Origin of the sequence: Burkholderia sp. S171, assembly GCF_009766085.1 — a bacterium.
GTDB lineage: Bacteria > Pseudomonadota > Gammaproteobacteria > Burkholderiales > Burkholderiaceae > Caballeronia.
This window is the reverse complement of the sequence record NZ_LMUF01000028.1, coordinates 1-56,749: the sequence shown is the minus strand read 5'-3', so window position 1 is coordinate 56,749 and position 56,749 is coordinate 1. Positions and strand designations below refer to the sequence as shown.

The 56,749-nt window shown below is 61.6% G+C and carries 52 protein-coding genes and 1 pseudogene (1 of these 53 cut by a window edge); 35 read left to right on the top strand and 18 right to left on the bottom strand.

From position 1 onward, the window contains the following. Nucleotides 1–89 carry the beginning of a LysR family transcriptional regulator gene (locus tag GSQ93_RS13710; RefSeq protein WP_158936231.1) on the bottom strand. 850 nt of this gene lie to the left of the window's left edge, so only the first 89 of its 939 coding nucleotides appear in the window; its start codon is at nt 87–89; the stop codon falls past the left edge of the window. 212 nt (nt 90–301) lie between these two features. Here GSQ93_RS13710 and GSQ93_RS13705 point away from each other — a divergent pair, with 212 nt between their 5' ends. Continuing rightward, entirely contained in the window at nt 302–823 is a 522-nt protein-coding gene (locus tag GSQ93_RS13705; RefSeq protein WP_158936230.1) for a hypothetical protein, read from the top strand. Nucleotides 824–936: 113 nt separating this feature from the next. Here the strand turns inward: GSQ93_RS13705 and fahA are convergent, their stop codons facing one another. The 5 genes from fahA to GSQ93_RS13680 form a co-directional block, all read right to left on the bottom strand. Continuing rightward, nucleotides 937–2,256, bottom strand: coding sequence for a fumarylacetoacetase (gene fahA / locus GSQ93_RS13700; protein ID WP_158936229.1), 1,320 nt, complete (start codon nt 2,254–2,256; stop codon nt 937–939). Between the two features lie 90 nt (nt 2,257–2,346). After that, nucleotides 2,347–3,282, bottom strand: coding sequence for a VOC family protein (locus GSQ93_RS13695; RefSeq protein ID WP_158936228.1), 936 nt, complete (start codon nt 3,280–3,282; stop codon nt 2,347–2,349). Next, a complete protein-coding gene (locus tag GSQ93_RS13690) occupies nt 3,269–4,642 on the bottom strand; it encodes an MFS transporter (protein WP_158936227.1) in 1,374 nt (457 codons plus the stop codon). The genes GSQ93_RS13695 and GSQ93_RS13690 overlap by 14 nt, the downstream gene beginning before the upstream one ends. A 17-nt stretch (nt 4,643–4,659) precedes the next feature. Further along, the gene (locus tag GSQ93_RS13685; protein ID WP_158936226.1) at nt 4,660–5,703 is read right to left on the bottom strand and encodes a porin; all 1,044 of its coding nucleotides are present in this window, start codon (nt 5,701–5,703) and stop codon (nt 4,660–4,662) included. Between the two features lie 147 nt (nt 5,704–5,850). Beyond that, complete coding sequence (locus tag GSQ93_RS13680) at nt 5,851–6,777, bottom strand: LysR family transcriptional regulator (RefSeq protein ID WP_158936225.1); 927 nt, start codon at nt 6,775–6,777, stop codon at nt 5,851–5,853. Nucleotides 6,778–6,870: 93 nt separating this feature from the next. Between GSQ93_RS13680 and GSQ93_RS13675 the strand changes: the two genes are divergently transcribed. Together GSQ93_RS13675 and GSQ93_RS13670 are read left to right on the top strand one after the other, a co-directional pair. Continuing rightward, entirely contained in the window at nt 6,871–8,502 is a 1,632-nt protein-coding gene (locus GSQ93_RS13675; RefSeq protein WP_158936224.1) for an FAD-dependent oxidoreductase, read from the top strand. A 74-nt stretch (nt 8,503–8,576) separates the two neighbouring features. Beyond that, on the top strand, nt 8,577–9,461 hold the full coding sequence (locus GSQ93_RS13670) for a fumarylacetoacetate hydrolase family protein (RefSeq protein WP_158936223.1): 885 nt from the start codon (nt 8,577–8,579) through the stop codon (nt 9,459–9,461). A gap of 312 nt (nt 9,462–9,773) precedes the next feature. Here the strand turns inward: GSQ93_RS13670 and GSQ93_RS13665 are convergent, their stop codons facing one another. The 5 genes from GSQ93_RS13665 to GSQ93_RS13645 are packed head-to-tail and all read right to left on the bottom strand — an operon-like array spanning nt 9,774 to nt 13,958. Then, complete coding sequence (locus GSQ93_RS13665) at nt 9,774–10,544, bottom strand: glutaredoxin domain-containing protein (protein WP_158936222.1); 771 nt, start codon at nt 10,542–10,544, stop codon at nt 9,774–9,776. 27 nt (nt 10,545–10,571) lie between these two features. Next, on the bottom strand, nt 10,572–11,351 hold the full coding sequence (locus tag GSQ93_RS13660; protein ID WP_158936221.1) for an ABC transporter permease: 780 nt from the start codon (nt 11,349–11,351) through the stop codon (nt 10,572–10,574). Next, nucleotides 11,348–12,106: an ABC transporter permease gene (locus GSQ93_RS13655; protein ID WP_158936220.1), complete on the bottom strand. Its 759-nt coding sequence runs from the start codon at nt 12,104–12,106 to the stop codon at nt 11,348–11,350. The genes GSQ93_RS13660 and GSQ93_RS13655 overlap by 4 nt, the downstream gene beginning before the upstream one ends. Next, nucleotides 12,103–12,963, bottom strand: coding sequence for an ABC transporter ATP-binding protein (locus tag GSQ93_RS13650; RefSeq protein WP_158936219.1), 861 nt, complete (start codon nt 12,961–12,963; stop codon nt 12,103–12,105). The genes GSQ93_RS13655 and GSQ93_RS13650 overlap by 4 nt, the downstream gene beginning before the upstream one ends. Before the next feature lie 8 nt (nt 12,964–12,971). Next, nucleotides 12,972–13,958 carry an ABC transporter substrate-binding protein gene (locus tag GSQ93_RS13645; protein WP_158936218.1) on the bottom strand — a complete coding sequence of 329 codons (987 nt, stop codon included), beginning with the start codon at nt 13,956–13,958 and terminating at the stop codon, nt 12,972–12,974. 258 nt (nt 13,959–14,216) lie between these two features. On the opposite strand from GSQ93_RS13645, the gene GSQ93_RS13640 reads away from it, so the two are divergent. The 5 genes from GSQ93_RS13640 to GSQ93_RS13620 all read left to right on the top strand — a co-directional run bounded on the left by GSQ93_RS13640 (nt 14,217) and on the right by GSQ93_RS13620 (nt 19,367). Beyond that, nucleotides 14,217–14,936 carry a GntR family transcriptional regulator gene (locus GSQ93_RS13640; RefSeq protein WP_158936217.1) on the top strand — a complete coding sequence of 240 codons (720 nt, stop codon included), beginning with the start codon at nt 14,217–14,219 and terminating at the stop codon, nt 14,934–14,936. Between the two features lie 63 nt (nt 14,937–14,999). After that, nucleotides 15,000–16,418 carry a 3-isopropylmalate dehydratase large subunit gene (gene leuC / locus GSQ93_RS13635; RefSeq protein WP_158936216.1) on the top strand — a complete coding sequence of 473 codons (1,419 nt, stop codon included), beginning with the start codon at nt 15,000–15,002 and terminating at the stop codon, nt 16,416–16,418. Continuing rightward, on the top strand, nt 16,415–17,038 hold the full coding sequence (leuD, locus tag GSQ93_RS13630) for a 3-isopropylmalate dehydratase small subunit (protein ID WP_158936215.1): 624 nt from the start codon (nt 16,415–16,417) through the stop codon (nt 17,036–17,038). Before leuC ends, leuD begins: the two co-directional genes overlap by 4 nt. A gap of 24 nt (nt 17,039–17,062) precedes the next feature. Next, complete coding sequence (locus GSQ93_RS13625; RefSeq protein WP_158936214.1) at nt 17,063–18,460, top strand: MFS transporter; 1,398 nt, start codon at nt 17,063–17,065, stop codon at nt 18,458–18,460. Between the two features lie 34 nt (nt 18,461–18,494). Further along, complete coding sequence (locus tag GSQ93_RS13620; protein WP_158936213.1) at nt 18,495–19,367, top strand: oxaloacetate decarboxylase; 873 nt, start codon at nt 18,495–18,497, stop codon at nt 19,365–19,367. Between the two features lie 88 nt (nt 19,368–19,455). Here GSQ93_RS13620 and GSQ93_RS13615 read toward each other — a convergent pair. Then, nucleotides 19,456–19,665: pseudogene (locus GSQ93_RS13615) on the bottom strand (SDR family oxidoreductase); the annotation flags it as partial. 230 nt (nt 19,666–19,895) lie between these two features. On the opposite strand from GSQ93_RS13615, the gene GSQ93_RS13610 reads away from it, so the two are divergent. From GSQ93_RS13610 to GSQ93_RS13505, 22 genes are all read left to right on the top strand, one after another. Further along, nucleotides 19,896–21,683 carry a hypothetical protein gene (locus tag GSQ93_RS13610; RefSeq protein ID WP_158936212.1) on the top strand — a complete coding sequence of 596 codons (1,788 nt, stop codon included), beginning with the start codon at nt 19,896–19,898 and terminating at the stop codon, nt 21,681–21,683. 662 nt (nt 21,684–22,345) lie between these two features. Next, the gene (tssB, locus tag GSQ93_RS13605) at nt 22,346–22,900 is read left to right on the top strand and encodes a type VI secretion system contractile sheath small subunit (protein ID WP_158936211.1); all 555 of its coding nucleotides are present in this window, start codon (nt 22,346–22,348) and stop codon (nt 22,898–22,900) included. A 102-nt stretch (nt 22,901–23,002) separates the two neighbouring features. Further along, on the top strand, nt 23,003–24,514 hold the full coding sequence (gene tssC, locus GSQ93_RS13600) for a type VI secretion system contractile sheath large subunit (protein ID WP_158936210.1): 1,512 nt from the start codon (nt 23,003–23,005) through the stop codon (nt 24,512–24,514). 64 nt (nt 24,515–24,578) lie between these two features. Next, on the top strand, nt 24,579–25,067 hold the full coding sequence (locus GSQ93_RS13595; RefSeq protein ID WP_158936209.1) for a type VI secretion system tube protein Hcp: 489 nt from the start codon (nt 24,579–24,581) through the stop codon (nt 25,065–25,067). A 99-nt stretch (nt 25,068–25,166) separates the two neighbouring features. Further along, nucleotides 25,167–25,595, top strand: coding sequence for a type VI secretion system baseplate subunit TssE (tssE, locus tag GSQ93_RS13590; RefSeq protein ID WP_254073872.1), 429 nt, complete (start codon nt 25,167–25,169; stop codon nt 25,593–25,595). Further along, a complete protein-coding gene (tssF, locus tag GSQ93_RS13585; RefSeq protein WP_158936207.1) occupies nt 25,588–27,351 on the top strand; it encodes a type VI secretion system baseplate subunit TssF in 1,764 nt (587 codons plus the stop codon). Before tssE ends, tssF begins: the two co-directional genes overlap by 8 nt. After that, a complete protein-coding gene (gene tssG / locus GSQ93_RS13580; RefSeq protein ID WP_158936206.1) occupies nt 27,306–28,505 on the top strand; it encodes a type VI secretion system baseplate subunit TssG in 1,200 nt (399 codons plus the stop codon). Before tssF ends, tssG begins: the two co-directional genes overlap by 46 nt. Continuing rightward, a complete protein-coding gene (tssH, locus tag GSQ93_RS13575) occupies nt 28,502–31,246 on the top strand; it encodes a type VI secretion system ATPase TssH (RefSeq protein ID WP_158936205.1) in 2,745 nt (914 codons plus the stop codon). The genes tssG and tssH overlap by 4 nt, the downstream gene beginning before the upstream one ends. A gap of 4 nt (nt 31,247–31,250) precedes the next feature. After that, entirely contained in the window at nt 31,251–33,146 is a 1,896-nt protein-coding gene (gene tssI, locus GSQ93_RS13570) for a type VI secretion system tip protein TssI/VgrG (protein ID WP_158936204.1), read from the top strand. Next, entirely contained in the window at nt 33,143–33,892 is a 750-nt protein-coding gene (locus GSQ93_RS13565) for a toxin-antitoxin system YwqK family antitoxin (RefSeq protein WP_254073871.1), read from the top strand. Before tssI ends, GSQ93_RS13565 begins: the two co-directional genes overlap by 4 nt. 2 nt (nt 33,893–33,894) lie before the next feature. After that, nucleotides 33,895–34,281 (top strand): DUF4280 domain-containing protein, encoded by a 387-nt coding sequence (locus GSQ93_RS13560; RefSeq protein ID WP_158936261.1) that lies wholly within the window; start codon nt 33,895–33,897, stop codon nt 34,279–34,281. A 13-nt stretch (nt 34,282–34,294) separates the two neighbouring features. Beyond that, a complete protein-coding gene (locus tag GSQ93_RS13555; RefSeq protein WP_158936203.1) occupies nt 34,295–34,555 on the top strand; it encodes a hypothetical protein in 261 nt (86 codons plus the stop codon). Between the two features lie 14 nt (nt 34,556–34,569). Then, on the top strand, nt 34,570–35,580 hold the full coding sequence (locus GSQ93_RS13550; RefSeq protein WP_158936202.1) for an ABC transporter substrate-binding protein: 1,011 nt from the start codon (nt 34,570–34,572) through the stop codon (nt 35,578–35,580). A 46-nt stretch (nt 35,581–35,626) separates the two neighbouring features. Next, a complete protein-coding gene (locus tag GSQ93_RS13545) occupies nt 35,627–36,901 on the top strand; it encodes a dicarboxylate/amino acid:cation symporter (protein ID WP_158936201.1) in 1,275 nt (424 codons plus the stop codon). 8 nt (nt 36,902–36,909) lie between these two features. Beyond that, nucleotides 36,910–37,611, top strand: a complete 702-nt coding sequence (locus tag GSQ93_RS13540; protein ID WP_158936200.1) for an aspartate/glutamate racemase family protein — start codon at nt 36,910–36,912, stop codon at nt 37,609–37,611. Then, the gene (locus GSQ93_RS13535; RefSeq protein ID WP_158936199.1) at nt 37,608–39,029 is read left to right on the top strand and encodes a dicarboxylate/amino acid:cation symporter; all 1,422 of its coding nucleotides are present in this window, start codon (nt 37,608–37,610) and stop codon (nt 39,027–39,029) included. Before GSQ93_RS13540 ends, GSQ93_RS13535 begins: the two co-directional genes overlap by 4 nt. Nucleotides 39,030–39,088: 59 nt before the next feature. Beyond that, nucleotides 39,089–39,529, top strand: coding sequence for a hypothetical protein (locus tag GSQ93_RS13530; protein WP_174254619.1), 441 nt, complete (start codon nt 39,089–39,091; stop codon nt 39,527–39,529). Between the two features lie 90 nt (nt 39,530–39,619). Further along, nucleotides 39,620–40,951 carry a type VI secretion system baseplate subunit TssK gene (tssK, locus tag GSQ93_RS13525; RefSeq protein WP_158936198.1) on the top strand — a complete coding sequence of 444 codons (1,332 nt, stop codon included), beginning with the start codon at nt 39,620–39,622 and terminating at the stop codon, nt 40,949–40,951. A gap of 78 nt (nt 40,952–41,029) precedes the next feature. Continuing rightward, nucleotides 41,030–41,785, top strand: a complete 756-nt coding sequence (locus tag GSQ93_RS13520; RefSeq protein ID WP_158936197.1) for a DotU family type IV/VI secretion system protein — start codon at nt 41,030–41,032, stop codon at nt 41,783–41,785. A gap of 61 nt (nt 41,786–41,846) precedes the next feature. Then, nucleotides 41,847–46,058: a type VI secretion system protein gene (locus tag GSQ93_RS13515; RefSeq protein ID WP_158936196.1), complete on the top strand. Its 4,212-nt coding sequence runs from the start codon at nt 41,847–41,849 to the stop codon at nt 46,056–46,058. Further along, entirely contained in the window at nt 46,055–47,212 is a 1,158-nt protein-coding gene (gene tssA / locus GSQ93_RS13510; RefSeq protein WP_158936195.1) for a type VI secretion system protein TssA, read from the top strand. The genes GSQ93_RS13515 and tssA overlap by 4 nt, the downstream gene beginning before the upstream one ends. Before the next feature lie 340 nt (nt 47,213–47,552). Then, a complete protein-coding gene (locus tag GSQ93_RS13505; RefSeq protein ID WP_158936194.1) occupies nt 47,553–47,963 on the top strand; it encodes a hypothetical protein in 411 nt (136 codons plus the stop codon). A gap of 502 nt (nt 47,964–48,465) precedes the next feature. On the opposite strand, the gene GSQ93_RS13500 is transcribed toward GSQ93_RS13505, so the two are convergent. Beyond that, nucleotides 48,466–49,173: an MgtC/SapB family protein gene (locus tag GSQ93_RS13500; RefSeq protein ID WP_158936193.1), complete on the bottom strand. Its 708-nt coding sequence runs from the start codon at nt 49,171–49,173 to the stop codon at nt 48,466–48,468. Between the two features lie 357 nt (nt 49,174–49,530). Further along, on the bottom strand, nt 49,531–50,208 hold the full coding sequence (locus GSQ93_RS13495; protein WP_158936192.1) for an MFS transporter: 678 nt from the start codon (nt 50,206–50,208) through the stop codon (nt 49,531–49,533). 283 nt (nt 50,209–50,491) lie between these two features. Here GSQ93_RS13495 and GSQ93_RS13490 point away from each other — a divergent pair, with 283 nt between their 5' ends. Then, nucleotides 50,492–51,043: a DUF4142 domain-containing protein gene (locus GSQ93_RS13490; protein WP_158936191.1), complete on the top strand. Its 552-nt coding sequence runs from the start codon at nt 50,492–50,494 to the stop codon at nt 51,041–51,043. An 18-nt stretch (nt 51,044–51,061) separates the two neighbouring features. Beyond that, the gene (locus GSQ93_RS13485) at nt 51,062–51,406 is read left to right on the top strand and encodes a thiamine pyrophosphate-dependent enzyme (protein ID WP_158936190.1); all 345 of its coding nucleotides are present in this window, start codon (nt 51,062–51,064) and stop codon (nt 51,404–51,406) included. A gap of 114 nt (nt 51,407–51,520) precedes the next feature. Here the strand turns inward: GSQ93_RS13485 and GSQ93_RS13480 are convergent, their stop codons facing one another. The 3 genes from GSQ93_RS13480 to GSQ93_RS13470 all read right to left on the bottom strand — a co-directional run bounded on the left by GSQ93_RS13480 (nt 51,521) and on the right by GSQ93_RS13470 (nt 53,580). Next, complete coding sequence (locus tag GSQ93_RS13480; RefSeq protein ID WP_254073870.1) at nt 51,521–51,829, bottom strand: hypothetical protein; 309 nt, start codon at nt 51,827–51,829, stop codon at nt 51,521–51,523. Between the two features lie 90 nt (nt 51,830–51,919). After that, complete coding sequence (locus GSQ93_RS13475) at nt 51,920–52,813, bottom strand: SDR family NAD(P)-dependent oxidoreductase (RefSeq protein ID WP_158936189.1); 894 nt, start codon at nt 52,811–52,813, stop codon at nt 51,920–51,922. Next, nucleotides 52,810–53,580: a cupin domain-containing protein gene (locus GSQ93_RS13470; protein ID WP_216857622.1), complete on the bottom strand. Its 771-nt coding sequence runs from the start codon at nt 53,578–53,580 to the stop codon at nt 52,810–52,812. Before GSQ93_RS13470 ends, GSQ93_RS13475 begins: the two co-directional genes overlap by 4 nt. 242 nt (nt 53,581–53,822) lie before the next feature. Between GSQ93_RS13470 and xth the strand changes: the two genes are divergently transcribed. After that, nucleotides 53,823–54,635 carry an exodeoxyribonuclease III gene (xth, locus tag GSQ93_RS13465; protein ID WP_158936188.1) on the top strand — a complete coding sequence of 271 codons (813 nt, stop codon included), beginning with the start codon at nt 53,823–53,825 and terminating at the stop codon, nt 54,633–54,635. Between the two features lie 448 nt (nt 54,636–55,083). Further along, nucleotides 55,084–55,404, top strand: coding sequence for a hypothetical protein (locus GSQ93_RS13460; protein ID WP_158936187.1), 321 nt, complete (start codon nt 55,084–55,086; stop codon nt 55,402–55,404). A gap of 128 nt (nt 55,405–55,532) precedes the next feature. Here GSQ93_RS13460 and GSQ93_RS13455 read toward each other — a convergent pair whose 3' ends face one another. Beyond that, a complete protein-coding gene (locus GSQ93_RS13455; protein WP_158936186.1) occupies nt 55,533–55,934 on the bottom strand; it encodes a GFA family protein in 402 nt (133 codons plus the stop codon). Between the two features lie 223 nt (nt 55,935–56,157). Here GSQ93_RS13455 and GSQ93_RS13450 point away from each other — a divergent pair, with 223 nt between their 5' ends. Continuing rightward, complete coding sequence (locus tag GSQ93_RS13450; protein ID WP_254073869.1) at nt 56,158–56,718, top strand: chemotaxis protein CheB; 561 nt, start codon at nt 56,158–56,160, stop codon at nt 56,716–56,718. Nucleotides 56,719–56,749 lie beyond the last annotated feature (31 nt).

Below are 56,749 nucleotides of genomic sequence, written 5' to 3'. Positions count from 1 at the left end.
GCCCGGCGAAAACTGCGATGCTCAGCAACGCTCAGGAACACCTCTACGCCATCGAGCGCGCCCTGCCTGACTGTGAAGTTCTGCTTCATAGCCCGTCAACATTGTGATGAATAGTCCTTCGAGAGAGGCCATGGTACACCTACGTCTGCAGATGAGGAGGCACGCCGATATCGACTCGTCGACGCGCCGGCTGATCTCCTCCCCAGCATTCAATGCGCCAGACAACGCCTGGCAGCAACCAACTTACATGGCACCCGGGTTAAGCGCTAAAGCGCCAACTCCGGTCGACACAGGAGGCAACATGCCACCCGAACTTATCTTCCCATTGCATCTCGTTCTGGGGTATATCGCCTGGCTGCTTTGCTTTCGCGTATACGTCTGGCCCAGGCTCAAGTCGATGGATCCATTCGAAGCGCAACGCGCCATCGCCACCTTGCACAGCTTCCGCTTCTTCGGGCTGGCCTTCATTCTGCCGGGCGTCGTCGGTCCTGATCTGCCTGCCAGCTTCGCCGTGTCCGCTGCATACGGTGACTTCGCAACGGGAGTTTTGGCGATACTGGCGCTACTCACAGCGCGAACACGCCCACTCTTCTGGTCGTTCGTCGTCGCCTTCAATCTCGTGGGGGCGGCCGACCTTATTCTCGACTACTACCGCGCTATCCAGGCCGGTCTTCCTGCGCACGCGGGAGCAATGGGCGCTACGTACGCGATTCCGATCATCTACGTGCCTCTGCTGATGATCACGCACGTTGCCGCTTTCTACCTGCTGCTGCGCCCTCAGACGAAGGCGGATCGGAGTTATCTATTTTTCCGAAAATCATGATTGGACTGTTACCGGCGTAGTCGAGAAATTTATCTGATAAGGATAACTACTCTTGAGTTTTCATAGGTGTTTTACGTCGGCCCGCTCGATAAAGCCATCGGCGCTTCAGAACGTCACTCACGCGCCGGTGTCACTTCCCCGCGGCACTCACCAAAGCCGATCCGTGCAAATCCCATGCGTTCGCACCAACCGCGCAGGATCACGACGTCGCCGTCTTCGAGGTATGAGCGCTTCTCTCCTGCGCCGATATCAACCGGCGTCTGGCCGCCTCGCGACAGCTCGATCAACGCCCCCGCTTCGGCGTCCCCCGGCCCGGAGATAGTTCCACTACCAAACAGGTCGCCTGCGTTCATCGGGCAACCGCCGCTCGTATGATGCGCAAGCATCTGCGCGATCGACCAGTACTGATGCGCAAAGGTCGTTTCGCTGATACGCGTCGGAGCGCGCTTCGCTGCCCGTGCACGGGCCGATTGCAGCGATACCTGCAGCCGGATATCGATCGCACCGGCTTCCCGGTTGCGCTCGGACTCGAGATAGTCGAGCGGCTGCGGTTCGTCGGCCGCCCGATTCCAATTCGCTCGATAGGGCGCAAGTGCATCCATCGTGACGATCCAGGGGGAGAGGGTCGTCGCAAAGTTCTTCGCGAGAAACGGGCCGAGCGGCGCCATTTCCCACCATTGGATATCGCGTGCGGACCAGTCGTTCAGCAGGCAGATGCCGAAGATATGCGCGTCGGCTTCGTCAACTGACAGCGATGTACCCGCTTGCGTCCCACACCCGACATACACGCCAAGCTCCAGCTCATAGTCGAGCCTCGCGCAGGGCGCATAGACAGGCGTCTGTGCGCCGGCTCGGATGAATTGTCCATGCGGTCGCTGCACGCGCTGTCCGCTGACGCCAATCGACGACACGCGGCCGTGGTAGGCGATCGGTATCCAACGAAAATTCGGCGTCAACGGATCATCGGGCCGAATCAGATTGCCGATATTTACGGCGTGATGCACCGAGGTATAAAAATCAGTGTAATCGCCGATTGTCAGCGGCACCGCGTATTTAACCTCGGCGAGCGGGATAAGCGCTGCCTTCACACTGTCCACGCCCGGCCCGCTCGCGCCTCTTTCGAGCAACGCGAAAAGCGCATGCCGCAGCGCGGTCCAGACGGGCCGGCCGAGCGCGAGAAAATCGTTGAGCCGTGGTTTGGCGCAAGCCTGAATTGCGCGTATCACATCGTCCGGCAGGCCGGCGATCTGCGCCAGTTTCGCCGTGTCGATCACCTGATCGCCAATCGCGACGCCGCCGCGAAATGCTTCGTCGCTGCCGGCGCGCCGGAACACGGCAAACGGCAGGTTCTGGATCGGGAAGTCGCACGCGGGGTCATTTGCGCTGGCCAGCCAACTGGTACGGCCAACGTCGTGAGTGTGGTCGAGCTGCATGTGAACAGAGTGCCTTCGAGAGTTCGGAAACGGGAAACCGGAAATCGGAAAAGGCCCGCGATGGCGAGCCAGCTGCAATCGACGCGCGGACTACCCGAGCTCGGCGTTCTCGCGCATATAGGCGGGCACGTCCGGCCCCCACAAATACGATGAATCCTCAGCGGGATGATCGAGCGGGTGCCAGTCGAGCGACGCTGGAATGAAGTCCATCTCTGCGCTGTACTCGCTGAAGCTGCCCCACGGGTCCGCGACATAGAAAAAGTAATTCGAGCCCAGCACATGCCGGCCGACGCCCCATCCCTTCTTGTAGCCGCAAGCGGCCATATGCATCGCGCCGAGTCCGACTTCCTCAATGGTCGGCACGTCCCAGCTTAGATGATGCAAACCCGGGCCTTGCGACTTGGCGAACGCCATCAGGTGATGGTCGCTGCCGTGCGGGCCGTGCAAGAACGCGACGTGATCGGCAGATCGATCCGACAGCCGCAGACCGAGCACGCGTGTATAGAAATCGATCGCACGCGGTACGTCGGCGGTAAAACGCATGATGTGTGAGAGCCTGACCGGACGTACACGCGGGCGGTCGCGGCGGTTCGCCGCTGCGCGCACGCCATCGACAGGATGTGAAAGCGCGTGGCGCACTGCGGCATCCAGCGTGGTTTTCGGGCCGGGATGAATCGCGATCGTCAAGCCATCGGGATCGGCGAACCACGTGCCATCGCGATCCTCCGCCCAGTCGGGCGCGGCGAAGGTTTCGACGCCATTCGCCGCGATCCGCGTGCGCAATGCGTCGTAGTCCTCCGCATAGCAATGAAAGCGGATATGACGCATTTGCTTACGTGGGCCTTGCACGACATCGCCCCAGCGCCAGCCGTTGTCCGTGTGCAGCGACAAACCATCGGGCGTCGCATGCACGTGCAGTCCGAATGCATCGTAGAAGGCGTGTGCTTCGTCGAGCGAGGGCACGGTCAGCGAGAACGCGCCGATCGAATGGATGCCAAGACGCGAAGTGGAATTAGAGCTTTGCATGGTTTTCCTCAATGACAGGAGGCACTGCTCGCACCGTATCGGCGCCGCTTAATGGCAGCATCCGCGCCGCACTCATCACGATGACGGACAGCGCGGCCACCGCAGGCGCAAGACCGATCACGAGCAGCACCTGAGCCGACGTGAAACCGTGCTGAATCAGTTCTCCGGTCACGATCGGCGCGACCACCTGGCCGAGCCGCCCGATCCCCATGGACCAGCCGACTCCGGTCGAACGCACTTCGGTCGGATAGACCAGCACCGCGAGCGCGATCGCCCCGGATGCACCGACGCCGACGAACACGCCGATCATCGCGACCGCCACACTCGCGGCCACCACCGACGAGCCCACGTAACCGGTCGCGGCAGTCGCTACGGCGCCGACCAGCAACGCGGGCACGAGCGTGCGCGCCCCACCGAAACGTTCTACCAGCCGGCCGACGATCGCCATGCCGATCAGCGCCCCAAGGCCATGAAAGCCGATCACAATCGCGGTGTCGGCGGTGCTGATGCCGTCAGCGCGCAAGAGCACCGGCATCCATAGCACCGCGACCGCGAGGGTGCCGAAAGCCATGAAGAACGTGAGCGACAGAAACGCCGTCGCTTTCGCCCTGCCGTGCGCGAAGAGCATGCGGAACGGCGCGCCTTCGACACGGACGTCATCGAATAAGTACTGCGCGTTGGCTGGCCAGCCGAAACGCGTTGCGACCCGAGCGAGTGCCGCCTGCCTCGCGTGCCGCGCTGCGAGGAAACGGATCGACTCCGGCAGCCAGATCGCCAGCACGACCGCGAGCACGAGCGGCAGCACGCCACCGACGATAAAGATCACGTGCCAGTCGAAGTGGCGGATCAACGTCGAGTTGACGAAGCCGCCCGTCATCCCACCGAGCGGAAACGCCGCCCACAGCAGGCTAGTGATCGTCGCGCGCCGTCGGCGTGGAGCATATTCGGACGCGAGCGCAATAAAGCACGGCACCGCGCCGCCCAGCCCGACGCCCGCCAGCGCGCGCCACGCGAGCAGCGAACCGAGCGACGACGCGAGTGCGGTCGCGAGCGTGCCGATCCCGAACAGCGTCACCGCGGCGATCAACACGCGCTTGCGGCCGATACGGTCGGCAAGCGTGCCAAGCGCCATCGCGCTCAGCACGCCGCCGAGCACCGCAGCGGAAAACACGAAACCGAGTTGACTCTTGTCGAGCTTCAGCGCGTCGACGATAAACGGCGCCGCGACGCCGATCGATTGCGAATCGAGGCCGTCGAGAAAAGCGACCGACGCACACAGAATGAAGGTCGCGATCTGCATGCGTCCGATCGGCCGTTCGTCGATCAGCGTGGAGAGATTGATACGGTCGGAATGGCCCATGCGTGAACTGTCCTGGATCAGAAGCGGTGGTCGATGCCGAGCGTGACGCCGAGCTGCGTTTGTCCCGCGAGCGAGGTCGCGGCCGGATAGGCAACGGCATAGTTGTTGCCGCCCGAATTGATCATGTAGCCGCCGATCGCATACAGCGTCGTGCTCTTCGATAAGAAATACTGCGCCATCAAGTTGAACAGCTTCGGCGTACCCGATAGAAAACTGCGGTGGTACATGCCGGCTTCACCGACGAAGCGCAGGAAAGGTGTTGGCTGGATCGCGGCGGCGACGGTATAAATGCTGCCGTCCGGACTCAGATGCAGATCGCCCATCACGTGCGTGTAATCGCCGAAGAACGTGAACGTCGAGCCTTTGTAGACGGCGGCCGCGCTGATGCGCCGGTCTGCAAGCGATGACTGATTGACCGCAGCCGCGATACTGCCACGCAGCTCTTCGTACAGCACGCGGGCCGACAGCGCGCCGTTCAGGTATTCGAGCGCGAGACCCGTGTAGCGGCCCGCAGTGGTCGAGCCCGCCACCTGTTGTCCGAAACCGTAGGCCGCGTCGATATCGAAACCGGCGAAGCTTGCCGATTGATACTTGACCATGTTGTTGACCTTGAATGTCGTGATCGGCGCGGCGTTCAGCGACAGTTGCGAATACGTCGCGTAATAGAGCGGATCGTAGAACACCGTCTTGTCGTATTGCACGCTGCCCTGGCGCCCGAGCGTGATTTTGCCGGCCGGCGTATCGATGCCGACGAACGCAAACCGGTTGAAGAAAGAGGTCGTGGTGGCAACCGAGCCATCGTTGGCATTGAAGCCGTTTTCCAGCGTGAAGATCGCGGCGTAACCACCGCCCAGGTCTTCGCGGCCTGTCATGCCGAAGCGCGATGGCAGATATGAGCCGGACGCCAACGACCACTGGCTCTGCCCCGCCTTGTTCGCATTCGTCAGATATTGGACGCCGACATCGATAACGCCATACAGTGTGACGCTGCTTTGAGCGTGGGCTTCGACTGTAGCCAGTGCTCCGAGTGCAAGGATCGATAGCGCGAGCGCTCTCTTCATTTTCGTTGTCTCCGTGTTTTATTGCCGTGCCTGTAGCGGCCGGCTTTTTCTGAAGACTACGAGCGGGCTGACTATGCGTCAATCGAGCATAGGTCATACACGGAATGAGCATTCTGCATACTAGGCCGCGCGCCGCGCTGACCGCGCTCATGCTTCATGCACGGCGTCGTAAATGACCTGACGGATGAAGCGGTTCGCCGGATCTTCCTTGAAGCGGCGATGCCAGTGCTGGCGTACGGCGATCTTCGGCAGATCGGATGGCAACGACACCGCGCGCAGCGGCGCAAGCATTCTGAACGCCGGAATCAGCTCTTCAGTGACAATCCCCATCCAGTCCGTCTCGGCGATGATCGGCGCGAGCGCCATCACATACGGCGTTTCCATCGCGATGCTGGTTTCCAGCTGGCCGCGCAAATGGTTGTCGAGCCAGCGGTTGATCGCAATCGTGCTCGGCGCGCGCACGATCGGAATGGTCTTCAGCTGCTTGAGCGTGATGCGCTGGCCGACGCGCGGATTGTCCTCGCGCACGATGCCAACGAACGTGCGGTTGAACAGCAACTGCTGATACACGCTCGTCTTCAGCTCCGGGTAATACCCGATCGCGACGTCGAGCCGGCCTTCTTCAAGCGCTGTGCCAATGTCCTGACGCCGCGTGTCGAGCGTCGACACATGCGCATGCGGCGCCCGCTCGCGCAATAACCGCAGCACCGGCGGTATCACGATGAATGCGCCAACTTCTCCTACGCACAGGTTGAACACGCGCCGCGTCGTTGCCGGATCGAATTCGGACGTGCTCAGCACTTCGTCGCGAATGATCCGCAGCGAGCGGCCGATCGGGTCGGCGAGACGCGTGACGAGCGGCGTCGGTTGCATCTCGCCGCCGACGCGCACAAATAGTGGATCGCCGAGCCGCGTGCGCAGGCGTGTCAGCGTATGGCTCAGCGCCGACTGGCTGACTTCAAGCGCCTGCGCCGCGCGTGTGATGGTGCGGTGCTGCAGCACCGCTTCTATTACCAGCAGGAAGTCGAGCTGGCCGACGCGAGTGTTCGCCGCGCTCGTATGCATGTTTGTCATAGCGTGTATGAATGGAATGATCTATACGGCGCCTACTATCGGCAACTAGCATGGTGAGCGTCAATCAGGACATACACGGGAGCGAGGAGACACATGAGCATTCCAGAGCCACAGGGACAACCGGTATGGGACGTCGTGATCATCGGCGCCGGTCCGGTCGGTCTCGCGGCCACCATCGAACTCGCGCGGCGCGGCATCCGTTGCCTGCTGGTCGAACGCAACGACCGGGTAGGTCACGCGCCACGCGCCAAAACCTGCAACGTGCGCACGTGCGAACATTTGCGTCGCTGGGGGATTGTCGATCGTTTGCGGGAGCGTGCGCCGTTCGGGATCGACTACCCGTCCAATGTCGTATTCGCGACGCGGCTCGCCGGCAAGCCGCTCGCGCGTTTCGAAAACGCATTCTTCTGCCGGCCGGGACGGCATCCGCTGTACGCCGAACACGCGCAATGGATTCCGCAATACAAGCTGGAGGAGACGCTGGTCGAGCACGCGCGCGAATTGCCGGCCGCGACGCTGCGCTTCAACACCACGGTTAAAGCGCTTACACAAACTTACGAGCGCGTCACGCTGACGCTCGAAACAGCGAACGGCACGGAACAGATTGAAAGCCGCTATGTGATCGGCGCCGACGGCGCGGGCAGCGCGACCCGGGCCGCGCTCGGCATCCGCATGACCGGCGACGGCGCGTTGTCCAAACACCGGATGCTGATCTTCCGTTCTCCTGAATTGCAGCGGCGGCATGAACTCGGCGATGCGGTCGCGTACTGGATCGTCAACGCCGATACGCCGTCGGTGATGGGCCCGATGGACGACGGCGGCCGCTGGTATTTCGGCTTCACGCCGCGCACCGAAGACGACGATGTGGTGGACGCGCTGCGCCGCGCTACTGCACTCGACCTCGATCCGGAAGTGCTGTCGATCAGCGACTGGACCGCTTACCGGCTCGTCGCGGAGCGGTATCGCGAAGGCCGCGTGTTTCTCGCGGGCGATGCGTGCCATTTGCATCCACCGTACGGCGGCTACGGCATGAATCTCGGCGTCGGCGATGCGGTCGATATCGGCTGGAAGCTTGCTGCCGTGCTGCAAGGCTGGGGGGGCGACGCGCTGCTCGACAGCTACGGCGAGGAACGTCGCCCCGTGCATCTGCGCACCATTGACGAAGCCGTGATCAATCACACGCATTCGTCCGAGTCGCTTGCCATCGACAACCTTGAAGCCGACAACGCTGCGGGGGAAGCAGCACGGCGGAGTGCGTCGGAGCGGATTGTTGAATCGAAGACCCGTGAATTCGACACGCTCGGCGTCGTGCTCGGCTATCGCTATGACGGCTCGCCGGTGGTCGTCGGCGACGGCAGCGCGCCACCTCCAACACACTATCGCGACTACGCGCCGTCCGCGTGCCCGGGCGGTCGGGCGCCGCACGTCTGGCTATCAGGCGGCGACTCGACCGCACGCGGCGAAGCGCTGTATGACCGCTTCGGCGACGGCTTCACGCTACTGGTTACGGCGGGCCCCGCGGCGGCAGCCGCGCCGATGCTTGCTTGTGCCGCCAAGCGAGGTATTCCACTCACGTCGGTCAGCATCGACGATCCCGCGTTGCGTGAGCTGTACGGCGCGCGCTTTACATTGATACGGCCGGACCAGCATGTCGCGTGGCGCGGCGATGCGATGCCGGAGGATCTCGATGGCGTGCTCGGCATCGTGACAGGCGCGTCTCACTAGCCATCGCTCGAACCCCTCATTCGGCGCTCGTTCGATCGGGCCGCCGATGTTCTATAGCTTCCAGGAGACTCATCATGCGTTTCGCTTTCTACAAAAAGGCCGCTACGACAGGCATTGCGGCCGCCGCCGACCAGCAGTCGACCGACACGTGGTTCGACATCACCGATCTCGAACTCCCTTTTGCCGTGACGCCAACCGACGTTGCGACACTCGACGACGCACAACGCGGCACCATTCGCCGCGCAATCGAAACAACGTCTGCAAAGCCCGTCGACCTCACCACACAAACGCTGCTGCCGCCCATCTCGCCGAACGCCCGGATCTTCTGCATCGGCCTGAACTACGCCGACCACGCCGACGAAAGCAAAATGGAAAAACCCGCCTATCCGGTGGTGTTCCTGCGAACCCTCGAGAGTTTCGTCGGACATGGCGTACCGATCGTGAAGCCGAGATTGTCCGATGCGTTCGACTACGAAGGCGAGATGGTGGCGGTGCTGTCACGCGGCGGACGGTATATCGATGCCAGTGATGCCAACGCGTATATCGCCGGCTATTCGGTTTCGAACGAAGGGTCGATTCGTGACTATCAACTCAAACGCGGACCGCAATGGACAATGGGGAAGAATTTCGATTCGAGCGGTTCGGTTGGACCTTACTTCGTGACCGCCGACGCATTGCCTCCACTTGGAAAAGGACTCGCGATCACGACCCGCGTCAACGATGAAATCGTCCAGCAGTCGAACACGGCGAACATGATCTTCGACGTCGGCCAAATCATCGCGTACTTAAGCGAAGCGTTCGTTCTCAAACCAGGGGACGTGATTGTGAGCGGAACGCCTGCAGGCGTCGGTGCGGCGCGCAAGCCGCCGCTGTTCGTCAAGGCCGGCGATACGGTCGAGGTCGAAGTGGAGAGGATCGGTAGGGTGATAAACGAGGTCGTCGACGAAGAGGGCGCGTAGGCGCTGTCGAGGCTGCGTGGTGGCAGCGATTGCTCTTTGGGCTCGGCGCCGAAAACGGTTTTGAGCGCCGGTCGCGCGCAGCCCAGATCTACGGCCTTTCGCCAGCTGATGCGAAAACCAATCATCAAAGTGTGATTGCCCTCGGCGTGCAGCACTTTTTATAAATTGCTCGCCCTTCCCGATGGGACTTCCTTCAGGGCGTAGCTCGTCACAACTCCGCGCTCGAACAGTAACTTTTTGATGTCGCGAAGGCTCAACTTACACCGGGCAAACCGCGACCAATGCCTAATGCGACAACGATGACAAAGCCGTTCACCGGTCCCACACCTCGTGCGGCACAGGCAGGCCTTCAAGATCGGCTGCGGTCAACGGCCCATCCGGCTCGATACCATTGCTTTCCAGCATCAGCATGACCTGCCGCGTATGCTGGGCCGCATGCCACGCAGTACGTTCGAGCACTTCGTGAAACGGCCGGACGCCATAATAGGTTTGCACCGTGAAACCGATACTCGGATCCTCCTGCGTTTCCCACCATGCCAAAAAACGCGCATGCACGTCCTCGCCCCACCTTGCGATGTCCTCGCCGCTCCAGTCATCGGGCGGAAGTTCATCGAATGATTCGAAGCGCAACGGAATGCCCTGCGCTGCCTGCATGCCCATCTCGGCGACGCGGAACATGTGAAACCCCAGTCCCGCCGGCGTCCGGTTGCGGTTGCGAAAAGGCGTCTTGAGTTGCTCGGGCGTGAACTGACGCACGTAGCGCGCATTCGCGTTCATCAGCAAGTCGAGCTTCGCCACGAGTTGCGCAGGCGGAAGCGGGTCCATCACGCGGGTTTTCAGATCGAGGAACTTGATGACGTCGTTGATCGACTGGCAGAACGTATAACGCGTGCCGATCGATACCACCGGCACGCTTCGCGCGCCGAGTTCTATCAGTTGAGCGCGTGCGGCGGGATCGTTATGAACGTCCAGCGATTCAAACTCTATGCCCTGTTCCGTCAGAAACTCTTTCGTGCGCAGGCACGACGAACATCCCGGTTGCCAAAATACCTTGATGCGTGCGGCCGTCAGTGTCTCGGTCATTGTCGTTCTCCAGGATGAGCGTGTTGGTTAGGGGGCCTTGATCAGACGTTGATGCCACTTCAGCAACGCGAGATTCACCACGGTCGCGAAGATGAAAAGAAGACTCGCGAGCGCGATGATGGTCTGCGAATCGTTGCGGCCCATGGCGATCATCAGCATGTGTCCAATCCCGCTTTGCGACGCGAACATCTCGCCGATCAGCGTGCCGAGCAAGGTCAGCGAAAAGCCGATGCGCAAGCCCGCCAGCACCTCAGGCACGGCAGCCGGCAGCAATACGTAACGCGCATACGAGACCGGCGGCAACCGGCACGCACGCGCCGTACGCGCAAACACGGGACGCATGTTGCGTACGGCGTTCATGGTGAAAATGGTGATCGGGATGATGCCGTGGATCACGCCGAACGTGACCTTTGCATAAAGCCCAAGACCAAACATCAGGAGTACGACGGGGTAGAGCGTGATCTTCGGAATGGCGTAGAACGCCATCAGGATCGGCTCGACAATGTCGCCCATCAAGCGCCGCGCGCCGAGCACCAGGCCGAGACATACGCCGCCGATGCACGATATCGCGAAGGCCAGTGCGAACGCGACCGAGGTCACGCGCAGGTTCTCCGGGAAATCGTCGTCGCTCATGATCGACTTCAGCTTGATGAGCGTGAGCCACGGACCGGGCAGCACGTCAGCGCCGAGCAGCAAGCTTGACACCTGCCAAAGCGCAAGGAGCGCAACGACGAGCAATACGCCATCGCTCCACTTGCGGTGCTGATGCGTCGGCTTGAGCGGTGATGTTGTTAGCAAGGTGCTCATGCGGACGTCCTCTGGGTGCGGCTGTAAAGACGTTCCTCGGCCATGTGCAGCAGCATGTTCAACGTCCCGACGAATACGAGTAACAGCAGCATGAGGCCGTACATCGTCGGGTTATCAAAGTTGTTATATGCATACGCGATCCGGAACCCGAAGCCCGAGCCGGCCAGCACGAACTCGCCCGCGATCACCGCGATGAACGCATACACCACCGTCAGCTTGACGCCCGTGAACACGAACGGCACGCTCGCGGGCAGCGTGATCAGCCGGATTTCATCGATCGTGCTCATGCGCATGGCGCGAGCCGAGCGCAACAGCACGGGCGGAACGCGTTCGAGTCCGTTGAGCGTGTTGGTCGCCATCGCGACGACACCGAACAGGAAGCCGATCGCAATCAACGGCCAGCGGTTTAGGCCAAAGATGACGATCAGCACCGGATACACCACGAAGATGGGCACTGCGTAGTACGAGAGCAGGAGCGGGTCGACCACGCGGCGCAGGCGCGGCAGCTTGAAGAGGCACACCCCGAAAAAGAAGCCACCCGCAACCGCAAGCACTACCGCGAGCGACGCATTGGCCAGCGTCTGCAGGATGTCGTTCGTGTAGTCGCCCGATGCCAGCAGCGCCCACGCGCCTTGCGCCATTTTCGAGGGAGGAATGAACGAGACGGGATCGATCCACGCGCACCGGCTCGCGACTTCCAGCGCGGCGACAAACGCCACGACAAGCGCCAGACGCCACCGCGCCGCGAGCTTCATGATTGGTTCCCGAGCGCCTTGAGCGCCTCGCCTCGCAGCAGGCGCCAGACCGTTGCCGTCAGTTCGCCGAAGCGCGGGTCGAGCGCGGTGTTGCTGTCGCGCTGCCGCGACCAGCCGGTATGGATGGTTTCGATGAAGCGTCCCGGACAGGACGACATCACGCCGATACGGTCGGAGAGCATGACGGCTTCATCGATGGAATGGGTAATCAGCATCACTGTCGCGCCGGTCTCGCGCCAGAGGTTGAGTATCTCCTCGCCCATCAGCAGGCGCGTTTGTTGATCGAGCGCGCCGAAGGGTTCGTCAAGCAGCATGAGGCGCGGGCGAACGACCATCGCGCGGGCAATGCACACGCGCTGGCGCATGCCGCCTGAGAGCTGCACCGGATACGAATGCGTGAACGCCTTGAGACCCATGAACGCGAGCGCATGCTCCACACGCTCGCGGATCTCGTTCTCGGCCACGCCGGCGCGGCGTGCTCCGAACGCGGCGTTATCGTAGACGTCGAGCCAGGGAAACGTCGCGTCCTCCTGGAAGACGATGGCAACGCCTTCCGGCACTTTGTCACGCACCGGCACGCCCTCAAACGTGACAGTCCCGGAACTCGCGGCATTGAGACCCGCGATGACATCGAGCAGCGTGGACTTGCCGCACCCGGACGGGCCGACCACCGAGAAAAACTCGCCCGCCTGCAGGGTCAGGCTGACAGGCCCGAGCGCATGAAACGGCGGCTTGCCTTTCTGACCGGCGTAGATGCGCGTGACGTCGGTGAGGACGGCATGGATCGCGGAGGGCATGTGGTCTGGTGTGCATTCCAATGTGCGATCCGGCACGACCGTTAGCGGTACGCGTTTCATCGACAACCTCACTTGGAACGCTCGCTTGCCGGCAGCATGGATTCATCGACGATCTTCTTCCAGTCAAACGGACCCGGCTCGATCGCCTTGATCAGCACGAGACCCTTGACCACTTCGTCCATGCTCGTGTAGTTGAAGCGGCCCGTGCTCCAGTAATTCGGATCCGTGTCGAGGCAGTTGTCGATCGCGGATTTTGCGATCGCCGGGTCGATCTTGTACGCCTTCGCGAGAATTTGTGCGGATTCCTCACGATGTGCAATGAGATAGCGAACGCCTTTGCTGCGTGCATCAATGATCGCCTTCACCGTATCCGGATGCGCCTTCAAATAGTCAGTGCGCACAACGCCCACGGTCTGCGTCTCGGCGGGCACGATGTCGGTTGAGCGGAACGCGATCCTCAATTGATCCTTACGCGCGCTGAACGAGGGTTCAGTCATATACGCGACATCCACGGCGTGCTGCTGCAGCGCGATCATCATCGTGCCGGATGCGCCCACGGGCTTGCGCTGAACCTCGCCCGTCAATCCCGCGCGCTCGAGTCCGACGATCGTGATCATTTCGGTCATCGACTTCGGACTGCTATAGCCGATGGTCTTGCCCTTCATCTGCGCAATGCCGTTCACGTTGCCGTCCTTCAACTCGACCCATAGCAAGTCGGCCACGCTCTGCACACCGCTATGGACGATCGTGATCGGCACACCTTGCTTGATTGCGGCGATAGCCGCCGGCAACGCGACTTCGCCGTAGGGAATCTCGGATGCCATCGCGTTGCGCACCGACGTGCCACCGCCCTCCGACGTGATGAAGCCGGTGACATCGACGCCATTCTGCTTGAAGTAGCCTTTCTCCAGCGCCACTGCAAAGGGCACGCCGTACATGCCGTCGATCCAGTGCGTCACCGTCAGCGTGGCGGCCTGGCTCGTGGTGCCGGCGGCGCTCGCAGTCACGAATGCAGCGCATGCGGCGAGCCGCGCCAGCGCGTGGATGGCTTTCATCGGATGTCTCCTGAACGTCGGCTTTTGGTTGGTCTATGCCAAAAGTGTAGGATACTTTTCCGCACCCGGAGGCGTTCTCGGCATGCTTGTTTACACCTAAATCGCGCTAAAACCCCTATAAAAATGGAGTCTAGTGTTTTCGTCACGGGTAAACACCGGCATTAATCAGCCGGATTACTTGAAGTTTTGTCCTACACTTTTGATTGATACTTTAGATAAACGGCATGGCGTTTTACGCCGTGTCCAACCATGCAGACCATGAATTACGAATCAGTCGAACACGCTGACGACGCCGTCCACGCCGTGCTCGAACCGGTCTTGCGCACCGGCGAGACGGTCGATCGCACCGCCGACTTGCTGAAGCGCAAGATTCTCGAGGGCAGTCTCGTGCCCGGTCAACGCTTGATATCGCGCGATCTGGTCGAAGAACTCGGCATCAGCCGTGGCCCGTTGCGCGAAGCGTTCCGGCGTCTTGCCGCCGATGGCCTGGTCGACCTCATTCCGAATCGAGGCGCGGTGGTGCGCCGTCTATCCGTCGATGAAATCGCGCACATCTACCAGATCCGCGAGGCGCTCGAAGGCTATGCGGCGCGGCGCGCGGCCCAGGTGATTGATGAAGGCGACAACCGCGCCCGCTTTACCGAAGTGCTTGAGCGTGGACGACGTCATTTCACGCAGCCGGATTTCCAGGCGTTCGTGGTGGACAACCGGCAGTTCCACAGGATCATCGTGGACATGTGTGGCAATCCTCAATTAAGTGAATTGATCGACAAGTATCAACTGCCGGTGTTCATGATCCAGTTGCGTCAGCGCATTGGCGTTGACCAGATCGTGCGCAATTCGCTGGCTGAACACGAGGCGATCGCGACCGGAATTCTGGCGGGCGACCCCGATGCCGCTGCGGAAGCCATGCGGCGGCATCTGTGGCATTCAGCCGATGAACTCGTCAAGCTGCCAACGCTGAAGCTTCCCGAGTGAAAGTGACGCGGTAGGCAAAGGCGGCCGAGGGTTCCATCCCGCCCAACGAAGAGGTACCGAAACGTGGCCAAGACCCTGTTCGACACAATCTGGGATCAGCACGTCATCGAGGAATTGCCGGGTGGAGTGAGCCTGCTGCATGTTGACCGTCATCTGATGCACGAGCTGACGAGCGTGGCGGCCATTCGCCAACTGGAAGCACGCGGCGCGCAAGTGCATGATCCGTCGCTCACGTTCGCCACGCTCGATCACGTGATCTCGACGCGCCCGGGCCGCACTGCCGGCGATGAAGCCTGGAGCACCATCGCGATCACGACGATGCGCGAACAGACGGCGCGGCTCTCTATCCCGCGTTTTGATGTCGATGACGGCCGTCAGGGCATCGTGCATGTGATTGGTCCGGAACTTGGACTGACCTTGCCGGGGCTGCTGCTTGTCTGCGCCGATAGCCATACCTGCACGCATGGCGCGCTCGGCGCGATTGCGTTTGGTATTGGTTCGACGGAACAGGTACACGTGCTCGCCACGCAGACGATCCGGCAGAAGCGGCCGAAGACCCTCCGCGTGCGCTTCGAAGGCGCGACTCGACCGGGTGTGGAAGCGAAGGACATGATCCTGTATCTGATCGGTGCGCTGGGCACGTCGGCCGGGACGGGTTATGCCATCGAATATGCGGGTCCCGCGATCCGCGCCTTGGCCGTGGAAGCGCGCCTGACGCTGTGCAACCTGTCGATCGAACTCGGCGCGAAGGTCGGCATGATCGCGCCCGACGATGTGACGTTCTCCTACATAAAGGGCCGCGAGTATGCGCCGACGGGCGCGGCGCTTGATCAAGCCATCGCGCAATGGAAGCAGCTCGCGAGCGCTGACGACGCCGTATTCGACAAGGAAATTACGATCGATGCCACGCTCATTCGCCCGCAAATCACCTGGGGCACGAGTCCGGAGCATGTGATCGCAATCGACGGGCAAGTGCCCGATCCAAACAGCGAACCCGATCCCGCGCGGCGCGAGTCGCTCAGGAAGGCACTGGCCTATATGCAATTGACGTCGGGACAGCGGCTCGATCAGACGCGGATCGACCGGGTGTTCATCGGATCGTGCACGAATAGCCGGCTGAGCGATTTGCGCAATGCGTCGCACGTGGTCAAAGGCAAGCACGTAGCCGCGCATGTGACGGCGTGGGTGGTGCCGGGTTCCATCGAGGTCAAGCGCGACGCCGAACGTGAAGGGCTCGACCAGATCTTTCTGGACGCCGGTTTCGAATGGCGCGAGCCGGGCTGTTCGATGTGCGTCGGCGCAAATGGCGATAGGGTCGGGCCGGGCGAACGTTGCGTATCGACATCCAATCGCAACTTCGTCGGCAGGCAAGGTCCGGGCGCGCTCACGCATCTTGCAAGTCCGAGCGTGGCAGCGGCGAGCGCCATATCCGGCCGGATCTCCATGCTGGAAGGGGAAGAGGAAGGGGAGGCCGTTGCATGAAAGCGTTCACTGTTTGCGAAGGCATCGCTGCACCGCTGATGAGCGACAACATCGACACGGACACGATCGTACGTGTGGAGCGGATTGCCCAACTCCAGCGCGGGCAGTTTGCGCCATGGGCGTTCGAGATGTTGCGCTATCAAGCCGATGGCACCGAGGACCGCGGCTTCGTCCTCAACCGGCCGCCATTTCGCGACGCGCACATCCTGCTGTCCGGTGCGAATTTCGGTTGCGGCAGCTCGCGCGAGATGGCGGTCTGGGCCCTTGAGGAATTCGGTATTCGCTGTGTGATCGCGCAGAGCTTCGGCGATATCTTCTACGCCAACTGCCTGCAGAACGGGCTGTTGCCGATTCGCCTAGACGCAACACAGATCGAAGCACTGGCAGGGCCGGCCGCACTCGGTGAACGGCTTCGCGTCGATCTCCGGGCGCGCACGATCCAGGCGCCCGGTATCGATCAGATTGCATTCGATTTCCCTGACGATCGCCGCGAAGCCTTGCTTGAAGGTATCGACGAAATCGACCAGACGATGAAACTCAACGCGCGCATCCTGGCGTTTCAACGCAATGACGCGGTGATGCGGCCGTGGGTATATGTTGAGCGCGGCGTTCAACGCTAACGAACATTGACCGGAGCCGAAAAAATGGTAAGTAGTACAGTTCATGCAGGCGCGCGACTCGACCGGTTGCCTACGTCGCGGTTTCACCGGCGAATCCTGTGGCTGATTGGCGGCGGCATGTTTCTCGATTCGTTCGATATCTACCTTGCCGGCGGCGTGCTCGGTGCGCTCACCCGCAGCGGCTGGTCGAGCATGACGCTTAACGCGGCGTTTTTGTCTTCCACCTTCATAGGGATGCTGATTGGCGCGTTCACCGCCGGTATTCTCGGCGATGCCAAAGGCCGGAAGTTTACCTATCAATTCAATCTGGCAATCTTCGGGCTGGCATCGCTGGCAGGCGCGTTTGCGCCCAACATGACGTGGCTGATCGTGTGCCGCTTCTTCATGGGACTTGGGCTGGGCGCGGAAATCGTGGTGGGCTATGGGTCCATCGGCGAATTCATTCCGCCTGCCGTGCGCGGCCGATGGTCGGCGTATCTGTCGCTGATCACTAACTCCGCGCTGTTCTTTTCCACCTTTCTCGGCTACCTCGTCATTCCGGCAATCGGCTGGCGCGCGATGTTCGCGCTGGTCGGCGTTGGCGCAATGATCGTCTGGCGGCTGCGCAAGAAGATGCCCGAGTCGCCGCGGTGGCTCGAATCGAAAGGGCGGCTGGATGAAGCCGACGCGATCCTGAAGAGCATCGAGGCCGAGACCGCAGAGGGACGCGAATTGCCGCCTGTCGTCGAACCCGCGGCTACGCCGATCCGCGCTACCACGCTTGGCAGCCTGTTCAGGCCGCCCCTGCTGCGCCGCACTGTGCTCGCGGTGACCATCCAGATAGCGATCAACGTGGTGATCTACGGATTCATCGTGTGGGTGCCGACGTTCCTCATGAAGCAGGGGCTCGGCGTGGCGTCATCGCTCGGTTATTCCACACTGATGTCGCTCGGCGGTCCCGCTGGCGCGCTGATCGGCGTGTTGATCGCCGATCGCATCGGCCGCAAGAACGGGCTGATCGGCATTGCGGTGCTGGCCGCAATTGTAGGCTGGCTCTACGGCAACTCGACGAGCGTAGAGATGGCCACGCTACTCGGCTTCACGCTCTTCACGCTGACCTACCTCATGGTCGCGCTTGGTATCGCGACGTATATCCCCGAGTTGTTCGCCACAGAAAACCGCATGCGCGCAAATGGCGTCGCGGGGTCGGCGGGGCGGCTGTCGGGCATCGTTGCGCCACAACTGGTCGTGTTGATGTACGTGTCGGGCGGCATCAAGGATGTCCTGTCGATCATCAGCGGCGCGCTCGTGCTGATGGTCGTGGTGCTTGTGATTTTCGGCGTCGAAACGAACCAGCGTTCGCTCGAAGAAATCGCAGCCGTCCCCGATGACGAATTGCTTCATCAACCTGCTGCCGACCTTCCCGGCAACCGGCTCCACTGACTCATCCATTCATTCATTCACCGAGGTCAAGCACATGACTGCCAATGCTCGCAGGAAAGCCCTTAAAAACAAGTTCGCGTCGCGCGAGATTGTCGTAGCGCCCGGCATCTTCGACATGATTTCCGTGCGGGTCGCCGACACCATGGGCTTCGATTGCCTCTACATGACGGGCTTCGGCACGGTAGCGTCCTACCTTGGCGAGGCGGATGCGGGGATCGCGACCTACACCGACATGATCAACCGCGTCACCGCGTTTTGCGGCACGGCGAAGACGCCCATGATCTGCGATGGTGACACCGGCTACGGCGGTTTGCTCAATGTCGCGCATACGGTGCGTGGCTACGAACGCGCGGGCGCGGCGGGCATTCAGATGGAGGATCAGGAGTTTCCGAAAAAGTGCGGCCACACGCCGGGCCGACGGGTCATCTCGATTGAAGACATGGTGAAGAAGATCAAGGTCGCCACCGAAGCTCGCGAGGACGCCGACTTTCAGATCATCGCGCGAACCGATGCACGCACATCGCTTGGTCTCGATGAAGCATTGCGTCGCGGCGAAGCGTATGCGAAAGCGGGCGCGGATGTGGTGTTTATCGAATCGCCGGAAAGCGTGGAAGAGCTGGAAAAGATCGGCAAGTCGTTTGATCTGCCCTTGCTCGTCAATGTGGTTGAAGGAGGGCGCACGCCGCAATTGCCGCCCGCCGAATTGCAGCGGCTCGGCTTTGCGCTGGCGATCTATCCGTCGGCGGGCTTCTTGAGCGTGGCGCGTGCACTTGAAAAAGCGTACGGAGAAATCAAGGCGATGAAAGGCACCGCAGCGCTTGAAAGCGAGCAGATGCCGTTCAAGGATATGTGCGACCTGATGGGTTTCCCGGCGGTATGGGAGTTTGATCGGGCGCATGCCGAGTGACATCGGCGGCTCTACAGTAAAGGGGGCGTTGAGCTTCGACGCCCTGAACGGCCGCAACACGCTGCGCCCGCGTCGTTGCGCTGGCAAGTCAGGCAGCGGTCCAACCGCCGTCGAGCATGAGGGCGCTTCCGGTCATCAGTGTCGTTGCATCGCTCGCGAGGAACACGACCGCGCCCATCATCTCTTCCACGCGCCCCACCCGGCCGAGCGCAATCTTGGCGGTCACCCATTGGCGAAACCCGTGTGCCTCGAACATGTCAGCAGTCAGGGCGGTTTCGATGAAAGTCGGGCAGAGCGTCATCCCGCGATCATGGCCGCGCGCATCCTGTAACACTGAGCAGCCAGCATGCTTAGCCTGCGCGAAATTTCGGTTTCCGTACTAAAGTCCGCCGCGCGCGCGCCGTTAACTACTTGACGGTATTTCGGCGCATGCAAAAGAAGCTCAGCGTAGAAGTTCACGTACCTTACAGGATGAAATAAGGTTCGATACTAGGATAAGCCGTTGGATCGGCGACAGGGGATCGGGATATGGGCGCGAAAGAACCGTTGGCCGTTGTTACTGCACAAGAGTGGATCCGGCGCACGGCGCTAACACTCAGTTCCCGAAGCGCGAGCACACGCCGGGTCGATGCTGCGTACACCGACTGGTGCACGGCGCGTTTCGACCAGCTCAAGGCCGCTAAGCTGCGCGACGCGCTTGACGACTACGTCGCCGAGAAAGGCGGCAACTGGGCCCGAGTACCGCGCAACACCGGAAGCGGCGGCCTGATGGAGTACATATTCCGCGAGGCAACCGCCGTTGCACCGCCCCGGCCGTCGGCTGTAGCCGCACGCAGCAAGATCCAGACATTCGATATCCCGCACTCGCGCTATGGCGTGCTCTACCTGCTGGGCAATATCGACATCGACATGAACTGCTTTACCGTCGCCATGGAGGGCGTAGGTGCCGTGGGCGGCGCAGTCGGATCTGGCTTCGCGACCAACATGCAGCATCTGGGCAGCGCTGCGCAGTCCGTCCGCCATGTTGCAGTGGCTGGGCACCAGGTGTCTGGGCAGGCGCTCGCCAAGAGCGCCGTGACGGCCGTCAAAGGGGTGCCCAAGGCGGGCAAGATAATCGACGAGACGTTCGGCTTCAGCCAGCCCAATGGCCGCGAGCGGCTATGGTCGCCGACAGGCACCGTCAGGCCCGGCATGGATAACGCCCATAGCTCGATAGTAAAGTCGAAGGTGACCTGGACCTACCCGACAACCCAGGCCGGCTTTGAAATGATCAAGGACGATCCGGCTTTGTTTCTCAACCCCTGGGTGCTGCCGGCCACCCTGGTCGGCACGGCGTTCGTCACGATTACAGAAACGCTCAACAACTTGCGCCGTGAGATAGACAGCGCCGTTACGTGGGCCTTCGAGAAAATCAAGAATGCCTTGCTCGGCTCGTCAGCCGGCACGTTCAACCTGGCCGGCAGCGTCGTGCGTTCGCTGATCAAGATCGTCGTCACCCAGTGCCTCGCCAGCGCGGCGCCTTTTATTGGGGCGGCCATGGACATTGGCGCGGGTATCGTCAAGACCTTGCGCGCGGCGGCGGAAAAGGTCGGCGCGTGGCTTCAACGGCGCCGGATCCAGTTGAACCCCGGACACCCCGAGCTGATTGCCGCGGCGCTTGAAGGCGAAATGGAATCGGGCATCTTCCAGGGTCTGTGGACCACGCTGAAAGGGGTGATTTCCATGGCGCTGAACTCGTTCCTGCCGGGCGCGGGCAGCCTCGTGTCGGCGATTGTTACGGGCATCGAGTGGCTGGTGAAGTTCACTTTTCGCCTGTGGGAGCAAAGCAAGATCAATGCGTTTCTCGTCAAGGCACGCGATTTCTACCTGGCGGAGCGCGAGCTGGCCACGCGCGATCCGGGCCCGCGCGGCCTGGAGTTCCAGCCGAATATGGATCCCACCCGAGGCGGCATCATCCATGACCTGGAGAAGTTCAAGACGTTCTTTCAGGAAGGTTGCGATGCCAGCCCACTGATCCCGATGCTCACCCTCAATACGGGAATTTGCGGCAGCCTGATGACGCTGGTCAATTTGTTCAGCGACGAAGCGACAACGGGTCGCGAGGTGGTTGATCGAGCGACTTACAACAGCGGCGTGGCCTATTTTGCGCGGCTCAAGGGTTTCGGCGCGCGGTATATGCAGAGTGCCGGCTTCAAGTTCCAGGCGCGTCCAACGGAAACGCGCGGCAGTATCCAAGGTCTGCTCGATCACGCCGTGCACCATCACGGCAACGATACGATGGCCGGCAAGGCCGCAGCGTTCATCGCCGCAACCTAGGCACTCTACAGGTGGAATGTGCGCGCATGGGTTGATACGCGCGCACGGCGCGTTGTTCTGCCAATAGCCGGCGTCGGCGGGTTCCTCGCTTCGCCGACGCGCTGCGGGGGCCGTCGCTGGTTCGCACTTGCCCCTCCTTGATCAACGAGTCGAACGTCCTGGTTCCGCAGTAGCGCGGGCGTTATACCTCGCCAGCCGCTTAGCCATGCTGATTACTCAGGGGCGTGCCTACGGTCGATTTCGCGATTGTCATAATACGGCGATATTTTATAAGAAGAATAGCCGCTTAAATATCTCGCTATTAATTAGACAAATATTTACACATTACTTTTGTATTAATCAGATGAATACCGTTTCACGCCTGCTTTATACCTGTTTCGCACGGTCGTCACGATCAAAACCACTGTATTGCTTCTAAATGAAGGCAGCCTGCACAGTCCGCTTATAGGTACATACCCGCGCTTCGAATAATAAGTCTAAAGAACCGAAAACCCCCTGCCGATATACGTTTGAGGGCGTTTAAACGGCGTTTGCGCGCGCCTGTCCTTGTACTCCGATTCCTGCGTGTTCTACCCCGAATTACCTGATTTGCCTGTCGCCTTCAAAAACGTGGCGAGCGGGACGGTTTTCTCAATGTATTCGAGCTTTCCTGGGAGATACGAATGTCCAATAGTTTGCAGAAGTGGGTCGGGCGCAATCGCCCGCCGCGCGTCCAGATCACTTATGACGTGGAAATCGGCGACGCAATTGAAAAGCGTGAATTGCCGATGGTCGTCGGCCTTCTCGCCGATTTGTCGGGCCAACCGGCAGAACCGCTGCCGAAGCTGAAAGAGCGCCGGCTGGTCGAAATCGATCGCGACAACTTCGACGAGATCATGAGCAAGATCGCGCCGCGTCTCGACCTGTCGGTTCCCGACACGATGAAAGGCGAGGGCAACCTCAAGGTCGAACTGAAGTTCGCCAAGTTCGGCGATTTCCATCCGGAAGCCATCGTGCAGCAGGTCCCGCGCTTGGCCAAGCTCCTGGAAGCACGTCAGCAGCTGCGTGACCTGCTTGCCAAACTCGACGGTAACGACGAGCTCGACCTGATGCTGGAGCGCATCGTCCAAAACTCGGAGGAACTGAAGAAAGTTCAAAGCCAGGCCCACGCCGGGGACAAGCCTGCCGCCGTGGTTGTGGCCGAGCCGGCCGCTAACGAGGTCGCACCCGCTGCGTAATGTGCACCCCGGCGCACAACGGCGCACAACGGCGCACATCGGGACGCAGTGGCATTGCATGCCCACAACCGCGGGCGTAACGAACTTTCATAGGTGATCCAGATGGCAAGCAAGAATGCAGCCGGTACGGCGGCAAGCGATACCCAGACACTCGAAGCAACGGCGCCCGTCGCCGAACTGAGCCTGCTTGAACGTATCGTTCATGAAGGCAACATGGCGGTCGAGGAGTCGCAAAGCGTCTACGCGAAGAAGCTGATCGGGCAACTCGCGTCGCAGATTCTCGACGAAGGCATGCGCACGAGTCCGGACAAGACCGTGGTCGCGATGATCAACGAACGCGTCGCCGAAATCGATTCGCTCCTGACCGATCAACTCAACGCGATCATGCATGACCAGGCGTTCCAGGCGCTCGAAGCGTCATGGACGGGTCTGCACGACATGGTGTACGGCACTGAAACGAGCACGAAGCTGAAGCTGCGCTTGCTCAACGTCACGAAGAAAGAACTGCTGAAAGATCTCGAAACGGCCGTCGATCACGACATGAGCGTGCTGTTCAAGAAGATCTATGAAGAGGAATACGGCACGTTCGGCGGTTATCCGTATTCGCTGCTGATCGGCGATTACAGCTTCGGCCGTCATCCGCAAGACATTGCGTTGCTCGAACGCATTTCGAAGGTGGCCGCCGCTGCCCACGCACCATTCATCACCGCCGCCGCACCGAGCCTGTTCGACATGAAGTCGTACACGGAACTGGGCGTCACGCGCGATCTGTCGAAGACATTCGAAAGCGCCGAACTCGCCGCATGGCGCAGCTTCCGCGACTCAGAGGATTCCCGCTACGTGTCGCTCGTGCTGCCGTCGTACGCCGCACGTTTGCCGTATGGCGCGAAGACCAAGCCGGTGGACAGCTTCAGCTTCGAGGAAAACGTCGACGGTACGGACCACAGCAAGTACTTGTGGGCCAACTCGGCGTATCAACTGGGCCTGCGCATTACCGACGCCTTTGCAAAATACAACTGGTCGACGGCGATTCGCGGCGTTGAAGGCGGCGGCAAGGTGGACGGCATGGTCGCTCACACGTTCAAGACCGGCGAAGGCGATGTCGTTCTGAAGTGCCCGACCGAAGTAACGATCACCGACCGTCGCGAGAAGGAACTGAACGACCTCGGCTTTATCGCGATCGTCAATTCGAAAGGCTCCAACTTCGCGACGTTCTTCGGCAGCCAGACCGCTAACCGTCCGAAGGCCTACAACAAGGACTCGGCGAACGCGAATGCGCAACTGTCGTCGCGTCTGCCGTACGTGCTCGCCGCTTCGCGCTTCGCGCACTACCTGAAGGTCATCATCCGCGACAAGATCGGTAGCTTCCAGACGCGCGCCGATGTCGAAAGTTACTTGAACAACTGGATTGCCGACTACGTGCTGATTAATCCGTCTGCATCACAGGCGTCGAAGGCGCGCTACCCGCTGGGTGAAGCGCGTGTCGACGTGACGGAAGTACCGGGCAAGCCGGGTGCGTATCGCGCAACCTGCTTCTTGAAGCCGCATTTCCAGATGGAAGAACTGACCGCGTCGATCCGTCTCGTGGCGGAACTGCCCGCAGCGGCAGCCTGATGCATGGCGTGCGGCCCGGCCGCACGCAAACTTTGCTCACCTACCCAATTAAACCAGGACAGTCATGGATACGATTCTTCTCTCCATCAAGGACATCAAGGGTAACGCGCTGATCGACGGCTACGCCGATCAGATCGTGATCCACTCGTTCTCGCACGCCGTTTCGCTGCCGATGGGCATGGACGCGACCAATACGGAACGCACGCTCGGCCGCCCGAATTTCCAGGAGTTCTCGTTCTCCAAGAGCACCGACCAGGCAACGCCCGGTCTCTTCGCGGCTTGCGCGCAAGGTACGAAGCTTGGCGACGCGACGCTGTCGATCGGCCGTAATGAAAACGGCAAGTTCATGCTGCATATGAAGTACGTGCTGACCAATTCGATGGTGTCGTCGATCGGTACAAGCGGCGGCGGTGAAATGGGCGATACGTTCTCGCTGAACTTCACGCAGATGACTTCGGAATACACACAGCAGAACATCGACTCGACCAAGAAGGGCAACGCGTCGTTCGGTTGGGATCTGTCGAAGAACGTCGCTGTCGCACCGGCTGCCTGATAGCCGAGGGTAGGTCGCGCCACGCGCAAGACGTTTCACAATCTGTTTATCTGTATCAGGAGTATTCGCGTCATGTCGGCAACTTCAAGGGGCTCAGTCATGCCCCTGTTCGACCGTCTCGCCGCTAGCGGCGAGACCCTTCTCCCGGGCAAGAATGTGCTCCGGGATTCGGTGGCGCGCGATCTGGGCAGGTTGCTGAACACACGTTCGCGGCTCACCTTCGAAGCGTTCGGTACAACCGACGGCAGTGTGATCGACTACGGCGTGCCGGACTTCTCGGAGCGTTCGTTGCGCTCGGGCGGCGATCGCGACGCCATTGCCGCGGCTATCCGGCACGCGATCACCTTGTTCGAACCGCGTCTCACGAATGTCACTGTCGGTTTTACTTTCCCCGCCGATTGCGCGCCCGACGCGGTCCTGCTGATCGGCGGCCAGATACGTGAAGGAACCGGCGTGGGCCATGTGGCCTTTGAACTGGCATCCTCCGGCCATTACACCGCGGACCCGCGTTGGGTGGAACATGGCTGATCCGGCACGCGACGATATCCTGCAGTACTACAAACGCGAGCTGTCCTATCTGCGCACGCAGGGCGCCGATTTCGCGCAGCGCTATCCGAAGGTCGCGGCGCGGCTTTCGCTGCATGGCACTGAATCGCTGGATCCCCACACCGAGCGGCTGATCGAAGCCACGGCATTTCTGGCGGCGCGTGTTCATCGCGATCTCGATCAGGAATTCCCGCAAGTTGCTTCGGCCTTGTTGGACAACGTTTGCCCGTCGCTCGTCCAGCCGATGCCGTCGATGACCGTCGCACAGTTCGAACTCGATCCGAGCCAGGGCAAGGTGACGGCGGGCTTCAAGGTGGCGCGTCACACGGGCCTGCAGGCGCTCACTGAGAGCGGTGACGCCTGCCGGTTCCGCACGGCGTGGGAGACCGTCCTGTGGCCGCTGAGGATCAGCCGCGCGGCATTCGGCGACGACTCCACGCTGCGCCTCACGCTCGAGTGCGAACCGGGTGTCGATTTCGGGGAGCTCGAACTCAAGCAATTGCGCATCCATCTGCACGGCGACTGGATGGTGACGATGCCGCTCTATGAACTGCTGGCGTCGAGCGTGACCGATGTATCGCTGCGGCCGGAGGGGGGCGGGGGTGTCGTTTTATCCGCGTCGGCCTGGCGCGAAGTGGGGTACGCGGAAGCCGACAATGTGTTGCCGCAGCCGCCGCATGCGCAGCCGGCCTATGGGCTGATGCAGGAATATTTCGCCTTTCCGCGCAAGTTTCATTTCTTCGATCTGCACCATCTGGCTGGCCGCCTTGGCACTGGCCGCACGTGCGAAATCGTCCTGCATCTCGAACGCGTGCCGCGCGGACTCGGCATGCTGAGCGCGCAACATTTCAAGCTCGGCTGCACGCCGATCGTGAACCTGTTCTCGCAGACCAGCGAACCCATCGCGATCGATCATCGGCAGTACGAATATCGGCTGGTCGCGGACCAGCGGCGCGACGCCATGACCGAAATTCATTCGATTGTCTCCGTAGTTGCATCGGACCCGTCGATGGAACGCTCGGCCACCGTGCCGGGGTTCTCGGCGATCGACCACGTCGATGCAAACGGCGCGACCGTCTTCTGGTCCGCGCGCCGCGAGCATAGTTTGCGCGAGAACGTGCAGGGCACCGACATGTTCCTGAGCTTCGTCGACGCAGGCAATGTCAGCAGCCAGCCGACCGAGCCGGTCGTCTACGCGAACGTGATGTGCACCAACCGGCACCTTGCCGAACAGTTGCCGGTCGGCGCGCGCATGCTGGTCGAAAAGGTATCGCAGAACGTGCGGGTGCGTTGTCTTTATGAACCGACGCCGCAGCGCAGTCCGCCGCTTGGCAGCGAGACGCTATGGCGGTTGATCTCGATGCTGACGCTCAACTATCACTCGCTCGTGAGCGGCGCGACGGGGCACAAGCAGTTGCAGGAAATGCTGCGACTGTTTGCGTCGGAGAGCACCCGCGAGCAAGACCAGATTCACGGCATCAAGAGCATCCAGGCGCGCAACGTGACCGCGCATGTTGGCGCCGACGCATGGCGCGGATACTGCCGCGGTACCGAAGTCAGCATCGAGTTCGACGCCCATGCGTTCGTTGGTGGCTCGCCGTTGCTGATGGGCGCGGTGCTCGCGCGCTTTTTCGCGATGTACACATCGGTTAATTCTTTTGTGCGGTTGGTCGTGCGCCGTGGAGACGAGATATGGAAGCAATGGGAGCCGATGACCGGTTGCCAGCAGCTGCTCTGATCGCCCGGCTCATCGCGAATCCACAAGGATTCGACCTGTTCCAGGCCATCAGTCTGCTTGAGCGTGCCGTGCCTCACGCGCGTCCGCTCGGGCGCGGTAATGGCGCGGGCGAAGGCGTGCGGTTGAGCGGTTTTGTGTCGCTTACCTTCGAGCCAAGCGATGTCCGCAGCGTGCGGCGCGGCGAGTTGCCGAAGCGCCAATCCGTTCGTGATGCTAATGAAGCTCATGAACACGAGCCGCACGATGCGTCTCACGCACCTAGTGCAGCTTATGCACAACGCCCGGCCTACACCCTCTCGACGCCGGTGCTGACGCTGGCCGGCGCGAACGGTCCGTTGCCCATGCCGTTTACCGAACTGGTGCTGGAAGGCCGTGCACAGCGCGACTCCGCAACCGCCGACCTGCTCGATATTTTCAATCACCGCTTCCTGTGCTTTCTCTATCGCAGCCGCAAAAAGCATGCGCCGGGTCTGAACTGGCGCTCGCCGCATTCATCGGCGCTGGCTATCTGTCTCGATGCGTTGAGCAACCTTGGCCTGCACGGTGCGATGCGAGGCCCGCACGACGAACGGCTGTGGCTGCGTCACGCCGGGCTGCTCAGTGCAGCGCCGCGTTCAATGACGGGCCTGCTTGCCTTGTTGTCCGATCGCCTCGGGATGCCGGTGCGCGGTGTGCAGTTTGTCGGCGGCTGGCGCGAGATCGACAAGACGGATTCGATGCGGCTCGCGCGGGTGGGTTCACGCGCGCCCCGGCTCGGCGGACAGAGCATGCTCGGGCGCCGGGCGTGGGACCAGGCGGCAGGCATTCGCATTGAGTTCGCGGATCTATCGCGTAAGCGCTTTGCCGCGTTGCTTCCTGGCGGCTCGGATCACGCGCTGGCGCAATGGCTGATCCACTGTTACGTGCAACAGGATTTCGATGTGGAGTTCGTGCTGAAACTCGCGCCGCAACGGGTGACCTGTGCGCTCGGCGGCGTGAATGCGGCCCGGCTCGGCTGGACCTCATGGGTAGGTGGCGCAAATGACGGCGAGCCAGCCCGCGAAGCTCAATCCACCCAAACAAGCGGCACGACCGCCGCAGCGCCGGCGCCGGTCCGGCTCGCGCTGCGCGCGGCCACCAAACCCGAGCATCACTTTGAAGGATGCAGCGCATGAACATTGATATCCGTACGCTGCTGAGCCGGCTCAACCCGGAGTGCAAGCACGCGATGGAACAGGCCGCGCAACTGTGCGTGCGGCAGACGCATTACAACGTCGATGTCGAGCATCTGCTGTTGACGTTGCTGGAACTGGACGCGCCCGATCTGCACGCGATCCTCGCGCATTTCCAGATCAAGCCGGACACGCTGATTGCGCAACTGCAGAAATCGGTCGACCAGTTCAAGCGCGGCAACGGCCGCACGCCGGCCCTGTCGCCGAATTTCTCGTCACTCTTCCAGGAAGCGTGGTTGTTGAGTTCGATGCTGCTCGCGGAGCAACAGATCCGCTCGGGCACGCTGTTGCTGGCGCTGCTCGAAGTCGACAGCTTGCGCGGCCTGCTGCTTGAATCGGCGCCGGCGCTGCTGAATATTCCGCGCGCGACGTTGCGCGAGCTTTTGCCGACCGTGCTGGCCGGCTCGGCGGAAGACGCTGGCGGGGCCGCCGCGCGCACCGCTGCAGTCACGGGCAAGCCCGCCGAGGCAGCAGCCGTCGCCGGTGAAACGGCTGCCTCGCCCATGCAACCCGTGATGCCGTCGATGCCGCGCGGACCGGGGGGCGGCACGCACCGCACTGCGCTTGACCAGTACACCGTTGACCTCACCGCGTTAGCCCGCGAAGGCGCGATCGATCCGATCCGCGGCCGCGATGCTGAGATCCGCCAACTGATCGACGTGTTGCTGCGGCGGCGCCAGAACAATCCCATCCTGACGGGCGAGGCGGGTGTCGGAAAGACTGCAGTCGTCGAAGGTTTCGCGCAACGCATCGTGCAGGGCGACGTGCCGCCCGCCTTGGTGAACGTGTCGGTTCGCTCGCTCGATCTCGCGTTGTTGCAGGCAGGCGCCGGCGTGAAAGGTGAATTCGAGAATCGGCTGAAGTCGGTGATCGCCGAGGTGAAGGCGTCGCCGGTGCCCGTGATCCTGTTTATCGATGAAGCCCATCAGTTGATTGGTGCAGGCGGCAGCGAGGGACAGGGCGATGCGGCCAACCTGCTCAAACCAGCGCTCGCGCGCGGCGAACTGCGTACCATCGCCGCGACGACCTGGGCGGAATACAAGAAATACGTCGAACGTGATCCGGCGCTTGCGCGGCGCTTCCAGGTGGTGAAGGTCGAGGAGCCGACCGAGGCGGTTGCTATCGACATGCTGCGCGGCATGGTGCAAAAGCTCGCGGAACATCATGGCGTCGAGATTCTCGACGACGCGGTGCGCGATGCCGTCAAGCTGTCGCATCGCTACATTTCCGGACGCCAGTTGCCCGACAAGGCGATCAGCGTGCTCGACACCGCCTGCGCGCGGGTTGCTATCGGGCAGAACGGTGTGCCCGAGGAAATCGAGGCGCTGGGCCGCTTGATCGAGACCAACGAGAACCAGTTGCGCATCCTGCGTCACGAAGCCGCCACGGGAAGCGATCACGCCGACGCGATCGTCGGCATCACGAAGCAACTCGAGGAGCACCGTACACAGCACGCGCGGCTGAGCGACAAGCTCGTCACGGAGAAGCACGCGGTCGGCGAGATCATCGCGTGGCGCAAGAAGATCGGCCTCTATCTGGCGGACGAAAGCAAGGCGGCGGAAGGCGACGATAGTGAAGACGGTGCCTCGTTGACGGCGAATCTTGCGCGCCTGGAGAAGGGGCTCGAAGCCGTACAAAGCGATGAGCCGATGGTGCCGGTCTGCGTCGATTCCGGCATGGTGGCCAAGGTAATTTCCGGCTGGACCGGAATTCCGGTTGGCCGGATGCTCGCCGACGAACTGCACACGGTGCTGTATCTGCAGGACAAGCTCGCCGAGCGCGTGGTCGGCCAGAACCAGGCGCTCGATGCAATCGCGCGCCGGGTGCGCACGTTCCGCGCCGATCTCGACGATCCAGGCAAACCGGTCGGCGTATTCCTGCTGGTCGGACCGAGCGGTGTCGGCAAGACGGAAACCGCATTCGCACTCGCGGATACGCTGTACGGCGGCGAGCGCAACATGATTACCGTGAACATGTCCGAGTTCCAGGAAGCCCATAGCGTGTCGGGCCTGAAGGGCGCGCCGCCGGGTTATGTGGGGTATGGACGCGGTGGCGTGCTGACCGAAGCGGTCCGGCGTCGCCCGTATAGCGTCGTGCTGCTCGACGAAATGGAAAAGGCCCATCCTGACGTACTCGAACTGTTTTTTCAGGTGTTCGACAAGGGCGTGATGGAAGACGGCGAAGGCGTGCCGATCGACTTCAAGAACACGCTGATCCTGCTGACCTCGAATGCGGCACAAGACATCATTACCGACGCGTGCCAGGGCGGCCGGCGCCCGGAACCCGAGGCGCTGATAGAGCGCCTGCGTCCGGCGCTGCTCAAGCAGTTCAGCCCGGCGTTTCTCGGCCGTCTCGTGCTCGTGCCGTACTACCCGCTCGGCGACGCGCAGATCACGTCCATCGTCAACCTGAAGCTCACGCGGCTCGCGCAGCGTTTCGAGCGCAATCATCATGCGCGCCTGACGTGGGACGAACCGCTGGCCGCGCTGATTACCGAGCGCTGCAAGGAAGTCGATAGCGGCGCGCGCAATGTCGATCACATCCTGACGCAATCGGTATTGCCTGAGCTCGCGCGCCAGGTGCTGGAACGCATCTCGATCGCGGAACCGTTCGGCGGCGTGCACCTCGCGCTGAACGATGCAGGCGGTATCGAATTCCGCTTCCTGTCGGTCGAGGAGGCGTAGCAGCATGTCGACCGTGCCCAGCCAAGCTGACTGCTTCGTATCGGTCACCACGCCGTTCGGTGCAGATGTGCTGCTGCTCGACGGGTTCGGCGGTCGCGAGGCGATTTCCGAGCCGTTTCATTTCGACTTGCGGATGCACTCGACGAACAAGGCACTCGACGCACAGACGATCATCGGCAAGGGTGTCACGGTGACAGTCAAGGATCAGGTCGGCACGGCGCGCTACTTCAACGGTATCGTCAAGCGCTTCGCGCACACGGGCGCAAACTCGCAATACGGTTTCTATTCGGCGGAACTGGCGCCGCGCTTGTGGTTGCTGACGCTCGGCCAGGACCGGATGATCTATCAGAACCAGAGCGCGCTCGATATCGTCAAGACCGTGCTGGGCACCTTCCAGGTACCGCTCGAATTGCGCATCAGCGGTACCGACTATGCGGTGCGCGAATACTGCGTGCAGTACGACGAAAGCGCGTTCGATTTCATCTCGCGGCTGATGGAAGAGGAAGGCATTTTCTACTTCTTCACCTTCTCCAACGGCGCTCACACCATGGTGCTCGCCGACAGCGCGTCGGCGCACGAAGTCGGCCAGCCCACGCTGTATTTTTCACCGGACAGTAGCGTGGCGCCGCGTGCCGAACGCGTCGCTGAATTTGCCATGACGCAGGACATCGTGTCAGGCGTCCACGTGCTTGCCGATTACGACTATCTCACCGCGGCCAGTTCGACGGCATCGTCGAGCGCAAGCGCGTCGATACCCACCGGACGGCGCTATACGTTTCCCGGCAAGTACGCGACCAGCGCGGACGGCACGCGTAAATCCGCAGTCCGGCTCGCCGCGCAAACCGTCCAGCAGCAGACCGGGCGCGGCGCCAGCTACTGCTACGCGCTGACGGCGGGCACGTCGTTCGCGTTGAGCGGGCATGTGAACAGCGCGCTCAATGTGTCGTATGTGGTGCGCGCCGTCACGCACACGGCGTCCAACGATACCTATAGCAACGAGTTCCATGTGTTTCCAGAATCGGTGCCGTTTCGCGCGCCGCTCACGACGCCGCGTCCGCTGGTCGCCGGCACGCACACCGCGAAAGTGGTCGGCTCGTCCGGCGAAGAAATCTGGACCGATGCAAACGGCCGCGTGAAGCTGAAGTTCTACTGGGACGGCAGTGCCGGCGCCGATGAAAACAGCTCATGCTGGGTGCGCGTGTCGCAATCATCGGCAGGCCAGGGATGGGGGCATCTGTTCTTGCCGCGCATTGGGCAGGAAGTGGTCGTGAGCTACGTCGACGGTGACCCGGACCGGCCGCTGGTGACGGGTAGTGTTTACAACGGCCAGAACGCGACGCCCGTCGCGCTGCCTTCGTTGCAGACGCAAAGCGTGATGCGCTCGCGTTCATCAAAGGGCGGTACTGCTGGCAACGAAATCCGCATGGAAGACAAGCTCGATTCCGAAGAGCTCTATTTCCACGCGCAAAAAGACTTGAACGTCGCAATCGAAAACGCGCTGACCACCACGGTGATTGCCGGTGCCGAATCGCATGTCATCCAGAAGGGCGACCGTACGATCGACGTGCAGACCGGCAAGGAAACGCACACCGTCAAGGGCAGCCGAACGCTCGGCGTGACCGGTGACGAGACGCACACCAACCATGCTGCCTTCACGCAAAACGTCAGCGGCAATTACACGCTGAAGGTCACCGGCAACCTGGTGATCGACGTGACGGGATCGGTCAGCATCAAGGCGGGCACGTCGCTGGCCAGTGAGGGCGGCACGACGCACGCGAGCAAGGCGGGAACGACCTTGAGCAGCGAAGGCATGACGATTTCACACAAGGCGTCGGCGACGCAAACCGTCGACGGCGGCGGCATGCTCGCGCTCAAGGGCGGCCTGGTCAAACTGAATTGAGGCAAGCGATCGAAACTTTCCTGTCACCGCCAGTTGCAACAGCCGCACCCGCATCCGCATCGTCGGAAGATGCAGTCACGCAGATCGTCGAAGAACACGACGAAGCGGGCCGCCTCGCCGGCCGCGCGTCAATGATTGCCGGCGTGCCGCATGGTGAGAGCACGCGCTATGCGCCCGACGGCACCCTGCTGCTGCAAGCCAACTTTGCGCATGGCGCACTGAACGGACCGCTGCGCTCGTTCGACGAGCAAGGCGTGCCGCTGCAGCACGCGCACTACCTGAACGGCAAGGCGCACGGCGTGGTGACGGTCTATCAGGAAGGGTGCCTCGCCGCGCGTCAGCACTACGTACACGGCGTGCTGCATGGCGAGAGCGTGTCGTATGCACCGTCGGGACTCGTCACGTCACGGATGACGTATGAGGCCGGAAAACTCGATCGCGAGGCGCTGTTCATGACTGACGGCGTGATCGTCCGGCGCATGAACTATCGCCTTGGACTGCTCGAAGGCGAAACGCGCGAGTACGCACGCGACGGCGCGCTGGTTCAGTCGTCACCTTACCGGGCGAATCTGCTGCATGGAACTATCCGCCGTTTCGCACCCGACGGTTCCGTGATCGAAGAGCGCGCCTTCCAGCAGGGCAAGCCGCAAGGCGAATGGCGCAAGGTGGACGCAGCGCCGGCACCTGGTAGCGCGCCGGCCGCGCCGCGGCTCGTGAAGCATTTTGAAAAATGGGTCAGGGGCTAGACATGGGCATTCAGGTCACAGCAGGGACCACGCTGCAATGCAGCTTCGGCGCGGCGCCCGGATCGCTCGGCGTGCTGCCGGTGAACGGCGTGCTGTCCGGCGCGCCGGCGGCCACCGTGATGGACCACCTGCCGATGGTCAACGTGATGCCATTCGGGACATGCAGCTGCATGGGCAATCCGATGGTCGCCGCAGCGACCGCCGCCGCGCTCGGCGCGCTGACGCCCATGCCCTGCCTGCCGGTCACGGCTGCGCCGTGGGTGCCCGGATCGCCGACCGTGCTGATCGGCGGGCAGCCGGCGCTGCAGAACTCGTCGAAGTTGATGTGCTCGTGGGGAGGCGTTATCCAGATCGTTGCGCCCGCGCAGTTCACCACTATGGTTCCTTAAGGATATAAGCCCGATGCAGCAATACGTTTTTTCGATGACTTCACGGATGGTGACTATCGCCGCGGCCTGCGCGTTGTTGCTCTGTGTCCTGCTGTTCGTGCTGGGCATCGAGATCGGCGCGCGCTTCAGCGCAACGCCTTCCGCCGATGCGCCAATGACTTCGGCAACCCGCTCAGCGGTATCTACCGACAGCGCCCCATCGCAGCCGGCATCGCAAGGTGCATCGCAAGGTTCTAGTGACCTCGCCGCGGTTCCCGCTTCCTCGACTCTCTAAGACTGGTGCTTTTCATGTCGTCTCTGCCTTTTACCGTTACCCGTTTTGCCCGGACCCTCGACCGCGTGGCGCAAGCGGCGCGCATCACGATCACGGGCGGCGTGCGGCGCGGGGCGGCCCTGCTGCTCGCGGCCACCCTCACGCTGGCTGCGTCGCCCGCCGGCGCGGCAGGCAGCCGGCCGCCGCAACCCGGCGCGCCCGGCGCACCGGCCGCAGCAGTAGCTGTAGCCACGACGGCCGCCGCCTTGCCGACGACATCGACGGGACTTGTCCAGATGCCCGACGGCCGGCTGCTCGCGCCTGAGTTCGCACGTATCGTCGGGCGAGGAGAGCTGGTGGTCGCGGTGCTTGGCGTCGACCAGCCGCCGTTCTTCGAAGAACGCTTCGGCAAGCTGACCGGCCTCGACATTACCCTCGCCGACGACATCGCCAAGAAGCTCGGCGTGAAGGTGCGCTTCAACCGCGACGCGAAAACTTTCGATGACGTCGTGAGCCTGCTCGCTAAAGGCCAGGCCGATCTCGCCGTTAGTAAGTTGTCGCGGACGCTGTCGCGCGCACAGGTGATCGCTTTCAGCACGCCTTACCTGAGCCTGAAGCGTTCGTTGCTGCTCAACCGCGTGAAATTTGCACAGCTTGCGCACGGACGGGGAGTACCGGAAGTGATCCGTTCGTACGACGGTTCGATCGGAGTAGTCGCCAATTCGTCGTACGCCAGTTATGTCGTCACCAATTTTCCGAAGGCAGAGGTGCACAGTTATCCAACCTGGGAGTCGGTGCTCCGCGCGCTGGACCTCGGCGAAGTGACGGCGGCTTATCGCGACGAGTTCGAGGTGAAGCGCGTGCTCAAGCTTGACCCGACCGCGTCACTGCGGTTTCGTGTCGTCACGCTGCAGGATCTGGAGGACACGCTTGCGATCGGCGTGAACGTTTCAGAGCCGACGCTGCTCGCGTTCGTCAACCAGTTCCTGGCCGAGCGCAATACCAAGTTCGATGTAAGCACGGTCCTGCAGGCCACCACCGACTGATGCGCGCACCCATACGCTTATACGCACACACGCAAGAGAGCACATCATGAATTCCAGCAGGATCTATGCATTCGTACTGAACCCGTGGGTGGTGATCGGCAGCCTCGCGATCGGCGGCACACTCGGCTTGCTGATGCCCGTCGAGGCGCAGAAACTCGGGTTCATCGGCGACATCTATGTCGACCTGCTGAAGATGACGACCTTGCCGTTCATGATCTCGGCGGTCATCTTCAGCTTGCAGCGTCTGTTTCGCGACGGCGGCACCTCGCGCCTGCTGGTTCGGGTGGTTACGGTGTTCCTGTGCGCCTCGGCGACCGTGGCAGTGGTGGGCGCAATCGTGTTGCTGGTGCTTCATCCCGGCAAGAATCTGTCGAGTGCGACGATGCAGACATTTGGTCTGATGGTGGGCAACGACAGCACCTCAAGCGACACCGTGATGAGCCTGTACGGTGCCGATGTCACGCCCCCATCGCTTAGTTTTTCCGACGTCCTGACGAGCCTCGTGCCGACCAACATCTTCGCGGCGCTCGCGAACGGTGACGCGCTCAAGGCGCTGGTGTTCGCCCTGCTGTTCGGTCTTGCGGTCGGCCGTGTGCCCGAGCGCATTTCCGCCGGCCTTAGCCAGTCGCTGGAGACCATCTATCACGCCTGTCAGAGACTGATGCACTGGCTCAGCTATCCGCTGCCGCTGATCCTGATTTGCATGAGCGCGGCCCAGCTCGGCAAGTCGGGCGTGGGACCGCTGCACGCTATGTTGCACTTCGTCATCGCGTTTTTCGTCGCTTCCGTGTTGTTGCTGCTGCTCGCGACCGTGATCATCTGGAAACGGTCGAGTCATAGTCTCGGCAAGACACTGGACGAACTGCGCGCGCCGTTCGCACTCGCACTCGCGACCCGCAATAGCGCGGCATGCATGCCGAGCATGATCGAAAGCCTCGTCGATGGACTCGGTTTTGCACGTTCACGCGTCGAGTTGCTCGTGCCGCTCACGATCTCCCTGTTGCGCGTCGGACCGATGGTCTATTACGTGTGCGCGACCCTCTTCATCGCGCAACTGTATGGGCACGCGCTCGGCATCGTCGAACTGGCCACGGTGCTGCTCGCGTCGGTGCTGGCGGGGTTTGCATCGGCCGGAATGACGGGTCTCGTTACCGTGTCGCTGGTGGGCATGACGTGCGCGTATCTGCGCCTGCCGTTTGAAGCCGCGTTCATCCTGTTTCTCGCGGTCGATCCTCTGTGCGACATGCTGCGCACGCTGATCCTCGTGATAGGCAACGCAGCTGCGGTGACGCTGATCTGTCCGCGTCCGTTGAAGATCTAGGACCATCGATGGCACTTATCGGAATCCTCGGCGGCATGGGTCCGCTCGCGACGGTCGACTTCATGGCCAAGGTCATGCAGCTCACCGGCGCGACCTGCGACCAGCAGCATCTGCCGATGCTCGTTGCCAATCTGCCGCACGTCGCGGACCGCTCCCGTGCCATTCTCGGTGACGGTGAGGATTGTCTCGGCGGTCTGCTGGAGGGCATCGATCTGCTGAACCGCAATGGCGTAGGACTTGTCACGATCCCGTGCAATTCGGCGCATCACTGGTATGCACAGATGCTGGCGCGCAGTGAAGCGCCGGTGCTGCATATTGCCGATGCCTGTGTTGCAGCAGTGCCCGATTCGGTGCGGCGCGTGGCCGTGCTCGGCACCGGCGGCACGCTGGTGTCGGGGTTTTATCAGGCGGCGCTGGCGGCGCGCGGCATCGAGCCACTGGTGCCGGACGCCGACATGCAGCAACAGATTGCCGCGTGTATCCATGAGGTCAAGGCCGGTGCACTCGAGCAGGCTGCCGGCCATCTGTCACTGGTGCTCAATAAACTGGCCGCCCAGGATGTGGAAGTGGCGGTGATGGGCTGCACGGAGATTCCACTGGCCGCACGGCATCTGCAGGATCCACCGCTGACGTTGATCGACAGTTCCCTGGAGCTGGCGCGCGCCACGGTAACGTTCGCGCTTGCGCGTGGCTGGAACCGGCCGCAATGAAGACTTTGCAGACGCTCTCGCAGAGCACCCTGGGCTTGCTGCTATGCCTCGCAGTGGGCGGCTTGTGCGGCGTGTTCGCCGCGCCGGCCGGTGTATTCGCGTATTTCATCGGGGAACTGTATCTGTCGGTCGTCAACATGGCGGCTGTGCCGTTGCTGGTCGTGGCGACGTTCTTCGGCTTGCGCCAGGTGCTGGCGTTGCCGCGACCCGCCGTGCGCATCGGCACGATCGTCGGTCTCGCTGTCGCGATGGTCGTGCTGTGCGCAATCGGCGGCACGCTGGCCGGCGTGCTCATGATGCCGGGCCAGCATCTCTCCATTGCCGCGCACGAACAGCTTGGCGGACTCGTCCTCAAGAGCGCGAGCGATGCCGAGGAAGTGCGCGTCACACTGTTCGGCCAGGTGACGCACGCAGTGTCGGGTGTGAGCGCCTATGGCGTGCAGGATCTGTTTCCCGACAACTTCTACCGGGTGCTCGCTGAAGGCCGCTCGCTCGGCATCCTGACCGCCACGATCCTGTTCGGCATGGCGTTCGCCACGCTTTCACGCGACCAGTCGAACATGTTGAACAACGTGTTCGAGGGGGTGTACCGGACGCTTGAGGTCATCATCGCTCATGCGAACCTGCTGATTCCCGTGCTGGCGTTCGGCATGGCCGCGCATCTCACATCACATACGGAGCGCGCCACGCTCAGCGCCATGGGCGGTTTCCTGCTGTGCTTCCTGCTGGTCACCGTGTTGCTCGGCGGCCTCGCACTGGCGATGATTACAGCACGCAGCAGCCAGCCGCTGGGTCAGGTACTGAAAGGCCTGAAGGCGCCGCTGCTGGTAGGCCTGACGTCGGGAAGCGCGACGGCGCCGATCCCGCACACGATCGAGGCGATGAGCGCGGCGCTCGGTTTTAGCCGCGGTATAGTCGAACTCGTGGTGCCGTTCGGCTCAGTGTTCCAGCGGGCCGGCTCCGCACTCTACTTCGCGCTTGCAACCGTGTTCGTCGCCAATCTGTACGATCGGCCGCTCGATACCGGCGACCTCGTGCTGATCGCCGCGGCCGCCGCGCTGGCCTCGTTCATCTCTGCCGGGCAGAACGGCGTGGCGACAGTCGGTTATACGGGCGTCGTGCTGTCGTTCCTGCATCTGCCGGTGGAAGCCGCCGGCGTTCTGTTTGTCACCATCGATCTTATTTGTGAAGGGCCGCGCAACGTGCTGAGCCTGTTGTCGGTGTGCACCGTGATTGCGCTCGTGTCGGCGGGCTTGCCGTCGGAACGGACCCAGCTCGCCGATATGCATGGCAACGCCCAGCTCGGACAGGTGCTGCGCTTCGAGTTCACTCGCGCGCAGCTCGTGTTGGCGGTAGGCTGCGTGGCCGTGGCTGCGTCGCTGATCGTATTGATGGGTATTGGAGTTGGAGCGAGATGACGAACTGGTTGATGAGCGATGGTGTACGCCGCATGTCGGGCCGCGGCGCTCGCCTGTTGATGGCAATTGGCTGCGCCTGCGTGCTCGCGAGCTGCAGCATGCTGGGCTTGAGCGGCGAGAAAGCGTCGTGGTCGCAGGTCACGCTGACGGCCAGCGACGACTTGAACAACAACAGCCCGTTGGCGGTAGACGTGGTGCTGGTGAGTGACGACGCGATGCTCGCACGGCTCGCCGAACTCCCTGCATCGAAATGGTTCGCGGGGCGCGCCGATCTGCTCAGTACTTTCCCTAAGAGCCTGCGTTATCGCAGCTGGGAGCTGGTGCCCGGTCAGCGGGTCGACCTGCCGGATGATGCGTTCAGCGGACCGCGTGTTGTCGCGGCTTTTGTGTTTGCCAATTACCCGGACCCCGGCGCGCATCGCGTCCGGATACAAAAGTTCAGCGGCCACCTTGTCGTGCAGCTGGACAGCAATAATTTCTCAGTCGCGGATACGAAATGACAGCGTGTAAGCGCCTATTGAAACATTGCCCCGCCAACCCGGCGGGCGCACACCGTCGCGCGAACGAACGCGGCGTGTGGAGGAACAACCATGGCTAACCCGGCTAATCCGGTGACCGACCGCATTGAGTGGTTCGAGGGCATGCTGCTCTCGCCGCAGCATTTTCAGTTGATGGCCGCGCGCGTCGATTCGCTTGTGGCGTGGCAGACCCTGGCCGCCGCGCCATTCAGTTGGGGCGTGCGGCGCCTGGTATTCGACAACGGCCTGTTGCCGACCGGACTGGTGCGGATTCTTGAGCTCGATGCAATCATGCCCGACGGCACGGCGGTTTCCTATGCGGCCGAGTCGAGCCAGCACGGGCGGCTTGAACTGTCGCTGGAGCCGTTTGCCGAGCAGTTGGCGAAAGGGCCGCTCGATTTCTATCTGGTGCTGCCGGTCGCCGCGACCATGCGCCGCGATGCGCAGGTGAAGCGCTTTCGTTCGACCGCGGGCGTACCGGTCGAAGACGAAGTGTCCGACGCGCCGCCTGCCGATATCCCGCGCCTTCTGCCGAATCTCGCGCTCACGGCGGGCGAGCTGCCTTCGGGGATGAACGTGCATGTGCGGCTCGGTTCGGTGTATCGGGACAACGAGGTGGTGCGGCTGGGCGACACGCTGCCGCCGCTGCTTGAAATAGCCCGCGATAACCCGCTGTGGGCCGCAGTTGCTTCGTTGCTCGGACAGTTGCGCGGCAAGGCGGCCTTCGTCGCGCGGCAGACGGCCAATCCGTCGTCGAAAGTGGACGACCGTCTGACCCAACTGGAATTGAAGGATCGTCTGCGCAGCCTGCTGAGCGCGTTGCCGCTTGCCGAAGCAGTGCTGCGCACGCCGCATCTGCATCCGCTCGCGCTGTTCTGGTCGCTGGCGTCGCTAAGCGGCGCGCTCGCGACGATCAAGCCCGGAGGTTTGCCCCCGGTGCCGCCCGATTACGACCATGCAGATCCGCTGGCCGTGTTCTCGCCGTTGTTGCGTTCACTGCGCGAATCGGTTTCCGAAGTCAGCGAGGACTACCGCGAGCACAAGTTCGAGTTCCGTCACGGTGCCTTCGAAATCGGCTTGCAGCCGGACTGGGTTGGCGAGCGTCTCGTCGTAGGTCTGCGCGGCCAGTCCGAGCGTGACCTGCTCGCATGGATGGACGGTGCGGTGATCGGCTCGCAGTCCGTGTATGCATCGCTGCGCGCTCGGCGTGTGCTCGGCGCTACGCGGCGTAGCGTCGATTATGCGGAAGAGCTTGGGATCCGTTCCGGCTCCGGTTACCTGCTTTTCGAGATCGATGCCGAAGTGGCGCTCGTGCATGCCACCGAACCGCTGGTGATCGGGAATCCGAACGAAGGCGCGAGCGCGCAACGGCCGCAGGAAATGCTGCTATTCGTGAAGGGCTGATGGCTGATGGCTGATGGCTGACGCGGCGCATGAGAGTGAGACAGTGAAGATGAAAGCAACAATGAAGGTAGGCTGAGCATGGCACGCAATCGACCGCTTGAACCCGAAGAAGACGACCTCGTGACTGAACAGTTCCGGGTTTTTCTCGATGAGCTCGTCAAGGCACAGGCGCGCTTTTCCGAGGTGCCCGGCACGGATTCGGATGTCGCAGCGCAAGGCCTGAGCCGTCATCTCCTGAATTTGCTGGAGGTTCAGACGCTGCAGTCACGGCGCGACAGCACCCGCTTTGAAATGGAAAACGTCGCCGATGCGCGTTACCTGAAAGCTGTGCTCGCCGATGAAATCCTGCTCAATACGCCGTGGACCGGCCGCGAGCGCTGGACCGCGTATCTGCTCGAATCGACGCTGTTTCGCACCAACGTTGCGGGCGATCTGGTGTTCCGCCGCATCGAGCAACTGCTGTCGGACCGCGAACCATCGCGCCGCCACGTCGCGCGGCTTTACCTGTTTGCGCTCGCGATGGGTTTTCAGGGCCGCTTTCGCGATGCCGACGCGGCCGCGCGGCTGCGCAGCTACCGCGAAGAACTCTACGAGTTCGTCTATCAGCGCCGCCCGGACCTTGGCGGCCGTGACCGCGTGCTGGCCGAGCCGGCGTACGCGAACACGCTGTCGCACGTCGCGCCACGCAAGCTGCCGACCGTCAGCCGATGGACGGTAATTTTTCTGCTCTCGCTGGTGTCCTTGCTGGCGATTTCAGAAGTGTTATGGCTATGGCAATCATGGCCGGTGCGCGAAGCGTTATATGCCGATCCGGTGACGGGGGTGAACCCGTGAATTCACGTGAGCTGACCAAGGTTGCGGCAGTGCGCCGCGCGCAGTGCAGGGGAGCGCGAGCATGCTGACGAGCAACCTCTTCCTGTTGTCCATTGCAGTGCTGACGCTGGTTGTGTGCGTCGTGCTCGGCGCCGTGCTGTACTTTGCGTTGCATGGCGCGCACAGCAAGCCGGCCCCGGATCGCAAGATCGTGCGCCTGCGCTCGGATTCGCTGCGCAGCGCGTTTCGCCAGGCTGTGGAGCTGATCGAAGGGAATATTGCGTCGCGTGCCGAGCGCTACAACATTCCGTGGATCATGATCCTCAACGAAGGCGATGATCCGCGCCCGCTGCCCATTGCCCAATCCGGTGTAGCGAGCGTGTTGAGCGCGGAGGCGGCCAGCCCGGCTGCCACGCAGGGGATCTCGTGGCATTTCTTCGATCGCGGGATCGTCGTCGATATCAAGGCGGCCTACCTGGGCTCTCCGGAAGACGACGGCGATGAAAAGCCGTGGGACGAGTTTCTCGGCCTGTGCCGCAACTATCGGCAGCAGCGGCCGTTCGACTCGGTCGTCATCACTGTGCCGGCTGCAACGCTACTTGCCGACGACACCGATGCGCAACTCGAACTGGTTCGTCATGCGAAGCTTGCGCATCGGCGCCTGTGGCTCGCGCAGAACCGTTTCGCGATGCGCTTCGCGGTGTATGTGGTGGTCACGGGCTGCGAGGCGCTGACGGGCTTCGCCCCGTTTGCCCGTGCATTGCCGGAGGCGTTGCGCGCGAGCATGCTCGGCTGGTCGTCGCCGTATGATTTGTCGACCACGTATTCGTCGGATTGGGTCGACACCGCGATGCACAGCATCATGCGTTCGGTCTCGGATGCGAGCGCCGAATTGTTCGCGCTCGATGCAGGGCACATGGACGCGCGCCAGTTCCTGTTATTGCCGTCGCGGATCGAAGCGATGAGCGCACAACTGCAGCGCTATGTGGATGAACTGCTGCGTGCAAGCGCGTACCACGAACCGTTTTTCTTCCGCGGCATCTACCTGACCGGTGACAGCAGCGAGTTTGCCCAATGGAGCGTGGGGCAGGGCGACGAAGCCGCGGTCAAGCGCGATGCGTTGGCATCGCCTGCATTCGACGAAGACCTCGCGACGGGCGGCGTGGCCGTCTATGAAGCGGGTGACACGGCGTTGCGGCCGGCCGGTGGCGATTCACCCATGGGCCGCCGCGAACCAAGTGGTTCGCTGAACGACCTGATGCTGCAGCCGGCGTTCCTGCGCGACCTGTTCGAAAAGAAAATCTTCCTGGAGTACGGCCTGACACGCCCGTCGCGCTCGCAATATCTGGCGCGTCCGGCGTTGAGCCGGGCGTTGCGCTGGGGCGGCATCGCGCTGCTTGGGACCTGGGGTCTAGGGCTTGTCGTGGCGACGGTTCAACTAAGCCATCGCAACGGTGAACTGGTCGCAGCGCTCGGCTCGCTGCACAGGGACGCGCAGGAGCGTGCCGCGGCCGCGCAGCAGGCCCAGGACCTTCCGGCGGACTGGTATCGGCGCAAGGCGCTTGCGCTGATTGCGCTGAACCAGCATCTGAGAACGGATAGCCCGTGGACGGTTTTCATGCCGGGCTCGTGGAGTGCGGTCGACGATCTGAACGCACGCGTGAAGGAGCGCTTCGAACGCGAGTTCGGCGAGATCGCTGTGACTGCGCTGGAACGCGAGATGTTTTTGCGCGTGAGCCAGTTGACCGGCGAGAGCCGCGATCCGAGCACCGGTCAGTTGATTGTCAACGACGACTGCATTGCGCCGGCAGCGGCGCGCAGCGACGTGCGCGGCGCTTCGGGCCTCGCTGTCGACAACTTGCCGCAAGTGCGCGCGTTACAGCAGTACGTCGGTTCAGTCGATCAGCTCGATGCCGCGTTGCAGGCACTGCAGCGCTTGCAGACACCCTCTGCGGATAATGCCGACGCGTTGCGGCTGGTGGTGCGTTACGCGCTCGGCGCCGAATTGCAGGGCAGCGTGGCCGGCACCTTGCCTTACTTCTATCGCGATCCGGCCGGACGCGGCGCGTCCAACTATGCGGCCAACTTCGCGGCCAACCCCGTGGGCGGCGTGAATCTGCCGATCATCCAGCAGGCATTGCGATGCACGCTTGACAAGGGCGCGCAACAGATCGACAGCGGCTTGTTCACCAACAATGCGTTGCTCGCGGCGGAGCGGTCGGTCACCGAGCATCTGAACAACCTGTCGGTCGGCAACGCAGGCGCGGCAGATTTTACGCAGCTGACCAACAACTATCGGGCGATCGTGTCAGGTATCGACACGCAGCGCGATCTGTTGGCGTCGGGCAACGGCGGGTGGTTGCGTCAGCCGCAGTTCACGCCGGGTCCGGTCTATGAACGCACCCTTGCGCATGCAGCGCAGAACCGTCTGCTCGGGCCCGACCTTGTAGCGCGTATTCGTGAACGCGATGACACCGCGTTCCAGGCGTTTCGCAGTGAACTCGCGCTGCGTTTCGACGCGCCGGATGGTGGCCTCGTCTGGCTCGACAAGGATGCCCGCTATGCCGTCTCGCCGGCACGGCTTGCCCTGCGCGACGGCCTGTCCAATCTGCTGGGCCAGCCGTTCATGACGGCACCGCGTGACCGGGCGTTACCCGAGCTTGTTGAAGGCTCGACGATCGTCTGGGATCGCGCGCAACTCGACCAGGCGCTGACCCTTGGCGACGTGCACAAGCGCTTCATGACCGATGGACTCGCGAGCTTGCCGGCGGCAACCCGGCCGGCGATCGAGCAGGCGCTCGACACGCAGTTCGCACAATTGATACTCGATCAGACCGCGGCCGCCGCGACCGTCACGCCGACTCAAGGCGACACGGACACTGCAGCATTCGACGCTTCGCGCGCGCGCCTCGTCAGGATCGAATCGCTGTTGGCGGAAATGAACGCCTCGGCTCAGGTCGAAGATCTGGACAGCCTCATGTCACGCGATGCGACGGCGCATCTGAAAATCATCGACGATTCGCTCACGCAGTCCGAGTTGTACGCGACGCGCGAAAGCGGAGCGTACGACCGCGCGAGCAGCAACCACTTGCCCGTGCTGGTGGCGTTCGGCGTCCCCGATGCCGGCGCACTCGCGGTGTATCTCGACCAGCAATCGGCCCGTGCGCTCGCGCTCGGCAAGCAGGCGTCCGCCTATCTGGCCGCACTCGACGCAACCGATGCGGCGTCTCCGCTCGCGCAGCGCTGGCAGGCAATCGTGCGCGATCTCGAACGCTATCGCCTGAAAAATCCGAACAGCAGTCTGCTGCGGCTCGAGCAGTTTGTGGCAACGGCCGCGGCCGACCCGGGCGCAGGCAACTGCATGGTGAAGTTTGCCGGCCGGCCTGCCGCGAACGGCGCCGATGACTACTTCGCCGCGTTGCATGCGCGTCTTTACGATCAATTGCTGGCGCGCTGCAGTCAGAGCTACGTGTACGACTTGCGTCAGCAGTGGGACAGCTTCGCGACGGACTTCAACCAGAACGTAGCGGGGCGGCAACCCTTCAGCGGCGCGATGATGATCCGCGCCGCGAATCGGGGCGATGTCAGCCCGGCGGATTTCGGCGAACTGGGTCAGGTGCTCCGGCGTTACGCGGCTGTGTCGGATACGTTCCGCGCCTCGCGCACGGGGTCGGGCATGCAGACGTCGTTGACGAATGCCTCGGTGCGCCAGTTCATCGACAATTTCGATCAGGTGAAGACGCTGCTCGCACCGCTCTATCCGGCTGACGATGGGGCGCCGACCGGTTACGACGTAAGCGTGGAATTCCGCGCGAATCGCGACGCTGAAGTGGCCGCGAACCAGGTGATTGACTGGACCTTGTCGATTGGCTCGCAAAGTCTTTCGTTGCATGATGCTCCGCATCCGCTTCACTGGGATTACGGCACGCCGGTGACACTGGTGCTGCGTTTCGCGAAGGACTCACCGCTCGCGGCGGCAAGCGACCCTCAGCAGCGCGCACTGTCCACCGACGGACACACGCTCACCTGGCAATTCTCGGACCCTTGGGCGTTGCTGTCGTTCATCGGACGGCAGCGCGTGGCCGATGCGAGCTTGAGAGGCAACAGTGCATCGCAACTGCTGGGCCTTGATTTCCCGCTTTCTACAACCAGCCCCGCCGACCTCGCCTTGTTGCCGAAGCAGGCGCGGGGAAGCGTGTTCCTGCGCCTCACGTTGACGGCTGCCGGCAAGAAAACCCCGCTGCCGTGGCCCGGCAGTTTCCCGGCGCGCGCGCCGAACTGGACCGCGTTATGACACTCGCTGACACAATGGATTTTGCAACGACAGCGTTTGGCGTCGATCTCGACTCGCTTCTTGCGCCCGTCGCAGGCGGCGAGGGCGGCGCTGGCATGTCGCTGCGCTATGACGCGGTCTATCAGCGGATTCGCGATGCCCGGCATCAGGACGACGCAACCCTGCCCATGCGCGAATGGGAGCGCCCGCTGGTCAAGGCCGACTGGAAGACCGTCGCCGCGTTATGCAGTGACGCGCTCAGTAACGGCAGCAAGGATTTTCAGTTAGCCGCGTGGCTTTGCGAAGCGTGGACGCATCTGTACCGGATCGACGGGTTCGTTGCCGGGACGCAACTGCTCGCCGCGCTGGTCGAGCGCTATTGGGAACACGCATGGCCGCAAATCGAGGACGGGGATGTGGACGCGCGGATCGCGCCCTTCGTCTGGATGAACGATGCCTTTTCGTTAATGCTGTCACTGCATGTGTCGTTGATGAACATCGACGGGCGCGAACCCGCCGAGGTCAATCTCGACGACTGGCAGCGGGTTCTGCAACTGGCCGATGACGACGCCGGCAGTGGCGTATTAACGCGTGATCTGCTCGCGCAGCATCTAACCAAGGGGCGCAACCTTGCAAACCTCATGGCATTGCATCAGCAACTGGACGGCGCGCTTGGCGCCTGGCGCTTGCTGACCGGTCTGGTCGATGAACGGTTGCATGACGATGGCCCGAATCTTTCAAGCGTGAGCGACGCATTGGCGCGTCTCGCACGTGCGACAACCAGCTTGCTCGGCGAGCACGCGACGCCGCGGACACCCGTTAGCGGGACGCAGGATAGGTTCACGAATATACCGGCGGCCGCGCCGGCCTATGCAGACGGATTGGCGTCTGCGGAACATGATGCACTCGCCGGCGATTCGCAACGCGAGGCGGAGAAGGGACGCAACGCGGTGGGGGCCGCGTTGCCGGGGCATATCGAGAGCCGCGCGCATGCGTACCAGCTGATCGAAATCGTTGCACGTTATCTTGAGGAAAACGAGCCGCACAGTCCTACGCCGTATCTGCTCAAGCGAGCTGTGTCGTGGGGACAAATGCCACTCGCGAACCTGATGCGGGAGATCGTCCGTACCGAGGGAGACTTGACGCGTTATCTCGCGCTGCTCGGACTGGAATAGCGTTGGGAAGCAGGATAACTAATCAATTTTCACGCTGGGAACACGCTGGCAGCGGTGCACATCGACGCCGGTACAACAGGGACTGACATTTTTCGGAGGAACGATGCTAGTTGGAATATCGAATACTCTTACCGAGGCGTTGCCCCGTAGGGTACGCCCCGGGGCCGTTGGGTTGGTGTTGAGCCTGGAGGGAGCGAGATATAGCGTTTTTCTCAGCACCCAGAGTCGCGATCAAGTCGCCAGCTCAAGCGTAGGCGGCCAAGGCGGCCAAGGTGGGAAAATTGATTTGCACCGGGAGTTGCTCGCCAGATTCCACGGTCCACAGCCAGCATTGGGCGCCATGCAACGCCAGGCCGAGTACTCGCGCATCCTTCCGTTTGCCCGTGCAGCGGCTGCGTCGACTGCAATGATGGTAGAGGCTCGCCACGCCGAAGAGTCGATGATTGAAGACTGGGATAAAAGTTACCAGGACTTCTTTGCCAGGCGTGGGCGTGCGCCGCGGAAAGCCGAGGTGTTTCTGTCCCATTGCCCATGCCAGGTGACGAATGCCGCACCCAGTGCAGCAAAATATCTCGATGGCGCCGCGTACCCTGCATCTTGTCACGAAAAGCTCAAGACGTTCTGTACTACTGGCAGTCGTGTTGGAATGAAGTGGTCAGTCTATTTTGACCATCCATTCCAAGGCCATACTTTGGACATTACGCACGCGAATTTACGCATTTGCTTGCGGCCGCCTTATATCGACTTCTAATCCGAACGGGAGCGGGCAAACGTTTGGGAGGTCGATTTCGTTGGGGCGCACTTAGGATGGACCTGACGCGTGCCCTCAATGAAGCGATTGCAGCAGGTTATAAACTCGGGTATTCAACCATCGGCGAGTTAGTGAAAGTGCAGGCGTTCTGCTCCCGCCAAAATACCAATCACCTCAATCCGCGGTCGAATCCGGAGGGATGGGATTCTTGTCCTGAGAAGACTCCAGGGCGTTTTCTGAGGCCGGGTGTTTCCTCTTTTCTTCCTTGTCTCGCGCAGTTTGCTCCGAGTCGGGTGCCGGACCGGCCGGACCGGCCCGACCGGCGCGCGAATCTTTTTCTGGTAAGCCCGAGGTTTCTACCGTGTTCCTCATGATGTCCTCCCGCGGAGATAGGTGTTCACTCGACGGCAGCAAGTGGTGGACCCGCTCCTCTATAGCGTCTTTTCGCGATGGGTATGGCAGTAAACAAGAATCTCGTGATCAAAATGGGCAATCGGCCAAATCATCTGACAAGGGTCCAGCAAACGGACCGCGCGCCAGCCTCCTTCGCTGATTCGGTGAACGGCGGCGAAGATGGCGCGTCGAAAGAGCCGCGCCAGTGCACGTCGAAACGTTCCTCGACGACGGCCGTTCCCGCCTTTAGCTGAAAGCCCCTGGTCGAGACACGACAGCCTTCTCGTTGAAGCCGCTCGATCATGTGTTCCCTGCATGCACTCTCGCCGTCGTATTCCACAGTCAGCAATGCAGTTTTTTCACGCGACATATGACGTTCAACGTACTCGAAACCCCAGAGGACGACCATGCCTAACGCGAGTCCGGCCAAGCCGAGAAGCAATTGACCGCCACCAATACATAATCCGATGACCGTGACGAACCATAACGTGGCAGCAGTCGTCACGCCGATCACCAGACCGTCTTGACGCAGGATGGTCCCCGCGCCGATAAAACCAACGCCCGAGAGAATCCCCAGCGGCAAGCGCATTAAATCCAGTACAGCGAACGAGCCGGGTTGCTTGCCAGCTTGAGCGAGCAGCGCGTTGACCTGGAGCATCGCGAGGCACGCGGCCAGGCAGACGAGCAATGTTGTCCTTAAGCCCGCTACTTTGCCGGACTCGCCGCGGTTGAATCCGACCAAGGTTCCGGCCAGCACCGACAGCGCGAGGCGGATCACGATATCGAACCAATGAAGTGTTGTCGGCATCAGTTCCATGGTTCGCGTTCCCGTTAGAAACTGCTGATTCCGCTAAGGCTGAATTACGTTGTTGGCTTGCGCTTTCTGCTGCAGATACACCGCTGCTGCCATCGCCGGGATAGCGGAAGATGCGGCGTGCGCCACAGGAATAGAGTCGATCGGCGAGCCTGTTGCCTAACGTTGCAAAAAATGGGGCTCCAAGGAAAAGTAGCGGAGATCATCGCTGCAGCAATGTGTATTCCCCGCTCGGTATGGCATCGCTCGCGGACGCTTTTACGTTATTAACGCAGCGCACCCGTCGCGGTGAATAGCGAAGCGACGACGTTGGTCTGGTCGTATCGCTTGACGGAAGTCGGATTGATTGGACGCTCGGCCCTAACGGAACCGGTATCCGGACCGCAGGCTTTTGAGCACGGCCCGCGCTTCGTCGTCGCGCCCTTTCATCATGAGCCAGCGGGGGCTATCAGGCAGGGCCAGTACACCCAGCAGGAAAATAGCCGCGGGCATCGAAACGATACCGAGCATCCAGCGCCACGAGCCGCTCGCGGAGAACGCCGTGTCCGACAGGAATGCCGCAAGGATGCCGACAGTGATCATCAACTGATAGGTCGACACCATGGCGCCCCGGACGTTGCCTGGGGCAATCTCCGAGAGGTACAACGGACCGGTGAAAGTCGCGGTCCCGACCGCAAGTCCAAGCACGAGGCGAGCGGCGATCAGCGTCGTCGGGTTGGGCGCGAACGCGCACGCCAGCGCGCCGACAACGAATGTCGCGGCGCCGAGCAGCAGCGAATACTTGCGTCCCAGGCGGAACGAAAGCCATCCGGCCAGCAGCGCGCCGATCGCAGCGCCCACCATCATCGAACTGACAATCCACTCCTGCAGGCGGTCGCTCACATGGAAGTCTTTTGCGATGAATGGCAACGCACCCGCTATCACTCCGATGTCCAGTCCGAACAACAGGCCGGCCAACGCCGCCATCGCGCAGGTCATCCATACGCGCAGACGGTTTCCACCAGGGGCCGTGGTGTGGGACGAGGCAAGGGTACCCATGGCAAGCTCCCGCGTTTGAGATGCCTGCGCTGCGCAGTATTCGTGCCCGTGCGTGGCGAGTGCGGGAAAGTCCCAGCCTTCTAGATGGGGTCTATGGGAACGTGCAACGTTGGCAGAGGTTGCTTACGTTGCGTGATCCGCAAGGTTGATGCGTGAGGGTCGCGGTTGCCGTGCAGGGCGGTGTTAATACAACGACAACGCGATCGGCGGGAAACATCGTGTGGAACGGCGGTTGCTGCATATCCAGGGTACGAGTTCTGACCAATCGCCCATGGAGAAGTGAATGAAAACAAAAGTACTTACTGCGCTGCTTGCCACTTGCCTGATCACGGCCGCACCGCTGGCCCGCGCTCAAAACGCGACCGAAGCCGCCTCGACTACGGCGGCCAATCCGCTCTCGGATGCCGATAAAGCGTTTGTGCAGGCAGCGTCGAGCGCCTCGTCGACGGAGATAGACGCGAGCAAGCTCGCCATGACGCGTTCCAGTGACAAGGACGTCAAAGCGTTTGCGCGACACATGATCGTGGACCACACCAAGTTGACGGTGCAGCTGAAGATGGCGGCTCCCAAGGGCGTGACAGTGCCGAAGGACAATTCCGACACATCACTGCTTGATTCGCTGAAGCCGCTCAAGGGCAAGGACTTCGACAACGCCTACATCAGCAAGGTTGGACTGGAGGGACATAAGGAGGCGCTGGATGCATTTCAGAAGGAGATATCGGATGGGCAGAACGCTGACCTGAAGAAGGCTGCACAGAAGGCACAGCCGGTAATCCAAGGGCACTACCAGATGGCACAGGACCTTGCAAAACAGAAAGGCGTATCGGCGGATTGACATCGCTGGAGGGAGGTTGTGGAAATTGTCGGCGACGGAGGGTTTGCGATGCTGATGGCAGAGATGTCCACGGCCGTCAAGAATCAGTTGCCGATCAAGATCTTCCTGTTGCGCAACGATGCGCTCGCCGAGGTCCTGTTCGAGCAGCGTGACCTTGGCAATCCTGCGTATGGCTGCGAGCTTGGCGGCATCGACTACGCGCAGGTCGCCACCGCGTGCGGCGCGCAGGGGTTCCATTGCGCAGCGTCAGGGGAGATTGTCCAAGCCGTTCAAGCGACGTTAAGTTCAGCGGGTCCGGCGTTGCTGGAAGCGCGCGTTGACGCGGAAGAACCGCCATCAATGCCGCATCAGTTGAAGGTGTGACACGACTCGTATCGATACGGGCTTCGCGCCTCGCATTGAAATCGCGCGTTGCGAGAAGCCCGGCGCCAAATGATAGGTAAACGAAGGGCTTGTCACGCTGCGCGCCCGATCAATTCACAACACCTGCTTCAACTCCGCAAGGTTGACGACGCCAGCTTGGCTTGTGAACGCCAGCGAGTGTCCGTGGCTCTGCTGCTGCGATACCCCGTTGATCCGATGATCACCGCTGTCATAGGCGCGACGGTCGCCGTTTTCTTCAATCAGCAAGCGCTGTTTATCAGGGAAAAACGCGTAACGCACGCCGTTTTGCGAACCGCTGGAAGACGCATGACCTAATTCGTCAGGCCACCACTTTTCCGTCGCGGGCATGGGCTTCATCGGCTCCATGGGTTTCATGGGTTTCATGGGTTTCATCGGTTCCATCGTTCTCTCCTTAGAGATGAAGGCGGCAGATCGCCGCCTGCCATTTTTAAACTGCGCTGCCTGCTTTGAAGTAAGGGCGTTAAGTCAATCTCATGCCGCGTTGTGCGCGCTATCGCCGCCCGTGACATCGAGTGCCGCGCCGGTCACCATTCGCGAATCATCCGATGCAAGGTACACGTAGGCCGGCGCGACATCGTCCGGGTCGATCCACGGTACGCCGAGCGGCGTTTTCTGCGTGAGCGCTTCCACCACTTTCGGCTCAAGAGGTGGTTCGGGGACCTTACCACCCTTGGCCTCTTTCAGCGCCTGCGTGTAGCGGCTTTCGTTGCGCGTCAGTTCGGTATCGATCAGGCCAGGGATGACCGCGTTCACGGTAATCCCGAACTCGCCGAATTCCAGCGCCGCCGATTTCATCAGCCCCAGCAGCGCCCATTTCGACGCCGAATAGCCCGCGCCATCGCGCATGCCGTGACGTCCTTGGGTCGATGACGTGACGATGATCCGTCCGTGCTTGCGCGCGACCATGGCGGGTGCGACCGCCCGGATGCAGTTCAGCGTGCCGGTGAGGTTGATGTCCAGCTGGTCCTGCCAGTCCGCATCCTCCAGTTCCAGCAGCGGCTTGAACGACTGGATGCCCGCGATCGCTGCCAGAATCGCGATCGGCCCGACGTCCCGCTCGGTTGCCGCGACAATGTCCTGTAGTCGCGGGTAATCGCGGATATCGGCGAGTTCTGGGCGCCATCGGCCACCTGCCTGCTCGACCATGCGTCCGGTGTCGGCCAGATCCGCCTCGGTCGGGATGGTGTAGCGCTGGATCGCGCTCGCCCGGCGGCCGATGTCCAGACCCACGACGCTCGCCCCTTCCCGTGCGAACGCCACGGCAACCGAGCGGCCGATGCCGCGCGCCGCGCCCGTCACCAGTGCGACCTTGCCGTGTAACCGGCCTTCGCCCTTTCTCACTGGCGATGATGTCGATGTACTCATGCTTGCCCCTCGTAAATGTCGGATCGTGCGCTCGCTGCCGCCGCCTCGGGCGCATCCGGCGCCTTCGCTTCGGGCTTGCGCGTGATAGTGACGCGTTCGAGCTTGCGCGGAATCTGCTTGAAGAGTTCGGGCGATGCGCCGAAGACCGCGCCGAGCACATCGACGGGAATCGCGCTCAGCGAGGCGAGGATGCCCACGTCGTCAGCCGGTTCGCTCGCACTCGAATTGAAGATGATGAGGACGACAAGGTCCTCGGTTTCACTGGCATTTTCGAAGTAGTGGAAGTGTCCTTGCGGCGCGAAGACGAGATCGCCTTTCGTTACTTCGAACGTGTCGTGCGTGGCTTCCGGCCCGACAAAACTCCAGCGAGCCGAGCCCGAAATGACAAAATTCAGTTCCCATGCGCTCGGGTGCCAGTGCGGCTCGCGCACGCCGCGAGGCTCGAGCCGTGCCAGGTAGACAGAAGCTTGCTGGCCGGCAAGAATCTTCCAGTTGTCGCCGGTGGCGCCCTGAAGGGTGCCGCCCGTGAAGACGTCAGGCGCCCATGCAGACAGGTGGAACATGTGCGGATGCTGGCCACTCCAGCCGCCGGCCGTTGGCGAAGGATCGGCCTCGGCGTTGCTTGGTCCGGAGGCGCCTCCCGCCGCTTGAGATTCCGGCGATGCTGCTGAGGTGCTGCGCTCGCCCGAGATGACGGTGGAGTGCCGCGACGACGCCTCGATGCCGGGTTGTTGTGCACCGTCGGCGGGGGTATTGGGATTTGGCATGTTGGGTCCTCTTGCGGGGAATTCACCGGCTTATGTTTCAAGCAGGTTCAAGCAGTACTTCACGTTGGCCGAAACACAATTCATTCCCGGACGCCCGGCCCGCGACGTTTTCCGCAGCAACGCCATGCGGCGGCGCGTGCGTTGAAGGACCGGCGTTTTGAACCAAGTGCGCCTGGCGTCGCCGCAGCACGGATTTTGCTGCTAGGCCCGGACCCTCCAATTTTTCCGAAAAGCCTGCGCAAATGAAAATAGCGACTTTCAACATCAATGGGATTCGTTCACGGCTACCCGGATTGCTGGAGTGGCTGGCGAGAGAAGCGCCCGATGTGGTTTGCCTGCAGGAACTCAAGGCGCCGGATTCCGGATTTCCCGTGAGAGAAATCAATGCGGCCGGGTACGGTGCAATCTGGCACGGCCAGACATCGTGGAACGGCGTCGCGATCCTGCAGAAGGGCGGAGATCCGATCGAAACCCGCCGAGGCTTACCCGGCGATAAAGACGATAAACAAAGTCGCTACATTGAGGCGGCCATCGAGGGCATGGTCATTGGTTGCCTCTATTTGCCGAATGGCAATCCGCAGCCCGGCCCCAAGTTTCAGTACAAGCTCGCGTGGTTCGAGCGCCTGATCGAGTATTCGGCGGCGTTGCTTGAGAGCGAGCATCCTGTGATCCTGGCAGGCGATTTCAACGTCGTTCCCACTGATGATGACATCTACAATCCGCGTTCCTGGTTAAAGGATGCGCTGTTGCAGCCGGAAAGCCGCGAATGTTTCGAGCGGCTGTTGAGCCAGGGCTGGACCGACGCGCTTCGACACATCTACGGCGATGAACGGGTTTATACGTTCTGGGATTATTTTCGGCAGCATTGGCAAACCAACTCCGGTCTTCGCATCGATCATTTGTTGTTAAGTCCCGATGTCGCGACGCGCCTGAAAACGGCGGACGTCAGCAAATGGGTGCGTGGAGAACCGCATGCCAGCGATCATGCGCCAACCTGGGTCGAACTGGCGCCGCTCAAGCGCACGCGTACTGCGAGGAAGGGCGCCTCCGCTTAAGCGCATGCGAACAAGACCGACGGAAATTTCTACGCCTTGGTGCCCCGTCAATTTATAAGGATATCGAATCATGTCCGATCCTACTCGTCTCGACGAGGGGAATATCTGGCAGCCGGGTTGGGCTTGGCCGCCTCATCGAAAGCTTCGCGAAAGGGTCGTTTGAATGGCAAATCCTGTCGGGTAGTTGTCGATGGAAATTTTTCAAAAAATCCCGGGCGTGTACAAGCGTTGACCGTATTGAAAACCTCCCGGCATCGAAAAGTTTATTGAGCAAGCAGCCAACGCGAAGCCAACCGCGATTACGTATTCTGAGCGCAAACGTTTGGCGAAAATACTTTTCACAGAAAAATTAGCTTTTGCGAAAACGCGGTACTTTTTCTTTGTGCAATGCAGTACGTGGCACATCGGTTGCGGTTCCCCTTACCCCAAACCGGGTATCGGAAAAACCATGAAAAAGAAAACACTGGCGACGGCGGCGCTATCGAACGCTAAAAAATGGCCGGCGCGGCTAGCGGATTCCGAACTCGGTCACTTGGAGGCGGTGCTTGCCTTGGCCGGGCGTCGATCAGTGGCCACAGCGGTACGAGGTCTGGACCTGGCCTACTGGAGCACGCGGCTTGCTGCCCTGGAGACGCAATACGACTTGCTGGCCTCTCAGACAAAGCGCGTGTCCTCCTTGTCGCGATCACTCGCGGCGCTCGAAACGAGCGTTGAGATTGTTGAGACCGTCACAGGGCACGGCACGCCAATCACGCGAATAGCCGCTTAGCGGCCGAGCGCCTCGGACATTCGCGATGCGCTCATGCATGGCTACAAACTCGCGCCCGTAAAGCCCTTCGTGACAGAAACACAGAAACTCGTTTGCACCTATTCACGCGCGAAATTCAGCTCCCTCCGTCAATCGTCGGGAGACCGCGGCAGACCTTCGACATGTTGCGCCCAAGGTAGCGCTGAGCCACACCAGGCTTGCGTTTTGGGAGGAATCTGCGCTCGCTGTTTTAGAGCGCCAAGGCGCAGATTGTATTGAGTGGGATGTTCGGAAGCAGCTGAATAAATTGGAGTGCCGCAATCGGCACAGAAGGCCTGAGCGCGTTTCGCGCCGGACTCCGCAGTCTTGATGTAAATCTTGGGCTGCCCCTGCAAAAGATGAAAGTGCTCGGCCTTGGTAGGAACGCTAGCGCGAAAAGGTGATCCAGATAGCGTCTGGCAGTCGGTGCAATGACAAAGACCCGCCGCGTCGGGCTCAACAATAGCCTCGTAAGCTATTGCACCACAATGGCACTTGCCCTCAATTTTCATTGTTTGCCTCCATGCTCAAAGACATTTACCGCGGCAGTCCGCATCTTAAACCGCGCGATGAACGCCGACACAAACGCCGCCATTTTTCAGCAGATCGGGTAGGCATGAAAATTGCAATTTAATGATGGAATGTCGATACTTGTAAGACCGGTCTGCCTACCTGTTCCCCGACGCCTTGTTGCATCTCAACATCGACTTGAGACCACGGTGCAAAAAGCTCCCGATGACAAACGACAACACGCCGAACGAGATGCCTGCTCCCAAACCGGAAAGGCCTTTTGCGACAAGCTCGCTTGATTTTCCGGTAGTCGGGATCGGTGCTTCGGCCGGCGGCGTCCAAACTTTACTTCGTCTGTTTGAAAACATGCCTAGCGATGTCGGTATGGCATTCGTCATCGTCTTGCATTTGTCTCCGAAACACGAGAGCGTCGCCGACCAGGTCCTGCAACGGGCAACCAAGATGCCGGTCATCCAGGTAACAACGCCCACGCAAATCGAAAAGAACCGCGTCTACCTCATCTCGCCATCGAACACCTTGTCCATGGAAGATGGACATTTGCGTGTCACGCATGTCGACCGCTTGCCCGGTCGGCCCGTCACGATTGATTTGTTCTTTCGGAGTCTGGCCGAGGCCCATGGAGAACGAGCCATCAGCATCATCCTTTCCGGGTCCGGCAGCGACGGATCAGTTGGCATTGGCCGCATCAAGGAGTTCGCTGGAATCACGATCGCGCAAAGTCCGAAGGGCTCTGGTGCAAATAGCGGAAATAGTCGAGGAGGTTAATTTTTATAGGATGGCTTATTGAGCCGAGAAG

Bases quoted from the DNA above. Each gene is read 5' to 3' on its own strand.
- tssI (WP_158936204.1), top strand. From the start codon at position 31,251: ATGTCGACCGTGCCCAGCCAAGCTGACTGCTTCGTATCGGTCACCACG.
- GSQ93_RS13660 (WP_158936221.1), bottom strand. From the start codon at position 11,351: ATGAGCACCTTGCTAACAACATCACCGCTCAAGCCGACGCATCAGCAC.
- GSQ93_RS13690 (WP_158936227.1), bottom strand. From the start codon at position 4,642: ATGGGCCATTCCGACCGTATCAATCTCTCCACGCTGATCGACGAACGG.
- GSQ93_RS13685 (WP_158936226.1), bottom strand. From the start codon at position 5,703: ATGAAGAGAGCGCTCGCGCTATCGATCCTTGCACTCGGAGCACTGGCT.
- GSQ93_RS13495 (WP_158936192.1), bottom strand. From the start codon at position 50,208: ATGGGTACCCTTGCCTCGTCCCACACCACGGCCCCTGGTGGAAACCGT.
- GSQ93_RS13650 (WP_158936219.1), bottom strand. From the start codon at position 12,963: ATGAAACGCGTACCGCTAACGGTCGTGCCGGATCGCACATTGGAATGC.
- GSQ93_RS13595 (WP_158936209.1), top strand. From the start codon at position 24,579: ATGGATACGATTCTTCTCTCCATCAAGGACATCAAGGGTAACGCGCTG.
- GSQ93_RS13520 (WP_158936197.1), top strand. From the start codon at position 41,030: ATGGCACGCAATCGACCGCTTGAACCCGAAGAAGACGACCTCGTGACT.
- GSQ93_RS13480 (WP_254073870.1), bottom strand. From the start codon at position 51,829: ATGGAACCGATGAAACCCATGAAACCCATGAAACCCATGGAGCCGATG.
- GSQ93_RS13530 (WP_174254619.1), top strand. From the start codon at position 39,089: ATGGCAATTGGCTGCGCCTGCGTGCTCGCGAGCTGCAGCATGCTGGGC.
- GSQ93_RS13555 (WP_158936203.1), top strand. From the start codon at position 34,295: ATGCAGCAATACGTTTTTTCGATGACTTCACGGATGGTGACTATCGCC.
- GSQ93_RS13550 (WP_158936202.1), top strand. From the start codon at position 34,570: ATGTCGTCTCTGCCTTTTACCGTTACCCGTTTTGCCCGGACCCTCGAC.
- tssE (WP_254073872.1), top strand. From the start codon at position 25,167: ATGCCCCTGTTCGACCGTCTCGCCGCTAGCGGCGAGACCCTTCTCCCG.
- GSQ93_RS13560 (WP_158936261.1), top strand. From the start codon at position 33,895: ATGGGCATTCAGGTCACAGCAGGGACCACGCTGCAATGCAGCTTCGGC.
- tssA (WP_158936195.1), top strand. From the start codon at position 46,055: ATGACACTCGCTGACACAATGGATTTTGCAACGACAGCGTTTGGCGTC.
- GSQ93_RS13625 (WP_158936214.1), top strand. From the start codon at position 17,063: ATGGTAAGTAGTACAGTTCATGCAGGCGCGCGACTCGACCGGTTGCCT.
- GSQ93_RS13470 (WP_216857622.1), bottom strand. From the start codon at position 53,580: ATGCCAAATCCCAATACCCCCGCCGACGGTGCACAACAACCCGGCATC.
- GSQ93_RS13490 (WP_158936191.1), top strand. From the start codon at position 50,492: ATGAAAACAAAAGTACTTACTGCGCTGCTTGCCACTTGCCTGATCACG.
- GSQ93_RS13655 (WP_158936220.1), bottom strand. From the start codon at position 12,106: ATGAAGCTCGCGGCGCGGTGGCGTCTGGCGCTTGTCGTGGCGTTTGTC.
- GSQ93_RS13695 (WP_158936228.1), bottom strand. From the start codon at position 3,282: ATGCAAAGCTCTAATTCCACTTCGCGTCTTGGCATCCATTCGATCGGC.
- GSQ93_RS13620 (WP_158936213.1), top strand. From the start codon at position 18,495: ATGACTGCCAATGCTCGCAGGAAAGCCCTTAAAAACAAGTTCGCGTCG.
- GSQ93_RS13545 (WP_158936201.1), top strand. From the start codon at position 35,627: ATGAATTCCAGCAGGATCTATGCATTCGTACTGAACCCGTGGGTGGTG.
- GSQ93_RS13680 (WP_158936225.1), bottom strand. From the start codon at position 6,777: ATGACAAACATGCATACGAGCGCGGCGAACACTCGCGTCGGCCAGCTC.
- GSQ93_RS13610 (WP_158936212.1), top strand. From the start codon at position 19,896: ATGGGCGCGAAAGAACCGTTGGCCGTTGTTACTGCACAAGAGTGGATC.
- tssC (WP_158936210.1), top strand. From the start codon at position 23,003: ATGGCAAGCAAGAATGCAGCCGGTACGGCGGCAAGCGATACCCAGACA.
- GSQ93_RS13705 (WP_158936230.1), top strand. From the start codon at position 302: ATGCCACCCGAACTTATCTTCCCATTGCATCTCGTTCTGGGGTATATC.
- tssG (WP_158936206.1), top strand. From the start codon at position 27,306: ATGGAAGCAATGGGAGCCGATGACCGGTTGCCAGCAGCTGCTCTGATC.
- GSQ93_RS13505 (WP_158936194.1), top strand. From the start codon at position 47,553: ATGCAACGCCAGGCCGAGTACTCGCGCATCCTTCCGTTTGCCCGTGCA.
- GSQ93_RS13665 (WP_158936222.1), bottom strand. From the start codon at position 10,544: ATGACCGAGACACTGACGGCCGCACGCATCAAGGTATTTTGGCAACCG.
- GSQ93_RS13535 (WP_158936199.1), top strand. From the start codon at position 37,608: ATGAAGACTTTGCAGACGCTCTCGCAGAGCACCCTGGGCTTGCTGCTA.
- tssH (WP_158936205.1), top strand. From the start codon at position 28,502: ATGAACATTGATATCCGTACGCTGCTGAGCCGGCTCAACCCGGAGTGC.
- GSQ93_RS13640 (WP_158936217.1), top strand. From the start codon at position 14,217: ATGAATTACGAATCAGTCGAACACGCTGACGACGCCGTCCACGCCGTG.
- GSQ93_RS13540 (WP_158936200.1), top strand. From the start codon at position 36,910: ATGGCACTTATCGGAATCCTCGGCGGCATGGGTCCGCTCGCGACGGTC.
- leuD (WP_158936215.1), top strand. From the start codon at position 16,415: ATGAAAGCGTTCACTGTTTGCGAAGGCATCGCTGCACCGCTGATGAGC.
- GSQ93_RS13450 (WP_254073869.1), top strand. From the start codon at position 56,158: ATGACAAACGACAACACGCCGAACGAGATGCCTGCTCCCAAACCGGAA.
- GSQ93_RS13645 (WP_158936218.1), bottom strand. From the start codon at position 13,958: ATGAAAGCCATCCACGCGCTGGCGCGGCTCGCCGCATGCGCTGCATTC.
- GSQ93_RS13670 (WP_158936223.1), top strand. From the start codon at position 8,577: ATGCGTTTCGCTTTCTACAAAAAGGCCGCTACGACAGGCATTGCGGCC.
- GSQ93_RS13500 (WP_158936193.1), bottom strand. From the start codon at position 49,173: ATGGAACTGATGCCGACAACACTTCATTGGTTCGATATCGTGATCCGC.
- GSQ93_RS13460 (WP_158936187.1), top strand. From the start codon at position 55,084: ATGAAAAAGAAAACACTGGCGACGGCGGCGCTATCGAACGCTAAAAAA.
- tssK (WP_158936198.1), top strand. From the start codon at position 39,620: ATGGCTAACCCGGCTAATCCGGTGACCGACCGCATTGAGTGGTTCGAG.
- xth (WP_158936188.1), top strand. From the start codon at position 53,823: ATGAAAATAGCGACTTTCAACATCAATGGGATTCGTTCACGGCTACCC.
- GSQ93_RS13475 (WP_158936189.1), bottom strand. From the start codon at position 52,813: ATGAGTACATCGACATCATCGCCAGTGAGAAAGGGCGAAGGCCGGTTA.
- tssB (WP_158936211.1), top strand. From the start codon at position 22,346: ATGTCCAATAGTTTGCAGAAGTGGGTCGGGCGCAATCGCCCGCCGCGC.
- GSQ93_RS13515 (WP_158936196.1), top strand. From the start codon at position 41,847: ATGCTGACGAGCAACCTCTTCCTGTTGTCCATTGCAGTGCTGACGCTG.
- GSQ93_RS13675 (WP_158936224.1), top strand. From the start codon at position 6,871: ATGAGCATTCCAGAGCCACAGGGACAACCGGTATGGGACGTCGTGATC.
- tssF (WP_158936207.1), top strand. From the start codon at position 25,588: ATGGCTGATCCGGCACGCGACGATATCCTGCAGTACTACAAACGCGAG.
- GSQ93_RS13455 (WP_158936186.1), bottom strand. From the start codon at position 55,934: ATGAAAATTGAGGGCAAGTGCCATTGTGGTGCAATAGCTTACGAGGCT.
- fahA (WP_158936229.1), bottom strand. From the start codon at position 2,256: ATGCAGCTCGACCACACTCACGACGTTGGCCGTACCAGTTGGCTGGCC.